Annotated in this window: 47 protein-coding genes and 1 pseudogene (1 of these 48 cut by a window edge); 23 read left to right on the forward strand and 25 right to left on the reverse strand. The window is 71.7% G+C overall.

The genetic code is table 11. The features are described from left to right. Window positions 1-142 precede the first annotated feature (142 nt). A complete protein-coding gene (meaB, locus tag ACZ4VT_RS07665) occupies window positions 143-1,105 on the forward strand; it encodes a methylmalonyl Co-A mutase-associated GTPase MeaB (RefSeq protein WP_467947552.1) in 963 nt (320 codons plus the stop codon). A gap of 106 nt (window positions 1,106-1,211) precedes the next feature. Here the strand turns inward: meaB and ACZ4VT_RS07670 are convergent, their stop codons facing one another. From ACZ4VT_RS07670 to ACZ4VT_RS07690, 5 genes are all read right to left on the reverse strand, one after another. Then, a complete protein-coding gene (locus ACZ4VT_RS07670) occupies window positions 1,212-1,778 on the reverse strand; it encodes a PepSY domain-containing protein (protein ID WP_467947554.1) in 567 nt (188 codons plus the stop codon). Window positions 1,779-1,896: 118 nt separating this feature from the next. After that, entirely contained in the window at window positions 1,897-2,373 is a 477-nt protein-coding gene (locus ACZ4VT_RS07675) for a MarR family winged helix-turn-helix transcriptional regulator (RefSeq protein ID WP_030660375.1), read from the reverse strand. 64 nt (window positions 2,374-2,437) lie between these two features. Continuing rightward, window positions 2,438-3,241: an AIM24 family protein gene (locus ACZ4VT_RS07680; protein ID WP_467947832.1), complete on the reverse strand. Its 804-nt coding sequence runs from the start codon at window positions 3,239-3,241 to the stop codon at window positions 2,438-2,440. Between the two features lie 11 nt (window positions 3,242-3,252). Then, window positions 3,253-3,903, reverse strand: a complete 651-nt coding sequence (locus ACZ4VT_RS07685; protein WP_467947556.1) for an AIM24 family protein — start codon at window positions 3,901-3,903, stop codon at window positions 3,253-3,255. Further along, the gene (locus tag ACZ4VT_RS07690) at window positions 3,903-4,541 is read right to left on the reverse strand and encodes an AIM24 family protein (RefSeq protein WP_030720822.1); all 639 of its coding nucleotides are present in this window, start codon (window positions 4,539-4,541) and stop codon (window positions 3,903-3,905) included. The genes ACZ4VT_RS07685 and ACZ4VT_RS07690 overlap by 1 nt, the downstream gene beginning before the upstream one ends. Before the next feature lie 188 nt (window positions 4,542-4,729). Here ACZ4VT_RS07690 and ACZ4VT_RS07695 point away from each other — a divergent pair, with 188 nt between their 5' ends. After that, window positions 4,730-5,074, forward strand: a complete 345-nt coding sequence (locus tag ACZ4VT_RS07695; protein WP_362800935.1) for a DUF3817 domain-containing protein — start codon at window positions 4,730-4,732, stop codon at window positions 5,072-5,074. Next, complete coding sequence (locus ACZ4VT_RS07700; RefSeq protein ID WP_467947557.1) at window positions 5,071-5,367, forward strand: MTH1187 family thiamine-binding protein; 297 nt, start codon at window positions 5,071-5,073, stop codon at window positions 5,365-5,367. The genes ACZ4VT_RS07695 and ACZ4VT_RS07700 overlap by 4 nt, the downstream gene beginning before the upstream one ends. A 185-nt stretch (window positions 5,368-5,552) precedes the next feature. Here the strand turns inward: ACZ4VT_RS07700 and ACZ4VT_RS07705 are convergent, their stop codons facing one another. Further along, window positions 5,553-6,572, reverse strand: a complete 1,020-nt coding sequence (locus ACZ4VT_RS07705) for a glycoside hydrolase family 6 protein (protein WP_467947559.1) — start codon at window positions 6,570-6,572, stop codon at window positions 5,553-5,555. A gap of 188 nt (window positions 6,573-6,760) precedes the next feature. Between ACZ4VT_RS07705 and ACZ4VT_RS07710 the strand changes: the two are divergent. From ACZ4VT_RS07710 to ACZ4VT_RS07725, 4 genes and pseudogenes are all read left to right on the forward strand, one after another. Continuing rightward, window positions 6,761-7,017: pseudogene (locus ACZ4VT_RS07710) on the forward strand (MFS transporter); the annotation flags it as partial. Between the two features lie 10 nt (window positions 7,018-7,027). Then, window positions 7,028-7,537 carry a MarR family winged helix-turn-helix transcriptional regulator gene (locus tag ACZ4VT_RS07715; RefSeq protein WP_467947561.1) on the forward strand — a complete coding sequence of 170 codons (510 nt, stop codon included), beginning with the start codon at window positions 7,028-7,030 and terminating at the stop codon, window positions 7,535-7,537. Window positions 7,538-7,612: 75 nt separating this feature from the next. Beyond that, window positions 7,613-7,942, forward strand: a complete 330-nt coding sequence (locus tag ACZ4VT_RS07720) for a DUF3817 domain-containing protein (RefSeq protein ID WP_467947562.1) — start codon at window positions 7,613-7,615, stop codon at window positions 7,940-7,942. A gap of 87 nt (window positions 7,943-8,029) precedes the next feature. Continuing rightward, window positions 8,030-9,730 (forward strand): acyl-CoA mutase large subunit family protein, encoded by a 1,701-nt coding sequence (locus ACZ4VT_RS07725; RefSeq protein ID WP_362800951.1) that lies wholly within the window; start codon window positions 8,030-8,032, stop codon window positions 9,728-9,730. Between the two features lie 141 nt (window positions 9,731-9,871). Here the strand turns inward: ACZ4VT_RS07725 and ACZ4VT_RS07730 are convergent, their stop codons facing one another. Further along, the gene (locus ACZ4VT_RS07730; protein ID WP_467947565.1) at window positions 9,872-10,492 is read right to left on the reverse strand and encodes a TetR/AcrR family transcriptional regulator; all 621 of its coding nucleotides are present in this window, start codon (window positions 10,490-10,492) and stop codon (window positions 9,872-9,874) included. Window positions 10,493-10,763: 271 nt separating this feature from the next. Here ACZ4VT_RS07730 and ACZ4VT_RS07735 point away from each other — a divergent pair, with 271 nt between their 5' ends. The 4 genes from ACZ4VT_RS07735 to ACZ4VT_RS07750 all read left to right on the forward strand — a co-directional run bounded on the left by ACZ4VT_RS07735 (window position 10,764) and on the right by ACZ4VT_RS07750 (window position 14,954). Next, window positions 10,764-11,768, forward strand: coding sequence for a tetratricopeptide repeat protein (locus tag ACZ4VT_RS07735; protein ID WP_467947567.1), 1,005 nt, complete (start codon window positions 10,764-10,766; stop codon window positions 11,766-11,768). Window positions 11,769-12,351: 583 nt separating this feature from the next. After that, window positions 12,352-12,999 (forward strand): DUF6230 family protein, encoded by a 648-nt coding sequence (locus ACZ4VT_RS07740; protein ID WP_467947569.1) that lies wholly within the window; start codon window positions 12,352-12,354, stop codon window positions 12,997-12,999. 109 nt (window positions 13,000-13,108) lie between these two features. Then, window positions 13,109-13,687, forward strand: coding sequence for a DUF6114 domain-containing protein (locus tag ACZ4VT_RS07745; RefSeq protein ID WP_467947570.1), 579 nt, complete (start codon window positions 13,109-13,111; stop codon window positions 13,685-13,687). Next, window positions 13,677-14,954, forward strand: coding sequence for a hypothetical protein (locus ACZ4VT_RS07750; RefSeq protein ID WP_467947572.1), 1,278 nt, complete (start codon window positions 13,677-13,679; stop codon window positions 14,952-14,954). The genes ACZ4VT_RS07745 and ACZ4VT_RS07750 overlap by 11 nt, the downstream gene beginning before the upstream one ends. A gap of 136 nt (window positions 14,955-15,090) precedes the next feature. Here ACZ4VT_RS07750 and pyk read toward each other — a convergent pair whose 3' ends face one another. The 3 genes from pyk to pta form a co-directional block, all read right to left on the reverse strand. Further along, window positions 15,091-16,524 carry a pyruvate kinase gene (gene pyk / locus ACZ4VT_RS07755; protein WP_467947574.1) on the reverse strand — a complete coding sequence of 478 codons (1,434 nt, stop codon included), beginning with the start codon at window positions 16,522-16,524 and terminating at the stop codon, window positions 15,091-15,093. A 61-nt stretch (window positions 16,525-16,585) separates the two neighbouring features. Then, window positions 16,586-17,809, reverse strand: a complete 1,224-nt coding sequence (locus ACZ4VT_RS07760) for an acetate kinase (RefSeq protein ID WP_467947575.1) — start codon at window positions 17,807-17,809, stop codon at window positions 16,586-16,588. Window positions 17,810-17,863: 54 nt separating this feature from the next. After that, window positions 17,864-19,954, reverse strand: a complete 2,091-nt coding sequence (gene pta, locus ACZ4VT_RS07765; RefSeq protein WP_467947577.1) for a phosphate acetyltransferase — start codon at window positions 19,952-19,954, stop codon at window positions 17,864-17,866. Between the two features lie 224 nt (window positions 19,955-20,178). Between pta and ACZ4VT_RS07770 the strand changes: the two genes are divergently transcribed. Both ACZ4VT_RS07770 and ACZ4VT_RS07775 read left to right on the forward strand, forming a co-directional pair. Then, the gene (locus tag ACZ4VT_RS07770; RefSeq protein WP_362800975.1) at window positions 20,179-21,204 is read left to right on the forward strand and encodes an ATP-dependent 6-phosphofructokinase; all 1,026 of its coding nucleotides are present in this window, start codon (window positions 20,179-20,181) and stop codon (window positions 21,202-21,204) included. A gap of 232 nt (window positions 21,205-21,436) precedes the next feature. Next, window positions 21,437-23,455 (forward strand): hypothetical protein, encoded by a 2,019-nt coding sequence (locus ACZ4VT_RS07775; protein ID WP_467947579.1) that lies wholly within the window; start codon window positions 21,437-21,439, stop codon window positions 23,453-23,455. Between the two features lie 16 nt (window positions 23,456-23,471). Here the strand turns inward: ACZ4VT_RS07775 and ACZ4VT_RS07780 are convergent, their stop codons facing one another. The 5 genes from ACZ4VT_RS07780 to ACZ4VT_RS07800 form a co-directional block, all read right to left on the reverse strand. Then, entirely contained in the window at window positions 23,472-24,155 is a 684-nt protein-coding gene (locus ACZ4VT_RS07780; protein ID WP_362800980.1) for a helix-turn-helix domain-containing protein, read from the reverse strand. A 400-nt stretch (window positions 24,156-24,555) separates the two neighbouring features. After that, a complete protein-coding gene (glgB, locus tag ACZ4VT_RS07785; protein WP_467947581.1) occupies window positions 24,556-26,844 on the reverse strand; it encodes a 1,4-alpha-glucan branching enzyme in 2,289 nt (762 codons plus the stop codon). Then, complete coding sequence (locus ACZ4VT_RS07790) at window positions 26,841-28,292, reverse strand: maltokinase N-terminal cap-like domain-containing protein (RefSeq protein ID WP_467947583.1); 1,452 nt, start codon at window positions 28,290-28,292, stop codon at window positions 26,841-26,843. Before ACZ4VT_RS07790 ends, glgB begins: the two co-directional genes overlap by 4 nt. 155 nt (window positions 28,293-28,447) lie before the next feature. Further along, window positions 28,448-30,178 carry a maltose alpha-D-glucosyltransferase gene (treS, locus tag ACZ4VT_RS07795; protein WP_467947584.1) on the reverse strand — a complete coding sequence of 577 codons (1,731 nt, stop codon included), beginning with the start codon at window positions 30,176-30,178 and terminating at the stop codon, window positions 28,448-28,450. Further along, window positions 30,175-32,169, reverse strand: a complete 1,995-nt coding sequence (locus ACZ4VT_RS07800; protein ID WP_467947586.1) for an alpha-1,4-glucan--maltose-1-phosphate maltosyltransferase — start codon at window positions 32,167-32,169, stop codon at window positions 30,175-30,177. The genes treS and ACZ4VT_RS07800 overlap by 4 nt, the downstream gene beginning before the upstream one ends. 637 nt (window positions 32,170-32,806) lie before the next feature. Between ACZ4VT_RS07800 and glgP the strand changes: the two genes are divergently transcribed. Then, a complete protein-coding gene (gene glgP / locus ACZ4VT_RS07805) occupies window positions 32,807-35,443 on the forward strand; it encodes an alpha-glucan family phosphorylase (protein WP_467947588.1) in 2,637 nt (878 codons plus the stop codon). A gap of 454 nt (window positions 35,444-35,897) precedes the next feature. Next, window positions 35,898-36,701: a hypothetical protein gene (locus ACZ4VT_RS07810; RefSeq protein ID WP_467947590.1), complete on the forward strand. Its 804-nt coding sequence runs from the start codon at window positions 35,898-35,900 to the stop codon at window positions 36,699-36,701. 62 nt (window positions 36,702-36,763) lie between these two features. Here ACZ4VT_RS07810 and ACZ4VT_RS07815 read toward each other — a convergent pair whose 3' ends face one another. Further along, window positions 36,764-36,955: a hypothetical protein gene (locus tag ACZ4VT_RS07815; protein WP_467947592.1), complete on the reverse strand. Its 192-nt coding sequence runs from the start codon at window positions 36,953-36,955 to the stop codon at window positions 36,764-36,766. On the opposite strand from ACZ4VT_RS07815, the gene ACZ4VT_RS07820 reads away from it, so the two are divergent. Beyond that, entirely contained in the window at window positions 36,954-37,133 is a 180-nt protein-coding gene (locus ACZ4VT_RS07820) for a hypothetical protein (protein ID WP_467947594.1), read from the forward strand. The genes ACZ4VT_RS07815 and ACZ4VT_RS07820 overlap by 2 nt on opposite strands. A 213-nt stretch (window positions 37,134-37,346) precedes the next feature. Here ACZ4VT_RS07820 and ACZ4VT_RS07825 read toward each other — a convergent pair whose 3' ends face one another. Beyond that, window positions 37,347-39,620, reverse strand: a complete 2,274-nt coding sequence (locus tag ACZ4VT_RS07825) for a M4 family metallopeptidase (protein ID WP_467947596.1) — start codon at window positions 39,618-39,620, stop codon at window positions 37,347-37,349. 382 nt (window positions 39,621-40,002) lie between these two features. Between ACZ4VT_RS07825 and ACZ4VT_RS07830 the strand changes: the two genes are divergently transcribed. After that, entirely contained in the window at window positions 40,003-41,478 is a 1,476-nt protein-coding gene (locus tag ACZ4VT_RS07830) for a sugar transferase (RefSeq protein ID WP_467947598.1), read from the forward strand. A 30-nt stretch (window positions 41,479-41,508) separates the two neighbouring features. Here the strand turns inward: ACZ4VT_RS07830 and ACZ4VT_RS07835 are convergent, their stop codons facing one another. Next, complete coding sequence (locus ACZ4VT_RS07835) at window positions 41,509-42,453, reverse strand: GDP-L-fucose synthase family protein (protein ID WP_362801014.1); 945 nt, start codon at window positions 42,451-42,453, stop codon at window positions 41,509-41,511. Window positions 42,454-42,704: 251 nt separating this feature from the next. Here ACZ4VT_RS07835 and gmd point away from each other — a divergent pair, with 251 nt between their 5' ends. From gmd to ACZ4VT_RS07855, 4 genes are all read left to right on the forward strand, one after another. Beyond that, window positions 42,705-43,718 carry a GDP-mannose 4,6-dehydratase gene (gene gmd / locus ACZ4VT_RS07840; protein WP_362801017.1) on the forward strand — a complete coding sequence of 338 codons (1,014 nt, stop codon included), beginning with the start codon at window positions 42,705-42,707 and terminating at the stop codon, window positions 43,716-43,718. A gap of 244 nt (window positions 43,719-43,962) precedes the next feature. Continuing rightward, a complete protein-coding gene (locus ACZ4VT_RS07845) occupies window positions 43,963-46,740 on the forward strand; it encodes a CBM96 family carbohydrate-binding protein (RefSeq protein WP_467947601.1) in 2,778 nt (925 codons plus the stop codon). Window positions 46,741-46,841: 101 nt separating this feature from the next. Next, window positions 46,842-47,510, forward strand: coding sequence for a hypothetical protein (locus ACZ4VT_RS07850; RefSeq protein ID WP_467947603.1), 669 nt, complete (start codon window positions 46,842-46,844; stop codon window positions 47,508-47,510). Window positions 47,511-47,636: 126 nt separating this feature from the next. Continuing rightward, on the forward strand, window positions 47,637-47,852 hold the full coding sequence (locus tag ACZ4VT_RS07855) for a DUF6458 family protein (protein ID WP_030655766.1): 216 nt from the start codon (window positions 47,637-47,639) through the stop codon (window positions 47,850-47,852). 15 nt (window positions 47,853-47,867) lie between these two features. On the opposite strand, the gene ACZ4VT_RS07860 is transcribed toward ACZ4VT_RS07855, so the two are convergent. Continuing rightward, window positions 47,868-48,983, reverse strand: a complete 1,116-nt coding sequence (locus ACZ4VT_RS07860) for a glycosyltransferase (protein ID WP_467947833.1) — start codon at window positions 48,981-48,983, stop codon at window positions 47,868-47,870. Between the two features lie 8 nt (window positions 48,984-48,991). Further along, complete coding sequence (locus ACZ4VT_RS07865) at window positions 48,992-49,531, reverse strand: WcaF family extracellular polysaccharide biosynthesis acetyltransferase (RefSeq protein ID WP_351584786.1); 540 nt, start codon at window positions 49,529-49,531, stop codon at window positions 48,992-48,994. 118 nt (window positions 49,532-49,649) lie between these two features. Here ACZ4VT_RS07865 and ACZ4VT_RS07870 point away from each other — a divergent pair, with 118 nt between their 5' ends. Continuing rightward, entirely contained in the window at window positions 49,650-51,173 is a 1,524-nt protein-coding gene (locus ACZ4VT_RS07870) for a hypothetical protein (protein ID WP_467947605.1), read from the forward strand. 113 nt (window positions 51,174-51,286) lie between these two features. Here ACZ4VT_RS07870 and ACZ4VT_RS07875 read toward each other — a convergent pair whose 3' ends face one another. The 3 genes from ACZ4VT_RS07875 to ACZ4VT_RS07885 are packed head-to-tail and all read right to left on the reverse strand — an operon-like array spanning window position 51,287 to window position 55,478. Continuing rightward, complete coding sequence (locus ACZ4VT_RS07875; RefSeq protein WP_467947607.1) at window positions 51,287-52,525, reverse strand: MATE family efflux transporter; 1,239 nt, start codon at window positions 52,523-52,525, stop codon at window positions 51,287-51,289. Next, complete coding sequence (locus ACZ4VT_RS07880) at window positions 52,522-54,270, reverse strand: lipopolysaccharide biosynthesis protein (protein ID WP_467947609.1); 1,749 nt, start codon at window positions 54,268-54,270, stop codon at window positions 52,522-52,524. Before ACZ4VT_RS07880 ends, ACZ4VT_RS07875 begins: the two co-directional genes overlap by 4 nt. Beyond that, on the reverse strand, window positions 54,267-55,478 hold the full coding sequence (locus tag ACZ4VT_RS07885) for a glycosyltransferase (RefSeq protein ID WP_467947835.1): 1,212 nt from the start codon (window positions 55,476-55,478) through the stop codon (window positions 54,267-54,269). Before ACZ4VT_RS07885 ends, ACZ4VT_RS07880 begins: the two co-directional genes overlap by 4 nt. Before the next feature lie 150 nt (window positions 55,479-55,628). On the opposite strand from ACZ4VT_RS07885, the gene ACZ4VT_RS07890 reads away from it, so the two are divergent. After that, the gene (locus ACZ4VT_RS07890; protein ID WP_467947611.1) at window positions 55,629-56,132 is read left to right on the forward strand and encodes an FAD synthase family protein; all 504 of its coding nucleotides are present in this window, start codon (window positions 55,629-55,631) and stop codon (window positions 56,130-56,132) included. Here the strand turns inward: ACZ4VT_RS07890 and ACZ4VT_RS07895 are convergent. Then, the gene (locus ACZ4VT_RS07895) at window positions 56,113-56,835 is read right to left on the reverse strand and encodes a CDP-alcohol phosphatidyltransferase family protein (RefSeq protein WP_467947613.1); all 723 of its coding nucleotides are present in this window, start codon (window positions 56,833-56,835) and stop codon (window positions 56,113-56,115) included. The genes ACZ4VT_RS07890 and ACZ4VT_RS07895 overlap by 20 nt on opposite strands. Window positions 56,836-56,953: 118 nt before the next feature. Beyond that, window positions 56,954-57,391, reverse strand: partial view of a glycogen debranching protein GlgX gene (gene glgX / locus ACZ4VT_RS07900; protein ID WP_467947615.1) — the 3' end only. Its footprint extends 1,941 nt past the window's final position; 438 of the gene's 2,379 nt are visible here — the last part of the coding sequence; the start codon falls outside the window, past its right edge — the gene reads right to left on this strand; its stop codon occupies window positions 56,954-56,956.

Raw genomic sequence — 57,391 nt, forward strand, 5'->3', positions numbered from 1 at the left:
CCCCCCCCCCCCCCCCCCCCCCCCCCCCCCCCCCCCCCCCCCCCCCCCCCCCCCCCCCCCCCCCCCCCCCCCCCCCCCCCCCCCCCCCCCCCCGACCGTACCCGCACCCGTACCCGTACGAGAACCGAGGAGCGCAGCACGTATGACGGCGGTGGACGTCCCCCAGCTGGTGGCCCAGGCGCGTGAGGGCCGGCCGAGAGCGGTGGCCCGGCTGATCTCGCTGGTCGAGGGGGCGTCCCCGCAGCTGCGGGAGGTGATGGCCGCGCTGGCCCCGCTCACGGGCGGGGCGTACGTGGTCGGGCTGACGGGATCCCCCGGCGTCGGCAAGTCGACGTCTACCTCGGCGCTGGTGTCCGCGTACCGCAAGGCCGGGAAGCGGGTCGGCGTCCTCGCCGTCGACCCGTCCTCGCCGTTCTCGGGCGGGGCGCTGCTCGGCGACCGCGTGCGGATGTCGGACCACGCCTCGGACCCGGGGGTCTACATCCGCTCCATGGCCACCCGGGGGCACCTGGGCGGGCTGGCGTGGGCCGCCCCGCAGGCGATCCGGGTGCTCGACGCGGCCGGCTGCGAGGTGATCCTGGTCGAGACGGTGGGGGTCGGGCAGTCGGAGGTGGAGATCGCCTCGCAGGCCGACACCTCGGTGGTGCTGCTGGCCCCCGGGATGGGCGACGGGATCCAGGCCGCGAAGGCGGGGATCCTGGAGATCGGCGACGTGTACGTGGTGAACAAGGCGGACCGGGACGGCGCGGACGCGACGGCCCGGGAGCTGAACCACATGCTGGGGCTGGGCGAGGCGCGGGGCCGGGAGGACTGGCGTCCGCCGATCGTCAAGACGGTGGCGGCGCGCGGGCAGGGCATCGACGAGCTGGTCGAGGCGCTGGAGAAGCACCGGGCGTGGATGGACGAGCGGGGGGTGCTGGCCGGGCGGCGCGCGGCGCGGGCCGCCCGGGAGGTGGAGACCATCGCCGTGACGGCCCTGCGGGCGCGGATGGCGGACCTGCGCGGCGATGCGCATCTGGATGCGCTGGCCGCCAGGGTTGCCGTGGGCGAGCTGGATCCTTATGCCGCCGCGGATGCGCTGCTGGCTACGCTGACCGAGGCCTGAGCCTGAGGCGGGGGGCCGGGTGCGGCTCCGTTGCCGGGGCGCTGCCCCGGCCCCCGCGCCTCACACGCCGGCGGGGCTGGATGGTGCCCGGCGGGGCCGAACCAGGTCAGTTGTTGTCGTCGTTGTCGTTCGAGTCGGAGTCGGACTGGGTCACCTTGCCCGTGGCGTGGTCGACGTGGGCGTCCCAGGTCTTGCCGTCGGAGGACCTGACCTCGACCTCCCAGTAGTGGGCGTCGCCGTCCTCGTCGTTCTCCCAGCCGACGGACCAGACCTGTCCGGGGTGGGCGGCCACGGCCGCCTTCATCGCCTCTTCGGCGGTGACCTGGGCGGCGATCAGGTCCTTGTGCTCGGCGGCGTTCTCGTCGGTGTCGAGGTTCTCCTCGGTGACCGTGCCGTCGGCCGCCACCTCAAGCTCGGCGTGGCCCTTGCCGTCCTTGCTGATCACGTCGACGTTCCAGACGGTGCCGTCCTTGTCGAGGGACTCGACGACGCCCGGGTAGTGCTTCAGGGCCGCCGCCGATGCCTCCTCGGCCGTCTCGGCGCTGGGGACGGCGGCTGCGGCCGCTGTGACGGTTCTCGCGGTGTCGGCGGATGCCGCTGTCGCGGCGGCCACCGGGCCTCCCACCATCAGGACGACGGACGCGGCGGCAGAGATGTACGTGGTGCGCTTCATGGCTGGACCTCCTCAGGCCGGCCATGGCGCTTACGGTTGCTCGGCGGCGGCCGGCAGTGGGCGGATAGTGCCCATTGTCCGGCCGACCGCCGTGCGGGGCGCGTCGAGCGCCCGGGGGTCAGACCTTGCCGCGGGTGCCGCGCAGGTGCTCCGCGACCGGGGTCAGCGAGGCGCGCAGCGCCGCCAGGGCCTCCGGCGGCAGCAGGTCGATGAAGTGCTGACGGACGGACGCCACGTGGTGCGGGGCGACCTTGCGCATCGTCTCCATGCCCTCGTCCGTGAGCACCGCGTACAGGCCGCGGCGGTCGGACTCGCAGTTCACCCGGCGCACGAGGCCCGCCGTCTCCATGCGCGTGATCTGGTGCGACAGTCGGCTCTTGGACTGCAGGGTGGCGGTGGCGAGGTCGCTCATCCGCATCCTGTGGTCCTGCGACTCCGAGAGGTTCACGAGGATCTCGTAGTCGTTGTTGGTGAGTCCGAAGGGCTGGAGATCCTTTTCCAGCTGGTGCATCAGCAGTCTGCTGACGTCCAGGTGGGTGCGCCATGCGCACTGCTCGGCGTCGGTCAGCCAGCGGGTGGCCGTCTCGGTCTCCATGGTCTCCATGAATGAACTCTACCTAAAAAGTTGAATTACGTACAAAGATCGGAAGCACGGGGTATCACAGTCCGAAGCGGCGCTGGAGATCACCCAGCTGTCCCGGCATCCGCGGCACGCCCAGCTGACCCATCGGGCCCTGGCCGGCTCCCGGGACGCCCTGCGCGTTGCCCGTGGCCGCACCCGCGCCGACCGCGCCGACCGCCTGCTCCGCCATCAGCATCTCCGACGACTGGAGCAGCACCGTCCCGGCCCCGACGAACTCGAACTGGTGCTCCTCGCCCGAGCTGCCCCCGATGCCGGTCAGCGAGCGCAGGCCGCCCAGCACGCCCGACATGTAGCCGTGGTCGTAGTGGTGGCACGGCGAGGGGCAGTCCGCCCAGCCGACCAGCGCCTGCGGGTCCACGCGCAGCGGCGGCTCCATGAACACCACCGGGCCGTTGGACGCCGCCACGAACTTCCCGGTTCCGATCAGCGTCAGGAAGCCCGGGACGATCGACTGCTTCAGGGCGAGGGATGGCTGGTAGGCGAGCAGGTTGCCCGACCGGATCGTCAGGTTGCCGTTGTCCAGGTCGTACGAGTTCACGTCGAAGGCCCGGTCGGCCAGCAGCATCTTGCCCGAGCCCTCGGCGACCACCCAGTCGCTCGCGTGCAGCGGGGAGTGGAAGCTGGTCCGCAGCAGGCGGTCGAAGCGCCCGTTGCCGATGCCGTTGAACTCGATGTGCCCGTAGTACGAGATCATCTTGCCCTTCTGCAGGAACCACTGGCTCCCCTTGAGCTCCACGCAGAAGGTGTACGCGTTCACGTTGTCGTCGGAGGGCAGCGTGTACGGGTCGAAGACCGTCGGGCCACCGGGTCCGCCGGTCACAGGGCCAAAGTTCACAGCTTCTCCTCGGAGGCCTGTACGTACACCGCGCCCTGGCCGGACAGCTCCAGCTGGAACGCCTCGCCCGAGCCGCGGCCCACCATGTCCCGCCAGCCGAGCGCGGTGGAGAGCTTGTTGCGCACGTCGCCGTGGTGGGCGACGTACGCCTGCGGGTCCACGTGGATCGGGCGCTGCGGGGTGATGGGGAGCTCGATGACCCCGCCGTGGGCCATCACGGCGACCGAGCCGTGGCCCTTGAGGGTGGTGGTGAACAGGCCCTGGCCGGTCACCTGGCCGCGGACCATGCCCATGACACCGCCGTGGGAGCCCATGAACATCGTGCCCTGTTGCAGGGTGCCGTCGAAGGCGAGCAGCCGGTCGGCCTCGACGTAGAGGGTCTCGCCGGTCAGGCTGATCACCTGGATGTGGTGGCCGCCGTGGCCGAACATCACGGTGCCGCTGCCCTCGACCGTCATCAGCGGGGTCTGCTCGTTCGCCACCCGGCGCCCGATCATGCCCATGACCCCGCCCTGACCACCCGTCAGGCTCGGGGTGAAGGAGACCTCGCCGCGGTACGCGAGCATGGCGCCGCGCTGGCTGAACATCTTCTGGCCCGGCACGACCTGCGCCTCGACCATCTTTGAGTTGATCTCGCGGAACGGCATCAGATGTCGCCCCCGACGGTGTTGCGCTCGCTGGGCTGCACGTACACCAGGCCCTCGCCCTCGAACCGGATCTGGAACGCCTCGCCGGAGCCCTCGCCGATCAGCGTGCGGAAGTTCACACCGGACTGGAAGGACTGCTGGAGGTTGCCGGTGTGCGCGATGTACGCCCCCGGGTCGACGGAGAGCGGGTACTGGGCGCTCACGCGCAGCACCACCGCCGGACCGTCGGACATGATGGCCGCCTGGCCGGAGCCCTCGACGGTCGTGGTGAAGAGACCGTTGCCCGTCGTCGCTCCGCGCAGGCCGGTGAAGGTGGTGCCGGTGCGCAGACCGGCGTCGGTGCACAGCAGGTTGCTGGACTCGACGTAGAGCTTCTCGCCGCGCAGATCGACCAGATTGATCTCGCTGGCGCGGTCGGCGAAGAAGCAGGTGCCGTGCCCCTGTACCTCCATCACCGTCATCTGTTCGCCGGTCAGCCGGCGGGTCACCATGCCGCGGAGGCCTTCGCCACCGCCGGTCATCTTCTTGAAGGCCATCTGCCCGTCGTACGCGACCATGGAGCCGTTCTTCGCTTTCACGGCATCCCCGGTCAGGTCGACGGCGAGCACCTTGCTGCCTTGGAGTCGGAACTGAGCCACGGGAAGACGTTATCGGCAGCGGGCGAACCCGAACAGAGCCCCGTGGCCGATATATGCCACACCTGGTCGGTATGGGGGGCGATGCCGGGGCGATCCGGACCTGCCGCGGAGGGGAGGGGCCGGGTCAAGATCCCGCAAAGCGGCTGAGACACTGGATCCGACCCAGGCCTCCACCCCGAAGGTTGAACGTGGACATCAAGACCGCCTCCGCCCTGCACCGTCTGCGACTCATCTCCGTTCCGGAGGCGCTGTCGTTCCCGGCCCTGCTGATCTTCGGTTCCCTGCTGAGCCGGATCTCGGACATCGACTACCTGATGATGCCGCTCGGCGCCATCCACGGGATCCTCTTCCTCGCCTACCTGGTCCTGCTGATCGACGTCTGGACCAAGGCGAAGTGGCCGGTGAAGCGGGTCCTGCTGTTCTTCGTCCTCTCGCTGGTGCCCTTCGGCGGGCTGTACGGCGACAAGCTGCTCAAGCGGGAAGAGGCCGACAGCGTGATGGCGGCCCGGGCGCGACAGGTGGCGGAAGCGTGATCGTCGCGTTCTCGGTGACCCCGCTGGGGGTCGGTGAAGAGGTCGGCGAGTACGTCGCCGACGCGGTCCGGGTGGTCCGCGAGTCGGGGCTGCCGAACCGTACGGACGCCATGTTCACGACGATCGAGGGTGAGTGGCAGGAAGTCATGGACGTGGTCCGGCGCGCGGTGGCCGCGGTCGAGGAGCGGGCGCCGCGGGTCTCGTTCATCCTCAAGGCCGACATCCGGCCGGGCGTGAGCGACGGGATCACGTCGAAGGTGGAGACGGTGGAGCGGCACCTGGCCGGGGCCTGAGGCGCCCGGCCGCTGGTCTGTGATGCGCCCCTGGCCTGTGTGGCCGGGGGCGCCTTCGTGTGTGCGGGCCGGTGGTGGGGCCCCGGGCTGCGCCCTGGCTTCCTGGGGCTCCGCCCCAGCCCCCGCGCCTCGAACGCCGGCGGGGCTGCATGGGTGCGCCTCGAACGCCGACGGGGCCGGGTCTGCTATTGCGTGGCCCGGCGGGCCAGGCCCAGGGCGTAGGGGGGCCACCAGGTGCCGGCCGGGGGGCCGCCGTGGCAGGGGCCGTCGGACTCGCCCGGGGGCTTGATCCACAGGTACGCGTCGACGAGCGGGTCGGCCGTGCGGTCGGTCGGCGGGGTGCCGAGGGCGCGGCCCGGCGGGTTGCACCGGGCCTGTGCGCGGTCGCCCGGTGGCGGGCCGTCGCCGTTGCGGCCGGTGTCGATGACGAAGTGTCTGTTCCCGGTCCGCTCGGAGATGACGGCGCCGTACGCCCGGGCGGCCGCGTCGGGCTGGAAGCCGGAGACGTTGACGGCGAAGCCGTCCGCGTGCTCCAGGCCCGCCTTCGACAGGGGCGTCACGAGGTCCGCCGGGTTCTTGACCGAGGCCGGATCGCCCGCGTCCAGATAGACCTTGGTGTGCGGGTTCCGCTTGAGCCGGGCGACGGCCTCGGAGAGCAAGCGGTAGCGCTCCGCGTGGTGTGCGGCCGGGGTGCAGCCGTCGACGGTGTGCGCGAGGGCGCCCGGCTCCAGGATGACGACGGCCCTGGTGGTCCCGATGCCGTCGGCGAAGGCGCCGATCCAGTCGCGGTACGCCCGGGCGTTCGCGGCGCCGCCGGGACGCGGCCCGCCGCAGTCGCGGTACGGGATGTTGTGCGCGGCGAGCAGCAGGGTCCGCCCGGCGGCCCGGGCTCCCGCCCCGGCCCGGCGGATCTCGGGCCCCGGGGCACCGCCGGGCCCCCACAGGGCCGCCGGCCGGTCCGCGATCCTGCGCAGCACCTGGGCGTCGCTGTTGCGGCCGGCCGCCTCCCAGGCGGCGACCTGCCGGGCGGCCTTGCTCCCCGGGTCCACCCAGTACGGGGACTCGGCGGCGGGCGCGCCGGGCGAGGGGGTCGCGGGAGGACCGGGCGCGGGCGCGGGCCCGTCGGAGCAGGCGGGTGCGGTGGCGAGCAGCAGGAGGAGGCCGAGGACGGAGTGGAGGCGGCGTCTGGTGGCGGCGGAGGGCATCCGGCTTCCTCGGGGCGAAGGGGCGGGCAGCGGACCGGGATATCGTGACATAACGGTCAGTTGCCGCCGCCTTACGACACCGCGGGGTCGCCGCTCGCGAGGGCGATGGCCAGCGGGGTGCGCTCGTAGAGCACCTGGTGGCCGTGGCGGGCGGAGATGAGCAGACCCGCCGCGTGCAGGGAGCCCACGTCGACGCGGTGCCCGAGGAACTGCGCGGGCGGGCGATGACCCTGCTCAGCACCGGCCTGATGACCCTCCAGGGAGTGGGCATGGCCCTGGCCGGTCTCGCCGCCGAATTCCTGCCCGTGCACGCGGTCGTCACCGGATCCGGGATCCTCGGCACGGCCGTCGTCCTGCTGCTCCTCGCCGAACTCCGGGCCGCCGCCCGGCAGGAGGGGGGACTGAAGGATGAGACGGCCCCCGCCGCGAAGTGACCTCCCGGTAGGGTCGCAGACGTGCCCAAGCCGCTCAGCCTTCCCTTCGACCCCATCGCCCGCGCCGACGAGCTCTGGCAGCAGCGCTGGGGGCCCGTGCCCTCGATGGCCGCGATCACCTCGATCATGCGGGCGCACCAGATCCTGCTCGGCGAGGTCGACGCGGTGGTCAAGCCGTACGGGCTGACCTTCGCCCGGTACGAGGCCCTGGTGCTGCTCACCTTCTCCAAGGCCGGGGAGCTGCCGATGTCGAAGATCGGCGAGCGTCTGATGGTCCACCCGACCTCGGTGACGAACACCGTGGACCGGCTGGTGAGGTCCGGGCTGGTCGACAAGCGGCCCAACCCGAACGACGGTCGCGGCACCCTCGCCTCCATCACGGAGAAGGGCCGCGAGGTGGTCGAGGCGGCCACGAAGGACCTGATGGCGGTCGATTTCGGCCTCGGCGCCTACGACGCCGAGGAGTGCGCGGAGATCTTCGCGCTGCTGCGCCCGCTGCGGGTGGCCGCCGCGGACTTCGAGGAGTCCTGAGGCGGATCCCGGGCCGTCCCGCGATCACCGGGGCCGCGTCAAGATCGAGCAAAACGGACGGTTAGGCTCGTCCGCATGAAACGAAGCGTGCTGACCCGCTACCGCGTCATGGCCTACGTGACCGCGGTCATGCTCCTGATCCTCTGTGCCTGCATGGTGGCGAAGTACGGCTTCGACACCGGCGCCGGCCTGACCTTCGCGGTCTCGCAGGCCCACGGCGTCCTCTTCATGATCTACCTGGTCTTCGCCTTCGACCTGGGCTCCAAGGCCAAGTGGTCCTTCGGCAAGCTGCTCTGGGTGCTCGTGTCGGGCACGATTCCGCTGGCCGCCTTCTTCGTCGAGCGCACGATCCGCGCCGAGGTGGAACCGCTGGTCAGCGACTCGCTGGCGACCGCCAAGGCCTGATACGAGGCGAGCGTCACCCACCCCCGGGGCGAGTCCCCGGGGGTTTCCCATCGACATTTACTAGGACGTCCTAGTAAATTCATGGGTATGGACGCTGACGCCATCGAGGAGGGCCGCCGTCGCTGGCAGGCCCGGTACGACAAGGCCCGCAAGCGCGAGGCCGATTTCACGACGCTCTCCGGAGATGACGTCGACCCCGTCTACGGGCCCCGGCCCGGGGACGCGTACGAGGGGTTCGAGCGCATCGGGTGGCCGGGGGAGTACCCGTACACCCGGGGGCTCCACGCCACCGGCTACCGCGGGCGGACCTGGACCATCCGGCAGTTCGCCGGGTTCGGCAACGCCGAGCAGACCAACGAGCGCTACAAGATGATCCTGGCCGCCGGCGGCGGCGGGCTCTCCGTGGCCTTCGACATGCCGACCCTCATGGGGCGCGACTCCGACGACCCCCGCTCGCTGGGCGAGGTCGGGCACTGCGGGGTCGCCATCGACTCCGCCTCCGACATGGAGATCCTGTTCAAGGACATCCCGCTGGGTGACGTCACGACCTCGATGACGATCTCGGGCCCCGCCGTGCCCGCCTTCTGCATGTACCTGGTCGCCGCCGAGCGGCAGGGCGTGGACCCCGCCGTGCTCAACGGCACGCTCCAGACCGACATCTTCAAGGAGTACATCGCCCAGAAGGAGTGGCTCTTCGAACCCGAGCCGCACCTGCGCCTCATCGGCGACCTCATGGAGTACTGCACGAAGGGCATCCCGGCCTACAAGCCGCTGTCCGTCTCGGGCTACCACATCCGCGAGGCCGGGGCCACGGCCGCGCAGGAGCTCGCCTACACCCTCGCCGACGGTTTCGGGTACGTGGAGCTCGGCCTCTCCCGCGGCATGGACGTGGACGCCTTCGCGCCCGGCCTCTCCTTCTTCTTCGACGCGCACCTCGACTTCTTCGAGGAGATCGCCAAGTTCCGCGCCGCCCGCCGCATCTGGGCGCGCTGGATGAAGGAGGTCTACGGGGCGAAGAGCGAGAAGTCGATGTGGCTGCGGTTCCACACCCAGACCGCCGGCGTCTCCCTGACCGCGCAGCAGCCGTACAACAACGTCGTGCGCACCGCCGTGGAGGCCCTCGCGGCCGTCCTCGGCGGCACCAACTCCCTGCACACCAACGCCCTCGACGAGACCCTCGCCCTGCCGAGCGAGCAGGCGGCCGAGATCGCCCTGCGCACCCAGCAGGTGCTGATGGAGGAGACCGGCGTCGCCAACGTGGCGGACCCGCTGGGCGGTTCCTGGTTCGTGGAGCAGCTCACCGACCGCATCGAGGCCGACGCCGAGAAGATCTTCGAGCAGATCAAGGAGCGCGGCCTGCGCGCCCACCCGGACGGGCAGCACCCGATCGGGCCGATCACCTCGGGCATCCTGCGCGGCATCGAGGACGGCTGGTTCACCGGGGAGATCGCCGAGTCGGCCTTCCAGTACCAGCGGTCGCTGGAGAAGGGCGACAAGCGGGTCGTCGGCGTCAACGTCCACCACGGGTCGGTCACCGGGGACCTGGAGATCCTCCGGGTCAGCCACGAGGTGGAGACCGTCCAGGTGCGGGAGCTGACGGCGCGCAAGGCCCGGCGCGACGACGCCAAGGTCACCGCCTCCCTGAAGGCGATGCTCGACGCCGCCCGGGACGGGTCGAACATGATCCCGGCCATGCTGGACGCCGTGCGCGCCGAGGCCACGCTGGGCGAGATCTGCAACGTCCTGCGCGACGAGTGGGGCACCTACACCGAGCCGCCGGGCTTCTAGGCCGTCTCTTTCGGATCTCACCCGGCCCGCGGGCTCAAACGGCAAGATCCTAAAGAGACCACCCGGCCGGCCCGTCCCGCACGGTGTGAAACGGCCGGCCGAGGTACCCCGTACGGGCGCCGCGGCCGGCCGCTTCGCTGCTCAGGCCGCGGCGGGGCCGCGGAGGCCGTGCATCAGGAGGGCGGTGAAGGTGGCCACCCAGAGTTCGTCCACCGGCTCGGAGCTCACCAGGGCGCGGTGCACCACCGTGCCCGCGATCACGTCGAAGATCAGGTCCGTGGTGCGGCCCGCGAGGGACTCGTCCTCCTCGTACGGGAGTTCGCCGCGGGCCTGGGCCCGTTCGCGGCCCAGTACGACGAGACGTTTCTGCCGGTCCACGATCGCCGACCGGATCCGGTCGCGCAGGGCCTCGTCCCGAGTGGACTCGGCGACGACCGCCATCAGGGCCGTACGGGCCTCCGGGCGCCGCAGCAGCGCCGCGAACTGCAGGACGACGTTCTCGATGTCGGCTTCGAGGGATCCCCGGTCCGGGAGTTCGAGCGCGTCGAAGAGCTCCGCCACCGCGTCCACGACCAGCTCGTTCTTGCCCGCCCAGCGCCGGTAGAGGGTGGTCTTGGCGACCCCCGCGCGGGCCGATACGTCGCCCATCGTCAGCTTCGACCAGCCCAGCTCCACCAGTGCGTCCCGGGTCGCGCCGAGGATGGCGGCGTCCGCTGCGGCGCTGCGGGGACGACCGGTGCGGCCAGGGCTGGGGTTGCGCATGGCCGAGACCATACCCGCCGGTAGCCGAGGCGGCCGCTGTGGTTCAGATCACGGGCCGCGAAGGGACCCGGACGGCCGCCGGGAGAGTTACGCTACGGCTCGTAGCGTAAGAGCGACAACCACGCGAAGGCTACAGGCGCCAGGTGGGGACCCGGCGCCGATCGCACCACGACCAGCATCACGGCCAGTACCAGCATCGCGACGGACGGCCGGTACGGCCAATTCAGGCGATCTTTTTCGTCGGCGCGCGCACACGGGGGAGGATGTACGCATGCAGCCCAGAAACATGTCCATGAGCGGCGTCGTCGACCTCGCCGCGGTGAAGGCGGCCGGCGAGGCCAAGGCCAAGGCCGAGCAGGCCCGCGCCGAAGCGGCACGCCAGGCCGGCCAGGGTGGCGGGGCGGGCCCGTCCGCCGGCGCGGTGCCGCCGTCCGCGCTCGTCATCGACGTAGACGAGGCCGGCTTCGAACGCGATGTACTCCAGCTCTCCGCCGAGGTTCCGGTCGTCCTGGACTTCTGGGCCGAGTGGTGCGAGCCGTGCAAGCAGCTCAGCCCGCTGCTGGAGCGTCTGACCGTCGAGGCGAACGGCCGCCTCGTGCTGGCCAAGGTCGATGTCGACGCCAACCAGATGCTGATGCAGCAGTTCCAGATCCAGGGCATCCCGGCCGTCTTCGCCGTGGTCGCCGGTCAGGTGCTGCCGCTCTTCCAGGGCGTGGTCCCCGAGCAGCAGATCCGCGACACCCTCGCCCAGCTGGTGCAGGTGGCCGAGGAGCGCTTCGGGATCATCGGCATCGAGGTGGACCCGAACGCGGAAGGTGCCGCTCCGGCCACCGCCGACGAGGCCGAGGCCCCGGCCGGCCCGCACGACGCCCTGCTGGAGGCGGCCGTCGCCGCGCTGGACGCCGGTGACCTGGGCGGCGCGGTGCAGGCGTACAAGAACGTGCTCGCGGACGACCCGGCCAACACCGAGGCCAAGCTGGGCCTGGCCCAGGCCGAGCTCCTCGCCCGCGTCCAGCACATGAACCCGCAGGCGGTGCGTGCCGCGGCGGCCGCGAACCCGAAGGACCCGGCGGCCCAGATCGCCGCGGCCGACCTCGACCTGGTCGGCGGTCACGTGGAGGACGCGTTCGGCCGCCTGGTGGACACCGTGCGCGTCACGTTCGGTGAGGACCGGGACGCCGTACGGCTGCGGCTGCTGGAGCTGTTCGAGGTCATCGGCGCCGACGATCCGCGGGTGTCCGCGGCGCGTACGGCGCTGGCGCGGGTGCTCTTCTAGGCCCGATCCGGCCCGCTCCGGGCGGCCGACGATTTGTTGACACCTAGATAAACAGCGGCCGCGCTTTACCAAAACTTGGTAATCGCGGCCGCTGTTACTCGCAGTAAATCGAACCCCGTGAACTGTCCGGAGTGTTCGCCATTCCACCGTTCTGTCGTGGCCCTGGGTAACACCCTGTGTTGCTGCCCGCCCGCGACAGGTCGCACTCAGGTTATCTGGCCGTTACCCGCCAGTAACGAACCCCCTTGTGCCCCGGCCGGGAATGGACCACGATCGGCGACGCTCGGTCCTTCCCGCAGAGCCGCTCACTCGGAGCCGCGGTGAAGGGTCCCCACCGAGCCGGCCTGTGGCAGTGGCACCGGCCGTGGGACAGGGGGGTCTCTGCCACACCGGCGGGGCCTGTCCTCCAGGTTGCGCGAACGCGTGGCCCAGTGGTTGTCGCTCGGGGGTGATCGCCGGTGTTTCGGACGTGGCACAGTCGCGGCCCGGCCGCCTGCGCTCCTTCCCGAGGACGTAGCACTTCTCCCATCCCAGGACGGGCACGGCCCGGACCGGAGATGTACGTCCGAGAAGGAGGAACGAAATGAGTTCTCAGGTTCGTGGCGGGACCAGATGGAAGCGCTTCGCGCTCGTCATGGTGCCGAGCATCGCGGCCACGGCCGCGGTCGGTGTGGGTCTGGCGCAGGGTGCCCTCGCGGCGTCGTTCAGCGTCTCCGGCCAGGACTTCAAGGTCTCGGCCGACAAGCTCGACGGTCAGGACCTCATTCAGTACGGCGGTATCGCCGAGGGTCACGACCTCAAGGGCAACCCGCAGCACCACCCGGTCACCATCTCCGGGTTCAGCAACGCCAAGATCACCAACATGTGCCAGTCCCTGGTCACCCCGACTCCGCTGGGCAACATCACGCTCCAGCTGAAGACCGGTCACAAGGGCACCCCGGCCGAGGCGACCAACATCTACCTGGATGTGGCCGAGCTCGACACCGACGCCGAGTTCACCAACCTGGACATCGGTGTCGCGGTCGGCGACCCGAGCCACAAGACCAAGCCGCAGGCCGGCACGGTCGCCAGCCCGTACGCGTTCTCGCAGCGCGCAGACCGGGCCATCCTGACGAACGTCAAGCAGAAGGCGTGGGCGACCACGGCGGGCACCTTCAAGCTGCCCAACCTGAAGCTGCGCCTGCTGGGCGGCGACCAGCCGTGCTACCAGGACAAGGACGTCCGGGACTGACCGTCCTGACGCGTGACCGCAAGGCCGGGCGGCGACGGCTGCCGTCGCCGCCCGTACTTGCGGGCTCCACAGATTTCTCCGTACCACCGTTTCCAGGGAGCTGTTGTCCATGAACCCCCAGGCCCCGGTTTACGTTCGCTCAGAAGACGACGCCTGGCTCACCGTGGTGTACTACCACTTCCATGCCTGGAGCGGTCGCCGTCCCTTCTGGGCCGGGCTGTTCACGCTTCTCGGTGGCTTCCCGATCGCGTACTTCCCGTACGCGGACCTCCGGCTGGGCAACGTCAGCCTCGCGATGGCCACCACCGGTGGCGCGGGCGCACTGATCATCGGTGTACTGCTGATCACGCTGGGCCTCGCCCTCTGGTTCCAGCAGACCATCCGCGTCTTCGCCGGCGTGGCCGCGATCCTGCTGGCCCTGGTGTCCCTGCCGGTCTCCAACCTCGGCGGCTTCGGGGCGGGATTCATCCTCTCCCTGCTCGGCGGCGCGCTCGCGCTGTCGTGGGCCCCGGGCCAGTCGGCGGACGAGGAGCCGGCCGGTCAGCAGCCGGCCGCGGCCGCCGTGGACCTGGGCAAGACGGAGGCGCCGGCGGGCATCCACGGCATTCCGGGACCCCGCGAGACGGGTACGGCACACGCGAGCGAGACGACTGCCCACGCCGATGGCGGGAGGAACAGTGCGGGGTGACGAGACGCAGCGGGGCGTGGCCCCAGGCGCAGAGTCCCGTGAGACCAAGGGGCCGCGCCACGCGGCGCCCAGGAAGTCGCTGCTGAACAAGATCCAGATACCCGTCGGCAAGACGATGGCGCTCGCGGCGATGCCGACGGCCGTGTTCGTCGGGATGGGCATGGCGCCGAAGCTGGCCGTGGCCGACGACAAGGAGATCCCCTTCGCGCCCGGCCCGTGCGTCACGCGGTCCGACGAACCCGCGGAGTCCGGGTCGAAGTCGCCGTCCCCCACCCCGTCGACGACGCCTTCGCCGAGCACCTCGCCCAGCGCGACGCCCTCGCCGTCCGCTTCGGCGGCCGCGAAGCCGAAGCCGAAGACGAGTGCCTCGCCGTCGGCGACCCCGCCCCCGGCGAAGCAGGAGACGGCCCCGGCCGCGACCCCGACGCCGACCAAGAGCACGAACCCGCTGGACCCGCTGGGCGTCGGCGACGCGCTCAAGGGCCTCGTCGACGAGCTCGGCCGACCCCTCAAGGACGGTCTGCCGAAGGCGACCCCGACGCCCACTCCCACGCCCTCCACGACCGCCAAGCCGACCCCCGACCCGGCCGCGGACGCGATCCGGGACGCGGCGAAGCAGGCGGGCGTCGACGTCTCGGAGCTGTCCGACGAGGTCAAGGACACCGCCAAGACCCCGAAGGACGAGACGGGCAAGGCGGGCGAGCGCGAGAACAAGGACAAGGGAGAGGACGAGGACGAGGCCAAGCCCGAGGAGTCGAAGGACCCGGACGGGAAGGAACCCTTCCCCTGCCCGACCTACGACGCCAAGGCGCTGGCGGACGCCGAGCTGGAGCAGGGCATCCCGCTCCTGCCGGACCAGCCCTGGTACCTCGACAGCTCGCTGCTGACCCTCTACGGCCTGGACTACCACGGCATCGTCGAGGTGAAGACCGGCAGCGGCAAGATCAAGAAGGTCCTGAAGTTCACCGCGGACTCGCTGGACATCAAGGACCTGTACCAGACGGTGGGCAAGGAAGGGAAGGTCGCCCACCTGAAGTCCCGTCCGGGCTCCACGTCCAAGATCCGCGGCGGCACGGTGACGATGTACACCGAGAGCCTCAAGGGGAACCTCTTCGGACTGATCCCGATCGAGTTCACCCCGAACAGCCCGCCGCCCCTGAACGTCCCCTTCGCGTTCTTCACGGACGTCAAGGTCGTCCAGGCCGGCCAGTTCGGCGGCACCCTGACCGTCCCGGGGCTGAAGAACTACATCGGCCCGCCGGAGTAGTCCCGTACGGCGGCGGTCACCGGAACACGGTCACCCGGAAACACACCGAGGGCGGCACCCCGGATCCCGATCGGATCCGCGGTGCCGCCCTCGGTCTCTGTGCGGCAGAGTTCAGGCTTCAGGCGGTGCGGCGACGTCAGTCGCGGCCGGCGTCGCCACCCAGGTGGTGGACCCGGACCATGTTGGTCGTGCCCGGGACGCCGGGGGGCGAGCCGGCGGTGATGACCACGGTGTCGCCCTCGTTGTAGCGGCCGAGCTTGAGCAGCTCGCCGTCCACCAGGTCGACCATCGCGTCGGTGTTGTCCACGTGCGGGACGACGTACGACTCGACGCCCCAGCTCAGCGAGAGCTGGTTGCGGGTGTTCACGTCCGTGGTGAAGGCCAGGATCGGCTGCGTGGAGCGGTAGCGCGACAGGCGGCGGGCGGTGTCCCCGGACTGGGTGAAGGCGATGAGCGCCTTGCCGTCGAGGAACTCGGCGATCTCGCAGGCCGCGCGGGCGACGGAGCCGCCCTGGGTACGGGGCTTCTTGCCCGGGACCAGCGGCTGGAGGCCCTTGGAGAGGAGCTCCTCCTCGGCCGCCGTGACGATCTTCGACATCGTCTTGACGGTCTCGATCGGGTAGGCGCCCACCGAGGACTCGGCGGACAGCATGACCGCGTCCGCGCCGTCGAGGATCGCGTTGGCGACGTCGGAGGCCTCGGCGCGGGTCGGGCGGGAGTTGGTGATCATCGACTCCATCATCTGGGTCGCGACGATCACCGGCTTGGCGTTGCGGCGGCACATCTCGATGAGCCGCTTCTGGACCATCGGGACCTTCTCGAGCGGGTACTCGACGGCCAGGTCACCACGGGCCACCATGACCGCGTCGAAGGCGTCGACCACGGCCGCCATGTTCTCGACGGCCTGCGGCTTCTCCACCTTGGCGATGACGGGGACGCGGCGGCCCTCCTCGTCCATGACCTTGTGGACGTCCTTGACGTCGTTGGCGTCGCGGACGAAGGACAGGGCGACCATGTCGCAGCCCATCCGCAGGGCGAAGCGGAGGTCGTCGACGTCCTTCTCCGACAGGGCGGGGACGTTCACGGCGGTACCCGGCAGGTTGATGCCCTTGTGGTCCGAGATGACACCGCCCTCGATGACGATGGTCCGGACCCGGGGGCCCTCGACCTCGGTCACCCGGAGCTCGACGTTGCCGTCGTTGATCAGGATCTGGTCGCCCTGGGAGACGTCGCCCGGGAGGCCCTTGTAGGTGGTGCCGCAGATGGACTTGTCGCCCGGGACGTCCTCGGTGGTGATGGTGAACTCGTCACCGCGCACCAGCTCGACGGGACCCTCGGCGAAGGTCTCCAGACGGATCTTCGGGCCCTGGAGGTCGGCGAGGACGCCGACGGCGCGCCCGGTGTCCTCGGACACCTGCCGGACGCGGTCGTACCGCTCCTGGTGTTCTGCCTGGGATCCGTGGCTGAAGTTGAATCGGGCCACGTTCATACCTGCCTCGATGAGCGCTTTCAGCTGCTCATACGAGTCGACGGCGGGGCCCAGCGTGCAGACGATTTTGGAACGGCGCATGACTGGATCCTATCGGTTTGTTTCGCAGCGGAATATTCCGTCTGGTGGAAAGTCCAAGTGACTACTGAGTAACGAGTGCGTACGCCTGGGTGGCGATCTCCAGTTCCTCATCCGTCGGGACCACCGCCACGGCCACCCGTGCATACTCCGCCGAAACCAGCCGCGGCTCCGGGGAGCGCGCCGCGTTGGCCTGCAGGTCCAGCGCCAGGCCCAGCTCGGCCAGGCCGTCCAGCGCGGCCTCGCGGACCTGGTGGGCGTTCTCGCCGACCCCGGCCGTGAACGCCACCGCGTCCACCCGCCCCAGGACCGCCGCGTACGCGCCGATGTACTTCTTCAGCCGGTGGACGTACGCGGCGAAGGCGAGGCTCGCCGCCTCGTCGCCCTCGCCCGCGCGTCGGAGCACCTCGCGCATGTCGTTGTCGCCGCACATGCCCAGCAGACCGCTCTTCTTGTTCAGGAGCGAATCGATCTCATCCACCGAGAGGCCGCCCACCCGCGCCAGGTGGAAGACGACCGCCGGATCGAGATCGCCCGATCGGGTCCCCATGACCAAACCCTCCAGCGGGGTCAGGCCCATGGACGTCTCCACGCACACCCCGCCCCGGACCGCGGAGGCGGAGGCGCCGTTGCCCAGGTGCAGCACGATCACGTTCACGTCCTCCACCGGCCTGCCGAGCAGTGCGGCCGTCGCCCGGGAGACGTAGGCGTGGGAGGTGCCGTGGAAGCCGTACCGCCGTATGGAGTACGCGTCGGCCGTCGCGGCGTCGATCGCGTACCGCGCCACGTACTCCGGCATCGTCGAGTGAAAGGCGGTGTCGAAGACGGCCACCTGCGGGAGGTCCGCGCGCAGCGAGCGCGCCACCTCGATGCCCGTCACGTTCGCCGGATTGTGCAGCGGAGCCAGCGGGATCAGGTTCCGGATCTCCGCCAGCACCTCGTCGTCGATCACGGTCGGCCGGGTGAACCGCGTCCCGCCGTGCACCACCCGGTGCCCCACCGCCGCCAGTTCGGGGGAGTCCAGGCCCATCCCGTCCGCGGCGAGCTCCGCGGCCACCGCCTTCAGGGCGGCCTCGTGGTCCGCGATCGGGCCGAGCTGCTCGCGCTTGGCGCCGACGGCGTCCGGGGCCGGGTCCCCGGTGATCCGTTCGTGTACCAGCCGCGAGTTCTCCTCGCCGATCCGCTCCACCAGACCGACCGCGAGCCGGGACCGGTCCGCCATGTCGAGGAGCTGGTACTTGACCGACGAGGAGCCGGAGTTGAGGACGAGTACGCGCGATGCGGTCACGATGAGGGTCTTTCCTTGTCTCGGGCGGTGGGGGGAGGGGGGAGGGGCAGGCGGTCAGACGGTGGCCGCGGGCGACGGCCCGCCCTGCGCCTGGATCGCGGTGATGGCCACGGTGGTGACGATGTCCTGTACGAGCGCGCCGCGCGAGAGGTCGTTGACCGGCTTGCGCAAACCCTGGAGCACCGGGCCGACCGCCACCGCGCCCGCCGAACGCTGCACGGCCTTGTACGTGTTGTTGCCGGTGTTGAGGTCGGGGAAGATCAGCACCGTCGCACGGCCGGCCACCTCGGACCCGGGCAGCTTGGTCGCGGCGACCGAGGGCTCCACGGCCGCGTCGTACTGGATCGGACCCTCGATCCGCAGGCCGGGGGCCTGCTCGCGGACGATCTCGGTGGCCTTGCGGACCTTGTCCACGTCCGCGCCCGAACCGGAGGTGCCGGTCGAGTACGAGAGCATCGCGATCCGCGGGTCGACGCCGAAGGCGGCGGCGGTGGCCGCCGACTGGACGGCGATGTCCGCGAGCTGCTCGGCGTTCGGGTCCGGGTTGACGGCGCAGTCGCCGTAGACGAGGACCCGGTCGGCCAGGCACATGAAGAAGACCGAGGAGACGATGGACGCCTCCGGCTTGGTCTTGATGATCTCGAAGGCCGGGCGGATGGTCGCCGCGGTGGAGTGCACCGAGCCGGAGACCATGCCGTCGGCCAGGCCCTGCTGGACCATCAGCGTGCCGAAGTAATTGACGTCGGTGACCACGTCGTTGGCGAGCTCGACGGTCATGCCCCTGTGGGCGCGGACCTTGGCGTAGTACTCGGAGAAACCTTCCCGCAGGGGGGAGGTCGCCGGGTCGATCAGCTGCGCGCCCGAGATGTCGACGCCGAGGTCGCCGGCCTTCTTCAGGATCGCCTGCTCGTCGCCCAGCAGGGTCAGGTCGCAGACGCCCCGGCGCAGCAGCACGTCCGCGGCGCGCAGCACGCGCTCCTCGGTGCCCTCGGGCAGCACGACGCGGCGGCGCTCCGCGCGGGCCCGCTCCAGCAGCTCGTGCTCGAACATCATCGGGGTGACCCGCTCCGAGCGGGCCACCGAGAGCAGGTCGCGCAGCTCGCCGGTGTCCACGTGCCGCTCGAAGAGGCCGAGCGCGGTCTCCAGCTTGCGCGGGGTCGCGGAGTTCAGCCGGCTCTGCAGCGAGAAGAGTTCGGCGGCGGTCGGGAAGCTGTTGCCGGCCACCGACACCACGGGCGTGCCCGGGGCCAGCTTCGAGGCGAGCGCCAGGACTTCCCTGCTCGGCCGCTCGTTCAGGGTGAGCAGCACACCGGCGATCGGCGGGGTGCCCGAGGTGTGCGCGGCCAGCGCGCCGACGACCAGGTCGGAGCGGTCGCCGGGGGTCACCACCAGGCAGCCGGGGGTCAGGGCGTTCAGGAAGTTCGGCAGCATGGCGCCGCCGAAGACGAAGTCCACGGCGTCGCGGGCCAGCCCGGCCTCGTCGCCGAGGAGCACCTCGCCGCCGAGCGCCCGGGTGATCTGGGCGACGGTCGGGGCGGAGAGCGACTTGTCGTCCGGCAGGACGTAACAGGGCACGGGGAGCCGGGCGGCCAGCCGCTCGGCTATGAGGTCGCGGTCCTCCGGGGCCACCCGGTTGACGACCATCGCGACGACGTGGCAGCCCAGGGTCTCGTACGCGCGGTAGGCGTTGCGGGCCTCGGCGCGCACCGCCTCGGCGTGGTGCTTGGTGCCGCCGACGACGGGGACGACGACCGCGCCGAGCTCGTTGGCGAGGCGGGCGTTGAGCGCCAGCTCGTCCGGGAGGTTGGTCTGCGCGTAGTCGGTGCCGAGGACGAGCATGACCTCGTAGTCGCGGGCCACCCGGTGGTAGTGGTCGACCAGCCGGGAGACGAGTGCGTCGGTGCCCTTCTCGGCCAGGATCGCCGAGGCCTCCTGGTACTCCATCCCGTACGCGGTCGCGGAGTCCTGGTCGATCCGGTAGCGGGCCTTCAGGAGCTCGAAGAGGCGGTCCGGTCCGTCGTGGAGCAACGGCCGGTAGACGCCGACCCGGCCCGTCTGCCGGGTCAGGAGCTCCATGATCCCCAGCTCGACGACCTGGCGGCCGTCGCCCCGCTCGATACCGGTCACGTACACGCTGCGCGTCACGCCCGCACTCCGTCCCATGCTGTGGATGTCTGTTTGGTCTGGCTTGACCCCTTGACAATACCTCTGCCAATAGATAGGGCGCCCCCCGGGAAAGGCCCTGGCCAGGAGGGTCGAAAGGCCCGGGAACCGGAGCAGCACAACACGCGCGGCACCCCGGGCCCGTGGAACAATCGGACAGGCTTCACCATTACGCCCTTCATCAGTACGGCAGGAGACACAGCACGATGCGTATCGGAGTTCTCACCGCAGGCGGCGACTGTCCGGGGCTCAACGCTGTCATCCGGTCGGTCGTACACCGTGCCCTGGTGGGGCACGGGGACGAGGTCATCGGTTTCGAGGACGGGTTCAAGGGCCTCCTCGACGGCCACTTCCGCCCCCTCGACATCAATGCCGTCAGCGGCATTCTCGCCCGCGGCGGCACGATCCTCGGCTCGGCGCGCATGGAGCGCGCCCGCCTGCACGAGGCCGCCGAGAACGCCGGTGAACTGGCGACGCGCTATGGCATCGACGCCCTCATCCCGATCGGCGGCGAAGGCACCCTGACCGCCGCGCGGATGCTGTCGGACGCCGGGATGCCGGTCGTCGGCGTGCCCAAGACCATCGACAACGACATCTCCTCCACCGACCGCACCTTCGGCTTCGACACCGCCGTCATGGTCGCCACCGAGGCCATCGACCGCCTCAAGACCACCGCGGAGTCCCACCAGCGCGTGATGGTCGTCGAGGTGATGGGCCGCCACGCGGGCTGGATCGCCCTGGAATCCGGCATGGCCGGCGGTGCCCACGGCATCTGCCTGCCGGAGCGCCCCTTCGAGGTGGACGCCCTGGTGAAGATGGTGGAGGAACGATTCGCCCGCGGTAAGAAGTTCGCCGTCATCTGCGTCGCCGAGGGCGCGCACCCGGCCGAGGGCTCCATGCCGTACGAGAAGGGCGCCATCGACCAGTACGGCCACGAGCGCTTCGCCGGCATCGGCAACCGCCTCGCGATCGAGCTGGAGCACCGCCTCGGCAAGGAGGCCCGCCCGGTCATCCTCGGCCACGTCCAGCGCGGCGGCGTGCCCACCGCGTACGACCGCGTGCTCGCGACCCGCTTCGGCTGGCACGCCGTCGAGGCCGTCCACCGCGGCGACTACGGCAACATGACGGCCCTGCGCGGCACCGACATCGTCATGGCCCCGCTCGCCTCCGCCACCACCGAACTGAAGACGGTCCCCGAGGACCGCATGTACGAGGCGGAGTCCGTCTTCTGACCCACCCGGCCGGGACCCCCGCCCCTGCCGGGCCGGGACCTTCGGCCCCACTTTCCCGCCGGACGGCCCCGGAGCCGGCGCTCCGGGGCCGCTCCGTGCCTCCGTGCCCCGGTCCCCGCTGGTTAGGATTCCGGCCGGGGGATCGGCCGGCCGAGTCGCGTGACGGACCGGGCCCGCGCACCGGGCCCCCGCCTCCGCTCACACGCACTCGATGGAAAGGTGCCCCACTCCAGTGGCGACCAGCTCCGCCGTCCGGACCGCCGAACCGGTCGAGAACCGACCGGGACCCCAGGGCGCCGGCCCCGCCGCACGGCGCAGCCCCACCGTCCTCGCCGCGGCCCTCGCCGCGTCCTGGGCGGTACCCCTGCTGCTCCACGCGGTCGCCCTCGACGTGCTCCTCCTCCCCGTCCTGATCCTGACGATCGCCGCCCTGATCCGGGTGGGCGGCGGACTGCTCGACCGCCTCGTGGTCGCGGCCTTCCTGCTCTGCGGCGCCGTGATGGGCTTCGGCCTGCTCTTCTCCGTCTGGCCGTGGGGCCTGGCCCCCGTGCCGGGGGCCGGCCTGCTGCTGACGGTCGCCTCCGTCGCCGGCTGGCTGGCCCGCCGGCGGCCCCGCGTCCCGCTGCGGCTGCGCGGCTCGGACGCGCTGGTCGCCGGCACCGTGGCCGTGGTCTGGCACTACGTCCACCACCCGGTGGCCGGCAAGTCGGCCGCCGACCGGCTGGCCTACTTCGTCACGTCCGAGGACCGGATGGGGCACTTCTCGTACTTCACCGGCATCCGGCAGGTCGGCGGCTACGCCTTCCTCCACCAGGACGCCGCCCGGACGTACATGATGACGCCGTCCGAGGCGGTCTACCCGCAGGGCTCCCACTTCCTGCTGGCCTGGATCGACGCCCTGGTGACGTCCTCGGCCGAGGCGGGCTCCGCCCTCGCCATGACGAACCGCTACTTCCTCTACGTCCTGGCCGCCTACGCGCTGTTCTGCGGGGCGCTGGTCTGGGCCGCCCGCTGGATCGGCGGCCCCCGTCTGCGCGGCTGGCGCGCGGCCGCGGTCTGCGCCACCGCCGCCGCGGTGATGATGTCCGGATCGATGGCGGAGCTGATCGAGCGGGGCTTCGACTCCGAGACCATCGGCCTGCTGTTCCTGGCCGTCGCCCTGGCCCTGCTGGTGCGCCCCGCGGCGGGCCGCACCGAGTTCGTCCTCCTCGCGGCGGCCGGCCTGATCGCCGTCACCTACGTCTACAACCTGTACGGCGCCCTCGTCGGCATCGCCCTGGTCGCGGTACTGCTCGTCCACCGCCGCCGGTTCGCCGGCCGGTGGATCCCGGTCCTCGGAGCACTGGCGGCCGCCACCCTCGTGGCGGGACTGCCCAGCGCCTTCTCCGTCCTCACCAAGCTGGACGTCGCCAAGACCTCGAACCTGGCCGGCCCGATGGTCATCCCCGACCGCCCGGTGTTCATCGGGCTCGGACTGCTCGCCGTGGTCGCGGCCACCCTCCCGGTGAACCGCCGGACGGGCATCGGACGGACGGTGCCGGCCCTCGTCCTCGGCGCGGCCGCGCTGATCGGCGTCTTCGGGGCCTGGCAGAAGCACACCATCGGGTACTACTCGTACTACTTCGAGAAGCTGACCGCCGCCGGGCTGGTGATCGCCCTGATCTCGCTCGGCCTGATCGGCCTGATGCTGCCGCCCGCCGGCGGGACGGCGGGCACCGCGCTGCGCCGCCGTGCGGACCTGCTGCTGCGCTCCTGCCTCGCGGCGGCCGCGGCGCTGGCGCTGTTCGGCGGCGTCCAGTGGGGCGTGCCCTCCGGCTGGGGCCACCCCTCGGCGTGGTACGGCAGCCCCATGCTCAAGTGGAGCCGGGGCGAGGCGAAGAGCGGCGACATCGGCCCGCCGGCCGCCGCCCTCACCGGGCGCGACCTGCCCGGCGTCACCTCCCCGGTGATCGCCCTGTACGGCAACGACGCCTACCTCAACCTCAGGTCGACCTTCCTCGCCCAGATCCTCACCCACCAGGCCGGCAACATGGTCGGGCTGTACGAGGTCTTCTACGTCAAGGTCGGCGGACCCGCGACGGCCGGGGAGGAGGAGTACCAGGCCTCGCTGGGCCACCTGAAGACCGCGATCGCCTCGTGCCCGGCCCCGCCGACCGTCCTGGTGGGCGACCCGAAGACCGCCGACCGGCTCAGGAGCGACCTGACGGCCGCCGGCAGCGCGGCCACCGTGGTGCACGCGCCGCTGCCTTAGGGGGTGCCCGGGGTGTCTAGGACGTGCCGCCCGCGAGCTGCCAGAAGCGGTCCACGATCTCCAGCAGGAACTCCCGGCCGGCGTCGCCGCTGCCGGCCTCGCCCCCGCCGCCGCCCCAGCTGAGCGTCGCCACCATCCGCGACTGGTAGTCGCCGTGCAGCTGCTCCAGCACCCACTCCAGATTGGCCTTGGGGATCGGCAGCAGCTTGCCGAGCGGCTTCACGTACGCCTGCCAGCGCGTGGTCACCGCGCTGCGCAGCAGGTCGGCCAGCTCCTCCTGTTTGCCGGTGGCCGTCACGAACTGGGCCAGCGTCAGACCGAGCACCGAGGCGAGGGCGGCGGACTGCCGTTCGTTGCCCTTCCAGCGCCCGGTGTCCTCCATCTTCTGGTACGAGTTCGTTTCCAGACCGATCCGCCGGGCCAGTTCGTCCGCGGCGAGCCCCCGGGACATCCGGTGCTCCCGCAGGGTGACCGGCTCGGCGAGCAGCTCCCCGGGGGCGCACCAGAGCACGCCCGCGAGCGCCGTGAGTTCGACCGAAGAGGGTGATATCTCGCCACGCTCCCAGGCCATCACCGTCTCGGGCGCGACGACGAGTCCGTACTGGGCGCGCAGGCCGTAGGCGACATGTCCGGGAGCCATGCCCAGGGCCGCGCGCAGACGACGCGCGGCGGGGGCATTGAAAGGTGGGCTGGAGTGCACACCGCACACCGTAGGAGTGGCTGGGCGACGGCGCCTACAGACCAAACAAACAAGCCCATACCTCGTAGGAAAGTCCTATGGAGATAGGGGCTTTCGTCGGGTTTCCGGGCGACTGTCCGGTAACCGGTGAGCTCGAAGATCTTTTGATAGGGGTACGGTTCCAGCCAATGCCCGCCGACGCAAGAGTCGTCACACCCTCCACACAAGATGAACCGGACACGTATCCCGTACGTGGTTCTCTGAGGGGCCCTCGCCCACGGGGGTGGCGAGGGCCCCGTTCCGCTTCCTCCCCGTTCCTGCTCCTCTTCCGCGACGGCGGGCCCGTGAAGCAGATCGTCGGCGCCCGGCCCGGGCGCCGCCTCCTCCGGGAGCTGGAGGAGGAGCTGACGGCCGCCCGCCCCTAGGGCCTGAGCCAGATCGTCGCCAGCGGCGGGAGGGTCATGCGCAGACTGGCCGGACGGCCCTGCGCCGGCACCGGCTCGGCCCGCAGCGGCTGCGTGTGGTGGATGCCGCTGCCGCCGTACACCTGGAGGTCGGTGTTGAGGACCTCCCGCCACAGCGGCACCTCCTCCGGCACGCCGATCCGGTAGCCGTGCCGGACCACGGGCGAGAAGTTCGACACCGCCAGCAGCTGCGAACCGTCCTGCGCGTACCGCAGGAAGGCGAACACGTTGTCCTCCGCGGCGTCCGCCTCCACCCAGGCGAAGCCCTCCGGCACGGTGTCCCGCTCCCACAGGGCGGGCGCCGCCGTGTAGGTGCGGTTCAGGTCGCGCACGAGGGTGCGCACGCCCTGGTGGTCGCCGGCCGCCGGATACGAGGAGTCCAGCAGCCACCAGTCCGGCCCGTAGGCCTCCGACCACTCCGAGCCCTGGGCGAACTCCTGCCCCATGAACAGCAGTTGCTTGCCCGGGTGGGCCCACATGAAGCCGAGGTACGCCCGGTGCGCGGCCCGCTTCTGCCACCAGTCCTCCCCGGGCATCTTGGACACCAGCGAGCCCTTGCCGTGCACCACCTCGTCGTGCGAGATCGGCAGCACGTAGTTCTCGCTGAAGGCGTAGATCATCCCGAAGGTCATGTCGTGGTGGTGGTACTTGCGGTGCACCGACTCCTTCGACATATAGCGCAGGGTGTCGTTCATCCAGCCCATGTTCCACTTCAGGCCGAAGCCGAGCCCGCCGGAGTCCGTCGGCCGCGTCACGCCGTCCCAGGCCGTGGACTCCTCCGCGATCGTCACCACCCCCGGGCAGCGCCGGTACACGGTCGCGTTCATCTCCTGGAGCAGCGCCACGGCGTCCAGGTTCTCCCGCCCGCCGTGCTCGTTGGGCGTCCACTGGCCCTCGGTGCGCGAGTAGTCGAGGTAGAGCATCGAGGCCACCGCGTCCACGCGCAGCCCGTCCACGTGGAACTCCTCGCACCAGTACACGGCGTTGGCGACGAGGAAGTTGCGGACCTCCTTGCGGCCGTAGTCGAACTCCAGCGTCCCCCAGTCCGGGTGCGCGGCCCGGCGCGGGTCCTGGTGCTCGTACAGCGGCCGCCCGTCGAACTCGGCGAGGGCCCAGTCGTCGCGCGGGAAGTGCGCGGGCACCCAGTCGACGATCACCCCGATCCCGGCCCGGTGCAGCGCGTCCACGAGGAAGCGGAAGTCGTCCGGGGTGCCCATCCGCGAGGTCGGCGCGTAGAAGCCGGTGACCTGGTAGCCCCAGGAGCCCCCGAAGGGGTGCTCGGCGACCGGCATCATCTCGACGTGGGTGAAGCCCAGCTCCTTGACGTACGCGGGGAGCTGCTCGGCGAGCTGCCGGTAGGAGAGCCCGGGCCGCCAGGACGCCAGGTGCAGTTCGTACACCGAGAAGGGGGCCTGGTGCGGGGGCCGCTCGCCGCGCCGTGCCATCCACTCCGCGTCCTGCCACACGTGGCCGGAGGCGGTGACCACCGAGGCGTTCGCCGGCGGGACCTCCGCGGAGCGGGCCATCGGGTCGGCGCGCAGGGTGTGACTGCCGTCCGGGCGGGTGATGTCGTACTTGTAGAGCGCACCGGCGCCCACCCCGGGCAGGAACAGCTCCCACACGCCGCTCGCGCCGAGCGAGCGCATCGGGTAGGCGACGGAGTCCCAGTACGAGAAGTCCCCGCTGAGGCGGACCCCCTGGGCGTTCGGCGCCCACACGGTGAACCGGGTCCCGGCCACGCCCTGGTGCTCCATCGGCTGGGCGCCGAGCGCCGTCCACAGCTGCTCGTGGCGGCCCTCGCCGATCAGGTGCAGGTCCAGCTCGCCGAGGGCGGGCAGGAACCGGTACGGGTCGTGGACCTCGATCTCGTCGCTGTCGTACGTCACCAGGAGCCGGTACTCCGGCACGCCGGTCAGCGGCAGCAGCCCGGAGAACAGCCCGTCGCCCTCGTCGAAGAGCTCGGCCCGCAGCCCCTTGGCGACGATGGTGACCGCCTTGGCGTAGGGGCGCAGCACCCGGAAGGCCACCCCGCCCCGCGCGGTACGGGCGCCCAGCACCCCGTGCGGATCGTGGTGGCGGCCCTCCAGCAGCCGGGCCCGTTCGTCGCCGCCGAGTGCGGGCGCCGGCCGGACCCCCCGCGGCGGGGTGGCGCGGCGGGCCCGGGGCGCGCGGGGCTTCTTCGCCGCCGCCGGGGCGGGTACGGCTTCGTCGCGGACGGTCGGTGACGGCTGTCGTGCGGCGCTCACGCGAGCGGCCTCCTCGGGGGCTTCGGGCGGGGATGGGGATGCGGGGAGATGGAACCGGGGGCGGGCGGGGTCGGCGGCACGCGGTGCGCGGGTCGCGAGGGTTCCGAGAGCCGCCGGATCGCGGCCATCGGGACGTGCAGCCAGTCGGGGCGGTGCCGGGACTCGTAACGGGCCTCGTACACCGCCTTGTCGGTCTCGTACGCCCGCAGCAGTACGGGATCCTCGCGGGGGTCCCGGCCGGTGGTGCGGGCGTATCCCTCGCAGAACGCGGCCCGGCAGTCGTCCGCCCAGGCGGGGGCGAACGGCCGGTGCGAGCGGGCGGCGTAGTCGAAGGAGCGCAGTATCCCGGCGATGTCGCGGACCGCCGGTTCGGGACGGCGCCGGTCGGCCAGCGGCCGGGCCGGCTCGCCCTCGAAATCGATCAACGACCAGCTGCCGTCGAGGGTGCGCAGGGTCTGACCCAGATGGAGGTCACCGTGGATCCGCTGGGCGGGCACCCCCGCCCCCCGGGAGGCGGCCAGCGCGTCGAAGGCCCCCCGCAGCCCCGCCTCGTAGGGCCGCAGGGCCGGCACCTCCCGGGCGGTCGCGGCCAGCCGGGCGGTCATCCCGGCGGCCAGCCGGGCGGTCTGCTCCGGGCCGAGCGCGACGGTGGGCAGCGCGGCGGCGAGCGCGCTGTGCACCTCGGCGGTGGCCCGGCCGAGCGCGTGCGCCTCGGCGGTGAAGTCGTCCCCGGCGCCGAGCCGGCGCAGCGCGAGCTGCCAGCCGTCGTCGGAGCCGCGCAGGTACGGCTGGAGCACGCCCAGGGTCAGCGGCTCGCTCCCGGGCGGCTCGGCCTCGTACCAGGCGACGGGGGCCGGGACCCGGGCGCAGCCGGCGGCGGCCAGGGCCCGGGGCAGCTCCAGGTCCGGGTTGACCCCGGGGCCGACCCGGCGGAAAACCTTCAGGATGAACGAATCTCCGTAGATCAAGGAGGAGTTCGTCTGCTCTCCGGAGAGCGGCCGGGGCGAGAGCCCCGCCGGGATCGGCGTGGCCGGGTCCCGGTCGAAGCGCAGCGGGCCGAGCACCCCGGGGGAGCGCAGCCGCTCCAGCAGCATGGCCGCGAGCCGCGGGTCGCCCAGCGCCTCGTAGACCGCCCGGCCGGCGTACGGGCCCTCCTCGGCATGGCCGATGAGGGTCGGCGCGAGCGCGGGCGGCAGGGACGGGCGGATGCCCAGCAGCAGTTGGTAACAGTCCCCGTCGACGTCGAGGAGCAGGTGCAGCATGCCGGGAGTGGATCCCGGCGGCAGGAGCTCGGCCGCCGAGACGGTCCTGAGCCTTCTGATGGTGCGGCCCTTGCCCGCGAACCAGCGCTGTGCGGGCAGCCAGGCCCTCAGCATCGGTTCCAACGGGGCGATCCCGGCGGCCCGGTCGGCCGTCAGCCGGCTCCGGGCGGATGCAGCCTCCGACATGGCGTCGCGTCCTTTCCCCGGGCCGTCACAGAATGCGCAGAGTGTCCCGGATGCGCGGCAGTTGCTTCTCCGGCATGTGCGAGTGTCGGGTCAGGATGGTCCGTACAGGGGCGGGCGATTGACCCATTCGAGCTGCCCGCCCCTCCGCCGGCCCGCTAACCGTCGCGTTGCTCGCCGCGTTGCTCGCCGCGCTGTTCGGTCCGCAGCCGGAACCAGTAGAAGCCGTGTCCCGCCAGTGTCAGCAGGTACGGCCACTCACCGATCGGCGGGAAGCGCACGTCGCCCGTGAGCTCCACCGGGACCCGTCCGTTGAACGACCGAAGATCCAGCTCGGTGGGCTGCGCGAAGCGCGAGAAGTTGTGCACGCACAGCACCAGGTCGTCCCCGTACTCGCGGAGGAACGCGAGCACCGCCGGGTTGGACGACGGCAGTTCGGTGTACGAGCCGAGTCCGAAGGCCGGGTTGGCCTTGCGGATCTCGATCAGCCTGCGGGTCCAGTGCAGCAGTGAGGAGGGCGACGCCATGGCCGCCTCGACATTGGTGACCTGGTACCCGTGGACCGGGTCCATGATGACCGGCAGGTTCAGCCTGCCCGGATCGCACGAGGAGAAACCGGCGTTGCGGTCCGGGGTCCACTGCATGGGGGTGCGGACGCCGTCGCGGTCGCCCAGCCAGATGTTGTCGCCCATGCCGATCTCGTCGCCGTAGTAGAGCACCGGCGAGCCCGGGAGGGACAGCAGCAGGGCGGTGAACAGCTCCATCTGGTTGCGGTCGTTGTCCAGGAGCGGGGCGAGGCGGCGCCGGATGCCGATGTTGGCCCGCATCCGCGGGTCCTTGGCGTACTCGGCGTACATGTAGTCGCGCTCTTCGTCGGTGACCATTTCGAGGGTGAGCTCGTCGTGGTTGCGCAGGAAGATGCCCCACTGGCAGCGGTCCGGGATCGCCGGGGTCTTGGCCAGGATCTCGGAGACCGGGTAGCGCGACTCTCTTCGTACGGCCATGAAGATGCGCGGCATGACGGGGAAGTGGAAGGCCATGTGGCACTCGTCCCCGCCCTTGGCGAAGTCCCCGAAGTAGTCGACCACGTCCTCGGGCCACTGATTGGCCTCGGCGAGCAGCACGGTGTCGGGGTAGTGCGCGTCGATCTCGGCCCGTACCCGCTTCAGGAGCCGGTGGGTGCGGGGGAGGTTCTCGCAGTTGGTGCCCTCCTCGGCGTACAGGTAGGGCACCGCGTCGAGTCTGAATCCGTCGATCCCGAGGTCCAGCCAGAACCGCAGCGCGGAGACGATCTCCTCGACCACGGCCGGGTTCTCGTAGTTGAGGTCCGGCTGGTGCGAGAAGAAGCGGTGCCAGTAGTACTGCTTGCGCAGCGGGTCGTACGTCCAGTTGGAGGTCTCGGTGTCGACGAAGATGATGCGGGCGTCCTGGTACTGCTTGTCGTTGTCGGCCCACATGTAGTAGTCGCCGTACGGGCCGTCCGGGTCCTTGCGCGACTGCTGGAACCAGTCGTGCTGGTCGCTCGTGTGGTTCATGACGAAGTCGATGATCACCCGCATGCCGCGGGTGTGCGCCGCGTCCACGAACTCCACGAAATCGGCGAGGTCGCCGAACTCCGGGAGCACCGAGGTGTAGTCGGAGACGTCGTAGCCCCCGTCGCGCAGGGGCGAGGCGAAGAACGGCGGCAGCCACAGGCAGTCGACACCGAGCCACTGGAGGTAGTCCAGTTTGGCGGTGAGCCCCTTCAGGTCCCCGACGCCGTCGCCGTTGCTGTCGTGGAAGGAGCGGACGAGGACCTCGTAGAAGACGGCCCGCTTGAACCAGTCGGGATCGCGGTCCTTGGCGGGGGTGTCCTCGAAGGTGTCGTGGACGGGATCGTTGATCATCATGTGGTGGGTGACCCTCCGGTGGGCGGGGACGGTCGCAGAGCGGCCAGCACGTGCGCGGGCGTTCGGCCCGGCTCTAGGCGCACGTAGTTCGCCCTGCCCCAGTGATAGGTCTCGCCGGTGAGCTCGTCGCGCACCGCGAGGGACCCGTGCCAGTCGAGGCCGAGTACCGGCATGTCCAACGAGACCGTCGCCTCCTGGGTGTGGTGCGGATCGAGGTTGACGACCACCAGTACGGAATTGGCTCCGGCGTGCTTCGAATAGGCGATCACCTGTTCGTTGTCGGTCGAGTGGAAGTGGATGTCGCGCAGCTGCTGGAGCGCGGGGTTGCGGCGGCGCATCCGGTTCAGGGCGGTGATCAGCGGGGCGATGGTGCGGCCCTCGCGGTCGGCGGCCTCCCAGTCGCGGGGCCGGAACTCGTACTTCTCCGAGTTCAGGTACTCCTCGCTGCCGTGCCGGACCGGGGTGTTCTCGCAGAGCTCGTAGCCGGAGTAGACCCCCCAGGTGGGGGAGAGGGTGGCGGCGAGGACCGCCCGCACCTCGAAGGCGGGACGGCCGCCCTCCTGCAGGTACTCGTGGAGGATGTCCGGGGTGTTCACGAAGAAGTTCGGCCGCATGACGGAGGCCGAGGTGGTGCCGGACAGCTCGGTCACGTACTCCGTCAGCTCGGCCTTCGTGTTGCGCCAGGTGAAGTACGTGTACGACTGCTGGAAGCCGACCGAGGCGAGCGCGCGCATCATGGCGGGGCGGGTGAAGGCCTCCGCCAGGAAGATCACGTCCGGATCGGACTTGTTGATGTCCGCGATCACCTTCTGCCAGAAGACCACCGGCTTGGTGTGCGGATTGTCCACGCGGAAGATGCGGACCCCGTGGTCCATCCAGTACCGCAGGATCCGGCAGGTCTCCTCGACGATGCCGGCCATGTCGGTGTCGAAGTGGATCGGGTAGATGTCCTGGTACTTCTTCGGCGGGTTCTCGGCGTACGCGATCGTCCCGTCGGCCCGGTGACGGAACCACTCCGGGTGCTTCTCCACCCAGGGGTGGTCGGGGGAGCACTGGAGCGCGAAGTCCAGTGCGATCTCCAGGTGCAGCTCGCGGGCGCGCGCGACGAACGCGTCGAAGTCCTCGATGGTGCCGAGCTCCGGGTGGACGGCGTCGTGCCCGCCCTCGGTCGACCCGATGGCCCAGGGCACGCCCGGATCCCAACTCCCCGCGGAAAGGGTGTTGTTCGGGCCCTTGCGGAAGGTGCTGCCGATCGGGTGGATCGGCGGCAGGTAGACCACGTCGAAGCCCATCGCGGCGATCGCGGGCAGCCGCTCCGCGGCCGTCCGGAAGGTGCCGCTGACCGGAGCCCCACCGGGCTCCAGCACCGCCCCCTCCGAGCGCGGGAACATCTCGTACCAGGACCCGAAGAGGGCCCGCTTGCGCTCGACGAGCAGCGGCAGCGGCTTCGAGGCGGTGACCAGCTCCCGGTACGGGCGCTTGGCGAGCGCCGCGTCCACGGCGGGGTCGAGGGCGGCGGCGTGCCGTTCGGCGGCCGGCCGGTCCTCGTCGCGCATGATCGCGGCGGCGGCCAGCACGGCCTCGCGGCCGTCGCGCTTGGCGATCCGGGCCCCGGCCCGCTCGTAGAGCTCGGCGCCCTCCAGCAGCATCAGCCCGCTGTCGATGCCGGCCGGGATCTTGATCGCGGCATGGGCCCGCCAGGTGGCCACCGGGTCGCTCCACGCCTCGACGGTGTACGTCCACCTCCCCTCGGCCTCGGCGGAGACGCGGGCCCCCCACCGGTCGGTGCCGGGGGCGAGCTCGCTCAGCGGTACGGGGGGCCGCAGCCGCCCGCTCGGATCGCGCAGGACGATGTGCGCGGCAACAGCGTCGTGTCCCTCGCGGAACACGGTGGCCGAGATCTCGAAGACCTCGTCGACGACCGCCTTGGCGGGTCTGGCGCCGCAGTCGACGGCGGGGCGGACGTCCAGCACGGGAATGCGACCGATCATGATGGGATCACCTGGGGGCAGTTCGCAGGGCTCGGTGACAACAGGCCAGTCGGAGTCACGACTGGTAGTGCACGCTCTGTTCGCTCTGTTTCTAGCCGCTCGGAAGACGGCTGGGCTGCGGGCATGGCCGCTCCTGTCCGCGTTCACTCGGGTGGCGGGGAGAGGGTTTGTGGGCGGGTGCCTCGTGCTGTACGACGTGTACCCGGGGAGCCCTTCCCACTCTCGTCCCGCCCAATCCGCGCGCTCGGTTAACTACTCGTACGTAGTGGAACGGGCAATACCAAGCCCTGCATCGACATCCCGGCAGGGCTCCGTCAAGTCGACCGGTACTAGGTGACGTAGGGCTGACACCACCCGTCCCACGGGTCTCTCGGGCCCCGCTCGGACCGCCCGAACGAGTGGCGGGGAGACAGGGCCTCTGGTCGCGGATACCCCGGCGAACGGCGTGTGCACGGCGGTGGAGGGGGTCCGGTCCGACCCGGAGCCCGCGGCCCGGGGAGAGAGGCGGGGCGGCCGGCCGCCGCCACAGGCGCCATGGCCGGAACACGCGGGCCTCGCTAGCCTTCCCGGGGTGATGCGCGGGTGCACAGCGTGGTGCGGCCGCTCCGATCCGCAATCCCCTGCGAAGGTGGAACGTGTGAAGGCTATCCGTCGATTCACCGTGCGCCCCGTCCTCCCGGAATCCCTGCTGCCGCTCACCGACCTCGCGCGCAATCTGCGCTGGTCATGGCATGCCGAGACCCGTGAACTCTTCCAATCCGTCGACCCCGAGGGCTGGCAGGCCGCCGGCGGCGATCCCGTCCGGCTGCTCGGCGCCGTCTCCGCCGCGCGCCTCGCCGAACTGTCCGCGGACCGCCGCTTCCTGCGGCGGCTCGCCGTCGCCGCCGCCGACCTCGACGACTACGTCAACGGCGGGAGGTGGTACCAGAGCCATGAGAAGGGCGCGGAACTGCCCGCCGCCATCGCCTATTTCTCCCCCGAGTTCGGCATCACCGCCGCCCTGCCGCAGTACTCCGGCGGCCTCGGCATCCTCGCCGGGGACCACCTGAAGGCCGCCAGCGACCTCGGCGTCCCGCTCATCGGGGTGGGACTGCTCTACCGGCACGGCTACTTCCGGCAGTCGCTGTCCCGCGACGGCTGGCAGCAGGAGCACTACCCCGTACTCGATCCCAACGAACTCCCGCTCGGCCTGCTCCGCCAGGACGACGGGACCCCCGCCCGGGTCTCGCTGACCCTGCCCGGCGGCCGCGCCCTGCACGCGCACATCTGGCAGGCCCGCGTCGGGCGGGTGCCGCTGCTGCTCCTGGACTCCGACGTCGAGGACAACGACGCCGTCGCCCGCGAGGTGACCGACCGGCTCTACGGCGGCGGCAGCGACCACCGGCTGCTCCAGGAGATGCTGCTCGGCATCGGAGGTGTCCGCGCCGTCCGGCTGTACTGCGGGCTCAGCGGCCACCCCGCCCCCGAGGTCTTCCACACCAACGAGGGCCACGCCGGTTTCCTCGGGCTGGAACGCATAAGGGAACTGGAACGGGAGCAGGGGCTCGGCTTCGACGCCGCCGTCGAGGCGGTGCGCGCCGGGACCGTGTTCACCACGCACACGCCCGTCCCGGCCGGCATCGACCGCTTCGAGCGGGCGCTGGTCGCCCGGCACTTCGGGGACGGCGGGGAACTGCCCGGCGTCCCCGTCGAGCGGATCCTGGAGCTCGGCGCCGAGACCTATCCCGGGGGCGACCCCGGGGTCTTCAACATGGCCGTGATGGGTCTGCGGCTGGCCCAGCGGGCCAACGGGGTGTCCACCCTGCACGGCGCCGTCAGCCGGGAGATGTTCGCCGGCCTGTGGCCCGGCTTCGACCCGGCCGAACTGCCGATCACCTCCGTCACCAACGGGGTGCACGCCCCGACCTGGGTGGCCCCCGAGGTGGTCCGGCTCGGCGTCCGCCAGATCGGCGCGGGCCGCACCGAGGACGCCCTGTCGGTCGGCGGCTCCCACCGCTGGGACGCGGTCGCCGAGATCCCCGACCAGGACGTGTGGGACCTGCGGCGGGTGCTCCGGGAGCAGCTGGTGCAGGAGGTACGGGACCGGCTGCGGGCCTCGTGGCTCCAGCGCGGCGCCGCCGCCGCGGAGCTGGGCTGGGTGGACTCCGTGCTCGACCCCGACGTGCTGACCATCGGCTTCGCCCGGCGCGTGCCCTCGTACAAGCGGCTGACGCTGATGCTGCGCGACCCGGACCGGCTGCGCAGGCTGCTGCTGGACCCGGACCGGCCGGTGCAGATCGTGGTCGCGGGCAAGGCGCACCCGGCCGACGACGGCGGGAAGCGGCTCGTGCAGGAACTGGTGCGGTTCGCGGACGACCCGCGGGTGCGCCACCGGATCGTCTTCCTGCCCGACTACGGCATGGCCATGGCGCAGAAGCTCTACCCGGGCTGCGACGTCTGGCTGAACAACCCGCTGCGGCCGCTGGAGGCCTGCGGGACGAGCGGCATGAAGGCCGCGCTGAACGGCTGCCTCAACCTGTCCGTGCTGGACGGCTGGTGGGACGAGTGGTTCGAGCCGGACTTCGGCTGGGCCATCCCGACCGCCGACGGGCTCGGCGCGGACGAGGACCGGCGCGACCACCTGGAGGCGAGCGCCCTCTACGAGCTGATCGAGGGCCGGGTCGCACCCCGCTTCTACGACCGGGCCGGGCGCACCGGGCTCCCGGTGCGGTGGATCGAGATGGTCCGGCGCACGCTCGTCTCGCTGGGGCCGAAGGTGCTCGCGGGCCGCATGGTGCGCGAGTACGTGGAGCGGCTGTACACGCCGGCCGCGCTCGCCCACCGGGCCCTGGACGCCGGGGCCGCGCGCGATCTCGCGTGGTGGAAGGGGCGGGTCCGGGCGGCCTGGCCGCGGGTCTCCGTCGAGCACGTGGAGGCGCTGGCCGCGGCTCCCGTGAACGGCACCGCCGAGCTCGGGGCCACCCTCACCCTGCGGGTGCAGGTGTCGCTGGACGCGCTCGCCCCCGAGGACGTGGAGGTCCAGGTCTTCGCGGGCCGGGTGGACCCGCAGGACGTGATCCGGGACGGGCGGACCTTCCCGCTCAAGCCGGCCGCGGGGCCCGACCTGGAGGGGCGCTGCGTGTACGAGGGCCCGCTCGCCCTCGACCGTACGGGCCCCTTCGGCTACACGGTACGGATCCTGCCGGCGCATCCGCTGCTGGCGACCCCGGCCGAACTGGGCCTGGTCGCGGCCCCGGTGGACACGGACGCGGGAGGCGGCGTACTGCTGCGGTAGGCACCGTCGCGGTACCGGTTCGGGGGGCGGGCGGCGGATCCACCAGCCGCTCGCCCTCCACGAAAATCCCGGCCCGTTTGACGCTGCGCAGGGCCGGGATCACCTCCACCTGCCCCACGCCGTCCACCGCGCCGATCCGCTCGGTCAGGTACGTGTAGACCCCCTGCTGCGCGGCGGGACGCCGGCCGCAGCCGCTCTGCTCCCGCGGCCCCGCGCGAAGTCCACCGGGGCTCAGGACCCGGCGGGGGCACCGGCCGTACGGAACTGAGGCCGTACGGAGCCGGGCCGTACGGAGGGAAACCGTACGCCCGGGACCTCACGGCTGGGCCCTCACGGGTGAACCTTCGAACGCACTGGGCATGCCGAAACGTTCCGGCGGCCTCCTCCGCTCCTACGCTGCCCGCGGATGCCACCGGACCCGGCATCCGCGGACCCGAGGAACGGATTTCCCCCCATGCGTCTTCGCACCACCGCCGCCGTACTCGTCGGCGCTCTCGCGCTCGTCCTGCCCACCGCCGGCCCGTCGCTGGCCGACGACCACGGCGACCGCGCTCTCGGCACGCTGAACTACCGGTTCGTCAGCGACGACGACGTCGAGGAGAACGGGCAGATCAGGCCCGCGGACAACAACACCTGCTACGTGCTCACGCGAACCTCCCGGGACAGGCCGGCGGTCGCGGTGCAGAACAACACGAGGTCGAGGGCCCACCTCTTCAGCAACCGCAGCTGCTCCGGCCAGGAGGTGGCGACGCTGAGGCCGGACGCGAGGGTGAACCGGGTGAGGGTCGTCTCGGTCTACTTCACGCCGGTGAACGAGCACGACGAGGGCCGCGGCGACAATGACGGCCGCGGCGACTGGAACAACGGCGGTGACCAGGGCCGCGGTGACCAGGGCCGCGGTGACCAGGGCCGCGGTGACCAGGGCCGCGGTGACCAGGGCCGGGAGGACCAGGCCCGGGATGACCAGGGCCGGGATGACCAGGGCCGGGATGACCAGGGCCGGGATGACCAGGCCCGGGAGGACCAGGCCCGCGACGACCAGGGCCGCGGTGACCAGGCCCGGGAGGACCAGGCCCGCGACGACCAGGGCCGCGGTGACCAGGGCCGGGAGGACCAGGCCCGGGACGACCAGGCCCGCGAGGACCAGGCCCGCGAGGATCAGGCCCGCGACGACCAGGCCCGCGAGGATCAGGCCCGCGACGACGAGGAAGAGGAGGAGGAAGACCTCCTGGAGAAGCTCTTCCGCGCCCTCGGCTGACCTCTCGGCCCGCTGACCCGGGAGTGGTCCGGCGCCCACGCGGCGGCCGGGCCATTCCCGCGTCAGGCAGCCCCCTCCACGGGACCGGCACCCGCCGCCGGCCACTCCACCACGTCCGCCGCCGTATCGGGCGCCGCGTCCGGAGAGAGGCTCGGCAGGAAGGACAGGTCCTTGCCGATCGTCACCAGCGGGGGCTCCACCCCGCCGCCGGGCCGCCGCTGCGCCGGCCCGACGGTGGCCGCAGGCCGTTGCATGGGCACTGCCGGCCTCGCGGGTGCCGCCCTCGCGGAAGTAGCGGTCGAGGGCGCCCTGCGCGAGTTCGGGCAGCGGGAAGGCGGCCCGTGCGCGGCGCGCGTGCCCGCCCGGTCGCCGCTCTGCGGCACGCGGGCGGGGACCACGTCCAGCGTGGTGCCGGAGACCACGCCGAGGTGACCCGCCGTGGACACGGCCCGGGCCGGTCGCCGGCCGGAGAACCCGACGCCCATGCCGCCCTGGATCAGCCAGGGCCGAGGCCGCGCGGCGGGGACGGTCGGGGCAACAGGTCCCGGCGCGGCGGGCCCATGGGACAGGGCCGCCCGGGGAGGTCTTCTCCCGGGCGGCCCCGTGTCTATCTGTTCAGCTCCTGCTCACGCTGCCCCGAAGGAGTCAGAAGGTGAGCTTCCAGCTGTTGATGTAGCCGGTGTCCAGGCTGGCAGCGTCCCTGACGCGGAGCTTCCAGGTGCCGTTGGCGACCTCGGAGGAGGCGTTCACGGTGAAGGACTGGACGATGTTGTCCGCGCTGCCGCCGGTGCGGTTGCGCAGGTTGTACACGCTGCCGTCGGGGGCGACCAGGTCGACGACCAGGTCACCGACGTAGGTGTGGACGATGTTCACGTCCACCTTCAGCGTGCTCGGGGCGTTGCCCGTGCGGGTCACCGCGAGCGGGGACTCGACCGTGGCGTTGTCCGCGATCTGATAGTCGTTCGTGTTCTCGAAGACGTTCTGCTGGGCGGTGCCGACCGTCCAGGTGAAGGACGTCGTCCCGGTCTTGCTCTGCGAGTCGGTCACCGTGACGGTCACGTTGGACGTGCCCGCGGTGGTGGCCGTGCCCGAGATCAGGCCGGTGGAGGAGTTGATCGACAGGCCGGCCGGCAGGCCGGTCGCCGCGTAGCTCAGCGCACCCGGGTTGGTGCTGGTGGCCTGGACCTGCAGGCTGACGGCGGTGTTGATCTGGGTGGTCTGGTTCGGGATCGCCGTGACCGAGACACCGCTGGGCGCGGGCCGCGATCCGACGGCGATGGCCGCCCAGGCGTGGGCCACGTTGTTGTACGTCGCCGAGCCGGCGCCGTACAGGTCGGCCGCCGCCTGCAGGGTGGCCGTACGGGCCGCCGCGTAGTTGGTGTTCGACTTGAACAGACCGGTGGTCAGCGCGCGGAACCAGATCTTCGAGGCGGCGTCACGGCCGATCGCGGTGACGGGGAGGCCGTCGGCGGTCGGCGAGTCGTAGCTCACGCCGTTGATGACCTTGGCGCCGGAGCCCTCGGAGGCCAGGTAGTACCAGTGGTTGGCCGGGCCCGAGGAGTAGTGGACGTCGATGCCACCGAGGCCCGAGTACCAGGAGTCCTTGGACGCGCCGTCCTTGCTCGGCTTGTCCATGTAGCGCAGCGGGGTGCCGTCGCCGTTGATGTCGATCTTCTCGCCGACCAGGTAGTCGCCGACGTCCTGCGGGTTGTTGGCGTAGAACTCGACAGCCGCCGCCATGATGTCGGAGGTGGCCTCGTTCAGACCGCCGGGCTCACCGCTGTAGGTCATGTTGCCGGTGACCGAGGTCAGACCGTGGGTCATCTCGTGCGCCGCCACGTCGGTGGAGGTGAGCGGCTTGTTGTTGCCCTCACCGTCGCCGTACGTCATGCAGAAGCAGGAGTCGCTCCAGAACGCGTTGACGTAGGCGTTGCCGTAGTGGACCCGGGTGTACGGGGCCACACCGTCGTTGCGCAGGCCGTTGCGGCCGTGCACGTTCTTGTAGTAGTCCCACGTGACGGCAGCGCCGTAGTGGGCGTCCGCGCCGGCGGTCTCCAGGTTGGACGGCAGGCCGTTGCCCCAGGTGTCGTCCGGGCCGGAGAACAGGGTGCCGGTGCCGGAGCCGGTGCCACGGTTGAGGTTGTACGTCTTGTGGCTGCCGCGCGCGGCGTCGGTCAGGTTCCAGGTGCTGCCCGACTGGGTGGTCCCGAGGGTCACCTGGCCGCTGTACATGGTGTTGCCGGTGCCGGTCTCGACGGCCTGCCACTCGGTGATCTTGGCGCCGGTCTTGGCGTTGGTCACCACGTGCAGCTCGTTCGGGGTGCCGTCGTGCTGGAGGCCGCCGACGACGGTCTCGAACGCGAGCACCGGAACGCCCTCGGCCGCCCAGATCACCTTGCGGGCGTTCTTGGAGGCCTTGGCGTCCTTCGAGCCCTCGGCGTTGGCGGCGGAGACCGCCTGGCTCTCCGCGGCCGACGGGGTGACCGTGGCGTTGGTGTCGGCGACCTTGATCTCGTGGTGGGTCGCCTTGGTCACGCTCTTGGTGACACCGCCCTTGGCGTGAACGGTGAGGTCACCGCCGAGCACGGGGAGCCCGTCGTAGGTGCGCTCGTACGTCGTGTGCGTGGTGCCGTCCGCATCCTGGACGACATCGCGGACGACGAGCTTCTCGCCACTGCCGAGGCCGAGGGCCTTGGCGGCCTGCGCGGTGGTCGAGTTGGCCTCGGCGAGGAGCGTCGCACGCTCCGAAGCGCTGAGTACGCGGTTGGCCGCGCCCGGATTGGGCTGGGCGGCCTTGGGTGCCTGGGACGCGGTGGCGTCGGCGGTCGCGGAGCCGGTCTGTATGCCTACGGCGAGCAGGGCTGCCGCGGCAACGAGCGCGCCGGCCGCGGTGGCACGCCTCTGGGGGGTGGACCTCAACGCAGACTCCTTCTGCAAGGGGGGTTCCGGATGGCTGGGTGGGCCTCCGGGCAGAACAGGGCTGGTGCGATGAACGGTCGAAGATTGCCACTTGTCGGTCTAGATGTCAGGGTCGCGTCAAAAGGTTGGCCGGAAACGGTCCGTTGTCCGAAGATACGTATCCGGTATTCGGACCATTCACCTTCGTGTGCGCGGAAGGGCGTCCGGCATTCGGAACGGCTGATACCGGTTGCTAACACTTGCGCAACAAGAGGCTGCGTTGACCCAAACGGCATTTACCGTACGGGTGTTTGTCGTACTGTTTCCCGGTGCGGCAGATGTCCGTTGCCAGGGGAAGCCATGGACACCCGCCACTGTCATAGACCACGTGCCAGGGGGGCCCATGAGGCATGTCCATTTTCCTGCGCAAAGAGTGGCCGGGGCGGCCCATGAGTCCGTGGGCTCCGCCCGGCGCCACGGGGACAAGGCCCGCTGGTACCGCCCGGCCGCCGTCGCCGCCGACTTCTTCGGCGCCGCCATTCCCGTGGGGCTCGTCTTCGATGCCGCACAGCAGGTCCGGCCCCTCTACTGCGCCCTCGCCGCGGCCGTGGCGTGGACCGGGGTGCAGGCGCTGCGCCGGCGGTACACGGACCGCGCGCTCGGGGAATCGCGCGGAGTGCTGCCCGTCGTCCACGACTGGCTGATTCTCATCGGTGTGCTGGCCGTGGCCCGCGTGGTGACCGAGGAGGCCACCCCCCGGCTGTCCGCTCTCGGCGCCCTGCTGCCCGCCCTCCTCATCACCGTCGCCTGCCACAAACTGACCTATCGCCACCTCTCGGCGGCCCGCCGCGAGGCCCAGGCCGTCAGCCGGGTCCTGGTCGTCGGCGAACCCGACGCGGCCGAGGACGTCATCGCGCACCTCGCCGCCCGCACCGACCACCCGTACGTGGTCGTCGGCGTGGTCCCGGTCGGCTCCGGGGCGCTCTCCAGCGGGGTGCCCGTGGCGGCCCGCCTCGACGAGGGGATGCCCAAGGCCCCGGCCGGCGACTCCGCGGCCGTGCTCGGCGCCGTCGCCAGCCACCACGCCGACCTGGTGCTGGTCGCCCCCGGTGTGCGGATCACGGGGGAGCGGCTGCGCCGCGTCGCCTGGGCCCTGCACGACGCCGGGCTGGAACTGGCGGTCTTCCCCGGGCTGGTGGAGATCTCCGTCAAGCGGCTGGAGACCCTGTCCGCGGGCGGGCTCGCCGTGCTGAGGGTCGCGCCGCCGGTCAGCCGCGGGATGCAGACCCTGCTCAAGTCGGCCCTGGACCGGGTGGGGGCCGCCGCCGGACTGCTGCTGCTCGCGCCGGTCTTCCTCGGGATCGTGCTGGCCATCCGCCTCGGCTCGCGCGGTCCGGCCTTCTACCGGCAGCAGCGCATCGGCCGTGACGGGGTTCCCTTCGTCATGTGGAAGTTCCGCACGATGGTGACGGACGCCGACGCCCGCAAGGCCGAGCTGTCCGGGGCGAACGAGAACGACGGCCTGATGTTCAAGATGCGCCGCGACCCCCGCGTGACCCGGGTGGGCCGGCTGCTGCGCCGTACCTCGCTGGACGAACTGCCGCAGCTGGTCAACGTGCTGACCGGCGACATGTCGCTGGTCGGCCCACGGCCGCCGCTGCCGGAGGAGGTGGCCCGGTACGACGAGGTCGAACTGCGCCGGCTCACCGTGCGCCCCGGGATGACGGGGCTGTGGCAGATCAGCGGGCGGTCCGACCTGTCCTGGGACGAAACGATCCAGCTCGACCTGCAGTATGTCGACAACTGGTCCTTCACCAGCGATGTCGACGTGATGGGCCGTACGCTCCGCGCCGTCGTCGACGGACGCGGAGCGTACTGAGGCACCGGAAGGCCGGGGCCGCCTGTGCGCTCAGCTCTGCTCGCGCCACCACTTGTACGTGGCGGCGATCCCGTCCCGCAGCGGGACGGCGGGCTTCCAGCCGAGCGAGGTCAGGCGGCCGACGTCCAGCAGCTTGCGCGGGGTCCCGTCCGGCTTGGACGTGTCCCAGGCGAGGCGCCCGCGGAAGCCCGTCACCTCGGCGACGGTCTCGGCGAGCTCCTTGATGGTCAGGTCCTCGCCGCAGCCGATGTTGACGGGCTCGTCGCCGTCGTAGCCGCCGAGCAGCACGGCGCAGGCCGCCGCCAGGTCGTCCACGTGCAGGAACTCGCGGCGCGGGGTGCCGGAGCCCCACAGGGTGACCTCCTCGCGCCCCTCGGCGGCGGCCTCGTGGAACCGCCGGATGAGGGCGGGCAGGACGTGCGAGGTCTCCAGGTCGAAGTTGTCGCCCGGGCCGTAGAGGTTCGTGGGCATCGCCGAGATGTACGAGGCCCCGTACTGCTTGCGGTACGACTGGACCTGGACGATGCCGGCGATCTTCGCGAGGGCGTAGGCCTCGTTGGTCGGCTCCAGCGGGCCGGTCAGCAGGGCGTCCTCGCGGATGGGCTGCGGGGCCATCTTCGGGTAGATGCAGGACGAACCGAGGAACAGCAGCCGGCCCACCCCGGCGGCGTGCGCGCCGCCGATCACGCTGAGCTGGATCTGGAGGTTCTCCTCCAGGAACTGCACCGGGTAGGTGCTGTTGGCCATGATCCCGCCGACCTTGGCGGCGGCCAGCACGACGGCGTCCGGGCGGACGTCCTTCAGGTACGCACCCGTGGCGGCGGCGTCGCGCAGGTCGAGGTCGGCGCGGCCGCGGGTGAGCACCTCGTGGCCGTCGGCGGTCAGCCGCCGGGCGACCGCGGACCCCACGAGGCCGCGGTGGCCCGCGACGAAGACGCGGGCGTTCGGGGGCAGGAGCGGCTGCGAACTTGTCATACCGCCGATGATGCCAGTCCGCTCCCGCGCGGGTCGCAGTGGTCCGCTCCCCGGGCCCGGGCCCGCCGCCCCGTTCCCGCACGGGCCCTGGTGGCGGCGGTGTGCGGGTCGTGTGCGAAGGGCGTGGAGGAATCCGCCGCAAAGGCGGCTGGACCGGGCGTGTACGGTACGCATCCAGTCCCCCGGGACCTCGAACGGGTGGGGGCGCCCCGCTCATCACAACTGACCGAAACCATCCCCAGGGGGACCGCATGGGCAAGACCGCACTGATCACCGGCGTCACCGGGCAGGACGGCTCGTACCTCGCCGAGCTCCTGCTCTCCAAGGGCTACACGGTGCACGGGCTCGTGCGGCGGTCCTCCAGTTTCAACACGGAGCGGGTCGACCACATCTACCAGGACCCGCAGACCGCCAACCGGTCCTTCGTCCTGCACCACGCCGACCTCTCCGACGGCGTCGCGCTGGTGAACCTGCTCCGCGACATACGCCCCGACGAGGTCTACAACCTCGGCGCGCAGTCCCACGTCCGCGTCTCCTTCGACGCCCCGCTCTACACGGGCGACGTGACCGGCCTCGGCGCGCTGCGGCTGCTGGAGGCCATCCGGGCCAGCGGCGTCGACACCCGCATCTATCAGGCCTCGTCCTCGGAGATGTTCGGGGCGACCCCTCCCCCGCAGAACGAGGGCACCCCGTTCCACCCGCGCAGCCCGTACGGCGCCGCGAAGGTCTTCGCGTACTGGACCACGGTGAACTACCGCGAGGCGTACGACATGTTCGCCGTCAACGGGATCCTCTTCAACCACGAGTCCCCGCGCCGCGGCGAGACCTTCGTGACCCGCAAGATCACCCGCGCGGTCGCCCGCATCAAGGCCGGTCTCCAGGACCACCTCTACCTCGGCAACCTCGACGCGGTGCGCGACTGGGGCTACGCCCCCGAGTACGTGGACGCCATGTGGCGCATGCTCCAGCAGGACGAGCCCACCGACTACGTCGTCGCCACCGGTGTGGCCGCGACCGTCCGCGAGTTCGTGGAGTCCTCCTTCTCGCACGCCGGTCTCGACTGGACCGAGCACGTGCGTTACGACCCCAAGTACGAGCGCCCCAGCGAGGTCGACGCCCTCATCGGCGATGCCTCCAAGGCCCATGACCTGCTTGGCTGGAAGCCGTCGGTCCTGGTGGCGGAGCTGGCGCAGATCATGGTGGACGCCGACATTCGGCAGGTCGAGGACCAACTGGCGGGCGTGACGGTCCGTATCGACCGCTGAGGCCTTATATTTCCCCTACGATTCGCCGTGTCCCGGTCATTCGCGCACTTCCCTGCGGGTATGGCCGGTTCAAACCTGTCATATGTCCGTTGTGCACCCTCGATGCTGAACCGTTGATTCCAAGTTGGTATGCAATGGGTCAAGAGGGGTGACCAGGCCCTCGCGTGAGCCCTAGTCTGCGCCCGTACATATGGCTGTTCGGATAGTTCCAGCCATCAAACCGGGCGATTGCCCTGGGGGGCTCATGCGTAGATCCAGAGGGCTGACTGCTGCCCTCGTCCTGTCACTGGCCGGTGCCGGCACCGGCATAGGCCTGGTGCTGATGCCTCAGGCGTCCGCCATCACGCCGCCGGTGGCATTCACCGCCGACGAGCTGCCCACCTGGCAGCCGGACGGCATCGTCTTTGCGATGGCCCAGGCGAACGGCACCGTCTTCGCCGGCGGTACCTTCTCGGCGGTCCGTCCGCCCGAGGGCGCCGCGGGCGCCGAGCAGGAGGCCGTGAACTTCGTCGCGCTCGACGCCGCGACGGGCAAGCCCACCTCCTGCAAGCTCGCCTTCACCATCGGCGACGGCACCGCGACCGTGCGCACCCTGGTCGTCTCCAAGGACAAGAAGACCCTGTACGCGGGCGGCTACTTCGGCGCCGTCAACGGCACCCCGGTCTCCAGCCTCGCGGCGATCGACATCGAGAGCTGCACCCCCAAGGCATCGTTCCACCCCGGCTTCCCCGCCACCGTGCGCGGGCTCGCCGTCACCGATGACACCCTGTACGCGGCGGGCGACTTCAGCGCCGTCGACGGGCAGACCCGCGAGCGGTTCGCCGCCGTGGACGCCGGCACCGGTGCGCTCAAGCCCTTCGTCGCCAACGTCGACGAGCCGGGCCGCGCGGTCGAAGTCACCCCCGACGGCAAGAACGTGCTGCTGGGCGGCGACTTCTTCACGGTCAACGGCTCCAACAGCCACGCCCTGGCCGTCGTCAACGCCACCACCGGCGCGGTCACCAAGACCTACGGCAACATCCCGTCGAACTCGGTCGTCAAGGACATCTCCACCGACGAGACCGGCTTCTACACGGGGCACGAGGGCTCCGGCGGCGGCGTCTTCGACGGCCGCATCGGCCTGCGCCTGAGCGACTTCACCGAGAAGTGGCGCGACCGCTGCCTCGGCGCCACCCAGTTCGTCCTGCCGTACCAGGGAGTGCTCTACAGCTCCTCGCACGCGCACGACTGCTCCACCGAGCTGGAGTTCCCCGACGGCAAGCGGAACTTCCTGCTGGCCCAGCCGACCAACCACGACGGCGCCGCCCCCGCGCCCGTGGACGGATTCGTGCGCGGCCCCGGCAAGCTCGGCTGGCACCCCACCGCCAACGACGGCCTCGGCGAGGGCATCGGCCCGCGCGTCATGGCCGTCGCCGACAAGAACGACGTCAAGTACATGTGGGTCGGCGGTGAGTTCACCCTCATCAACGGCAAGGCGCAGCAGGGCCTGACCCGCTTCGCCTCCACCGGCGACATCGGCGCCCCGACCACCCCGGTGACCAGCGCCGCGAGCGTCAAGCCCGGCGAGGCCCAGGTCCGCTGGCGCACCAGCTACGACGCGGACGACAGCAAGCTGACGTACCGCATCTACCGCAACGGTTCGGCCACCCCGGCCGCGACGGTCACCGCCGGCTCGCTGGAGTGGGAGCGCCCGCAGGCCTCCTGGAACGACACCACGGTCAAGGCCGGCCAGACGTACACCTACCGCGTGACCGCGACCGACGACGCGGGCAACACCAGCGCGCTGTCGACCGTCGCCTCGGTGACGATCCCGACCACGGTCCAGACGTACCCGAACCAGGTCCGCCAGGACGGCGCCGCCCTGTACTGGCGCTACGACGACTCCGTCAGCCCGTACGTGGCGGACTCCTCCAACGGTGGCAACACCAGCGGTGTCCAGTTCAACGCCCCGGCCCTGCGCCAGACGCCCGGCGCGGTCTCCGGCGCCAGCACGGCGATGGGCTTCAACGGGACCAGCCAGCTGGTGCACAGCGACCGCCGTCAGTCGGTCGGCAACACGTTCACCGTCGAGACCTGGTTCAAGACGAACACCACGCGCGGCGGCAAGCTGATCGGCTTCGGCAACAACACCACGCGCAGCAGCGGCTCGAACGACCGGCACATCTACATGACCAACACCGGTCGCCTGGTCTTCGGCGTCTACAACGGCTCCGCCCGGACCGTCTCCACGGGTCTGTTCGAGACGTACAACGACAACAAGTGGCACCACGTGGTCGGCACCCAGGGCCCCGGCGGCATCACGCTGTACGTCGACGGCCAGAACAAGGGCTCGCTGAACGCCACCAGCAACAGCACCTACGCGGGCTACTGGCACGCCGGCGGCGACAGCCTCTCCGGTTGGCCGACCCGCCCGACGAGCAACTTCTTCGCCGGTCAGCTCGACGAGACCGCCGTCTACCCGACGACGCTCACCCAGGCCCAGGTCAAGAACCACTTCGACCTGGCCAAGGCGCCCACCGACTCGGTCTCCGCGGTCAAGGCGACCGAGGACACCTACATCAACCAGGGCGCCCCGAGCACGGCCTACGGCACGTCCACCTCGCTCGCGGTGCGCGGCACCTCGGCGTACGAGACGTACCTGCGCTTCAACCTGCCGGCCGCCCCGGCCGGCCAGGTCCTGAAGTCCGCCTCGCTGCAGATCAAGACCTCCACGCAGGCGGGCGCCGGCACCGCCGACACCGTCTCCGTGGTCCCGGTCACCGGCACCTGGAGCGGCGCGGGCACCACCTTCAACACCAAGCCCACCCTCGGCACCACCCCGCTCGGCACCATCGCGGGCGTGCCGGACGGCTCGGCGGTCCACAGCGTCGAGCTGGACACCGCCGCGGTCTCCGCGGTGCTGGGCGGCAGCTACAGCCTGGGCCTGACGAGCACGGGCACCGACCCGCTGTGGATCTGGTCCTCGGAGTCCACGGCGGCGGAGGGTACTCCGCAGCTGGTTCTGACCTTCGGCGCGAAGTAGCGATCACCCAGGCAACCGCCTGACGGTGTGCGGGGCCCGGCTCTACGTGGCCGGGCCCCGCTCGCCCGTCCCACCCCTGTAAGTAGTACGGGAGCCATCCGATGTACCGACGCTCCGCGGCGGCCGCTGTCCTGCTGACCGCCGCCCTGACCCTGACCGCTTGCAGTTCCGGCGGTGACGACTCCGAGGCGAAGGTGAAGCCCCCGGCCTCGTCGGCGGCCCCCGATCCCGCGGACGCCCCGGCCACGGCGGAGCCCGCGGCCGACGCGAAGCCGACGGGCCCGGTCCTGCCCGACACGAAGCTCACCCCGAAGACGGGCAGTTTCACGGAGCAGGAGAAGAAGTACCTGAGCGGGCGGGTCCCGGAGAAGATGGACCCGGCGGCCGTCCTGCAGACCGGCCAGGAGGCCTGTCAGCGGGTGGCGCGCACCGCGAAGCACGACAAGGACGCGGCGACCGGGGCCGTCATCACCGGGGAGATCCCCGGTGCCAAGGACGCGATCACGTACCTGTGCCCGGACCAGAAGCCGATCCTCGCCGCGGCGGAGAAGGGCTTCGCCGAAGGCCCGAAGCAGTCGCCCGCGGCGGGCGGCTACCGGGCGCTGACCCAGGCCACGAACTGCACCTGGGAGGCCAAGGGCAAGGACGGCTCCGTCCTCGCCTCGGGCCCCGAGGCCCCGCTCAAGGCGGGCGACAAGATCACGGCGACGATCCCGGCGGGCACGGCGGAGTTCAACTCCTCGGGCTGCTACGCCTGGATCCCCGCGTAACACCGCGGCACGCCGCCGGCGTACGACAACGCCCCCGAGGACCGGACTCCCGGCCCACGGGGGCGTTTTCGTGTCCCGGACCCGGGTATCCGCGCGGTCACAGCCACGACGGCGGAAGGCGGACTCATGGGCATCGGCGGATGCATCGGTTTGATCGTGGTGGGCGCCATCCTCACCTTCGCCAGCGACTGGGAGATGGAGAGCGTCAACCTCGACCTGGTCGGCCTGATCATGATGGCGGTGGGCGGCATCGGCCTCGCCGTGTACACCAGCATTTACAAGCGGCGCCGGGCCGCGGGCGCGATACCGGTGGTGGAGGAGCGCCGCCGCGACGTCATCTGACGCCGCGGCGGGCCCTCACCGGCGCAGCGCGCCCTCGTACACCGGGAGCAGGGTGTCCAGGACCGCGTCCATGGAGAAGGAGTCCGCGGCCAGTTCGCGGGCCGACAGCGAGGCTTCCCGGTTGGCCGCCGGGTCCAGCAGGGCCAGGACGGCCTCGGCGACGCCCGCCGGACCCGGTTCCACCGCGTGCCCCGCACCGGCCCGCGCGACGTCGCGGGCCAGGCCGTTGGAGTGCGTGACCACCGGGGGGACGCCCACCGAGAGCGCCTCCAGCACCGACATCGGGAACGGCTCGTCCACCGACGGCAGGACGTACACGTGCGCCCGGCGCAGCTCCGTCAGGACCTCCGCGCCGGACAGCGCCCCCGGGACCGTGAACCGGTCCGTCAGGCCCAGCGCCCCGATCCGGGCGCGTACGGCCCCCAGCTCGCCCTCGTCCGGACCGGCGACCACGAAGTGCGCGTCCGGATGCACGGCCAGCACCGCCGGGGCCGCGTCCACGAAGTCCACCGGCCGCTTGCGGGCTTGCAGGCGCGCCGAGTAGAGGATCCGCGGCGGGCCGGCCAGCGGCGGCCGCTCCTCCTGCGCCGGGGTCCCGTTGACCAGGCGGACCGCCTTCGGCAGCGGTGCGCCCACCACCGCGTCCAGGCCCTCCCGCTCGTGCGGGGTCAGGTACAGCAGCGCGTCCGCGCCGCGCAGCAGCCGGCGTACCGCCACCGCGTCCAGCACCTTGGCCAGCAGCTTCCCGCTGGGGTCCACCATCCCGTGGGTCTGCAGCACCAGCGGCTTGCCCGCGCGCAGCGCCGCCAGGGCCACCGGCAGGGTCACCAGGTCCCGGGCCAGGTGGACGTGGACCAGGTCGGCGTCGCGCACCAGCCGGCCGGCCGACGCCAGCAGCGCCGGCGAGGTCATCCCGCTGAAACCGAGGGGGAGCAGGCGGCGGGCCGGGAACAGCTTCGCCGGGACGCCCTCCACGGAGGTGGGCCACACGTCGAAGCCCTCGCCCAGGGCGAGCAGCCGCGCCTCGTGGCCCCGGGCGCGCAGCCCCTTCGCCAGGTTCAGCGCGACCCGCACCGGGCCGCCGAAGGCGTGCGAGGGGGAGTGCAGGGTGACGGCGTGCAGGACGCGCATCGGGGTGCTCACTTGGGCTCCTCCACCGGGCGGCGCTGCCCGTCCTGGGTCTGCAGGGTCAGCTCCGGCAGGTCCTTGTGCACGACCGATCCCGCGCCGGCGACCGCGCAGCGGCCCACCGTGACCCCGGCCAGCACGGTCGCCCGTACGGCCACCCAGGCGCCGTCCTCGACGGTGATGGGCGCGTTGCGGTAGCGGAAGTCGGCGGCCCGGTGGTCGTGCGAGCCGGTGCACAGCAGGGCCTCCTGCGAGAGGCACACGTGCGAACCGATCGTCAGCGGCTCCAGGTTCAGCAGCCAGGCGCCCTCACCGATCCAGGTGTGGTCCCCGACGGTGAGCTTCCACGGCCACAGCACGCGCACCCGGTGGCGTATCAGCACGCCCTCGCCGATCTTCGCGCCGAAGGCCCGCAGCAGCGCCACCCGCAGCCGCGCCGGACAGAACCAGCTCATGAACAGCGTGTTCATCACGGCGAACCAGAGCGCCTGCGTCAGCAGCCCGCGGCCCTTGTCGTATCCGGCCAGCGTGAAGGAAGGAAGATCCCGCAACTGTCGCCCCCATCTGCTCCCCGGACTGCGTCCGGGGGACCCCGCGCCGCGGCCTCCCCGGGCGTGGCCCGCTCAGACTAGACTGCGCGCGGACCAGGCACATCGGGTGGGGGCGGCAGTGACGACGGACATACGCAAGCCCCCCGCAGCGCCCGCGAAGCAGCCCGTCCCGTCCCCCTTCGAGGACGAGAGCCTGTGGGGCCGGGCCACCCTCCCGCGCACCCTGCTCTCGCGCGCGCTGTCCGTCCCGCTCGCGCTCGGATTCACCGTCTTCCTGCCGCTGTTCGTCGCCCTCCAGAGCGGCGCGGGCGCCCGTGACGCGGCCTTCTGGCTCCAGCTCCTGCTCACCATGTACGCGGGAGCCCGGCTCTCCGCGATGGTGCTCACCAGCCGCCGCAAGCTGCTCCAGGGCTCCTTCTGGCTCTTCGTCTACATGGCCATGGGCGTGGCCCCGCTCGCGCAGGCGGTCCTCGGCCAGGTCCCGACGCCGGTCGTCGGCCCGCGCTCCGACCTGACCGTCGCCATCGGGCTCGTGCTGCTCGGCTGTACGGCCTTCGACGTCGGCGTGCTGCTGGCCCGTCACCGGCCGGCCGGGCGCGCGGGCGGCTCCCAGAAGGAGTCCAGGCCCGTCATGGCGCACCGGCGCCGGCTCCAGCTGCTCACCGCCCTCTCCTTCCTGTGCAGCGCCGCCTTCGTCATGAAGCTGGGCGGCCCGGCGGTCTTCTTCTCCAGCCGCCAGGAGATCATCGCGGGCATCGAGGAGGCGGGCGTCTCCAACGGCGACGGCCAGGCCGGGCAGGCACTGCTGCGCGGCTTCGGCACCGTGCCGGCCCTGCTCGCGCTGCTCCTCTACACGCGCTGGCTGATCACGTCGAAGTTCGCCCGCCGCAAGGTGTCGATCATCGTCACGTGGGCGGCGCTCGCCGGCCTCAACCTGATCGTCAACAATCCCATCTCGAACCCGCGGTACTGGTTCCTGACGGTCATGTTCGCGCTGCTCTTCACCGTCTTCCCGGTGAGCGCGGCGATGTACCGCGTGGCGCTGTCGATGGCGGTGGTCGTCGCACTGCTGGTCTTCCCCTTCGCCGACCGCTTCCGGTACGACGAGAAGAACTACCGTCCGGTCGAGACCACGTCCTTCCTGGAGCCGATGGCGCTCAAGGACTACGACCAGATCGGCATGTTCGCGAACACCATCACCTTCTCGGAGTCGGGCCCCGGGCACTTCTACGGGCGGCAGCTGGCCGGGTCGGTCCTGTTCGCGGTGCCGCGCTCGGTGTGGCCGGGCAAGCCGCGGGACACCGGCGTGATGGTCGGCCAGTGGATGGGCACGGTCAACACCAACCTCTCCTCCCCGATCTGGGCGGAGCTGTGGCTGGACTTCGGTCCGCTGGGGATGGGCGCCGGGCTGCTGGGCATGGGGTACGCCTCCGCCCGCGTCGACCGGCGCTACGCGAAACGGGCCACGCGGCGGTCGCCGCCGGGCAGCCTGATCTCGGTGGTCGTCCCGCTGGTCGCGGGCTACTCCTTCATCCTGCTGCGCGGCCCTCTGCTCCAGGCATCGGGGCGGGTGGCGATCGCCGCCCTCTGCCTCGCGCTGGTCGCCACGTACCGCACGGACAAGTCCACCACCCTGCGCTGAGCGCGCCGCCGCTGCTGGATTTTCCAGCCCCGCCGGCGTTTGAGCACGGGGTCTGGGGCGGAGCCCCGGGGAACGGTGGAAGGGCGGGGCGGGGAGACGGCTCCGCGCGGCGGTCAGGCCGCGGGGGCCGGCTCGGGTTCGCGGTCCCGCACAGCGGGGACCCGCAGGCGGGCGACCCGCCACCAGGCGGCCAGGGCCTTGAGGGCCGAGCCGGCCGCCAGGCCGCACGCGGCGCCCGCCACCCCCCACACGGCGTAGCCCCCCAGCAGCAGCCCCACGGACAGCACCGAGAAGACCACCTGCAAGGACAGCGTCGTCTTCGGCGCCAGCACCCGCAGGGTCAGCAGCGCACAGGTGCCGAGCCCCATCACCGCGTACTGCGCCCCCGTCGCCGGCAGCAGCGCGGCCGTCGCCGCCCAGGTGTCGCCGAGCAGCTGACGGCCCGCCCGCTCGGGCAGCGCGTACAGCACCGCCCCCCAGCCCGCGCCGAGCGCGGCCAGCACCAGGCCGAGCAGCGCGGTCGCCCGCACGGTGGCCCGCTTGCCGCCGAGCCGCCCGATGACCGGCGGCCCGAAGGAGTTCGCGGAGTTGAACAGCACGTTCAGCGGCCCGAAGAGGGTGGTCGCACCCCGCAGCGCGCCGACGGCCAGCGGGGTCGCGAAGACGCCGAGGCCCAGTACGGCGAGCTGGCTGGAGCCGTTGCCCACCGCGAACTCGACCACGAACCGCTGCCCGAGGTGGCCCCGCCGCAGATAGGGCCGTAGTCCCGCGAGACCGCCCTGCGCGCCGCGGACGTACGGCCGCAGCAGCCACAGCCCCAGCCCCAGCGCGGGCACCGCGGACAGGCCCCACACCAGCACCAGCCGCCCCGCCGAAGCCCCTTCGGGCTGCACGGCCAGCGCCGCGACCACGCACACCAGCCGCAGCGCGTCCGCGGCCAGAGCCCGCTCGGGGGCGCGCAGCGCGGAGAAGCAGTAGCGCAGCCCGTCCTGGAGGAGCACCAACGGCAGGACGAGGCCCAGCGCGAGGAAGGCCCGCCCGGGCGTCGCGGGGAGCACGAGGCCCACCACCACGAGCAGCGCCCCCACGGCGGCCGACGCGGCCCCCGTGAAGCCGGCGGCGGAGCGGCACATCGCGCCGAGCCGTTCGCCCTTCTCCAGGACGAGGCTCTGGCCGACGTAGGCCATGTTCAGTCCGAGGAGCACGCTGAAGGTCACGTACACCATCGAGAAGTCGGCGAACCCGGCTGCCGAGGACAGCCGGGCGGCCAGCACCAGCACCAGGATGTTCGTGGCGCTGGAGGCGGCCTGGTCCAGGACCGACGCGACGGCGGCGAGGCCGCGTCGGCTCATCTGCGACCCATGCGCACGGTGCGCAGCGCGACGGTGTCGGTGCCGTCACCGGGGATGTGCTGCTCGGGCTCGGCCACCTCGTACGGGATCGGCTGCGGCGGCTTCGGCCCGCCCGCCGGGGAGCCGGCGGCGGGGGCGGGGGCCGGGTTCTTGTCCTTGCCGCGGCCGCGCTTCTCGCCGGGCAGCGGGGCGTGCAGCACCGCGCCGAGCACCGTGCCGCCGGCGCCGCTGATCAGCTCGCGGATCCGGGACAGGTCGGTGCGGTGGACGCCGCGCGGGTTGCAGACGACGAGGACGCCGTCGACGCGGTCGACGAGGGCGAGGGCGTCGGCGTAGGAGAGCACGGGCGGCGCGAGCACGACGACGGTCGCGTTGGGGGAGTCGGCCTCGGAGATCAGGCGGGTGGCGCGGGGGGAGGTCAGCGCGCGCGGTACGTTGCGTGCCCGCTCGCCGGGGATCAGGTCGAAGGAGCCGGACTCGCCGGCGTCGACGACGAGCTGGCGCCCGTCGGGCCACTCGGAGTCGGAGTGCCGTCCGCCGCCGCCCTTCTGGCCGCCCGGGGTCTGGCTCCAGCGCGGCCGGCCGCCGGCGTCCGTCGGCAGCTGGCTGGCCAGTACGGGGGTGCGCAGGTCGGCCTCGATGAGCAGCACGTCCTTGCCGGTCTCCGCGAAGGAGGCGGCGAGGTTCACGGCCACCGCGGCGGCGGTCTCGCTGCTGCCGCGCGGGGCGACGACGAGCAGCCGGCGCCGGTCGGCGAACCGGGAGTCGTAGGCGAGCCGGAAGGCCACCGAGCGGTACTCCTCGGCGAGGCGGGGATCGGCCTCGCCGGCGGCGAGCAGCGGGCCACCGCCCGTCCGGTCCCGGGGCAGGTAGCCGAGCACGGGTGCGCGCAGGGCCCGTGCCACGTCGCCCTCGGAGCGCGGCGCCGGGTCGAAGACGAGCCGGACCCAGGCGGCCAGCAGGCCGAGGGCGAGGCCCACGGCGGCGCCGAGCGCGAGGGACATCAGGATGCCGGGGCCGTCGGCCCCGGGGGGCGCGGTCGCGGCGCTGGTGACGCGGCCCGGGGTCATGTCGAGGGCTTCGAGCTTGGTGATCTTGGTGTTGTATCCGCCGACCTCGCTCTGCAGGTCGGTCTTGGCGGAGCTCGCCGCGTCGCGTCCGGCGCCGGCGGGCATCCGGGCGATCTCCTTGGAGAGCTCGTCGAGCTGCTTGGCGATCGGGTCGCGCTGCTCCTTGTAGCCCTTGACCATCTTGTCGCGGGTGGCGTCGAGGGACTCCTGCCGCTTGAGCAGGTACGCCTCGGTCATCGCGTTGGCGCGCTTGGCGGCCTCCTTGGCGGAGGACGCCGTGTACGTGAAGCGCAGCACCATGGTCTGCGGCGGGTTGGTGACCTGCAGACCGCTGCGCAGGGCGGCGAAGCCGGACGCGGACACGCCGAGCTTCTTCGCCGCCTCGTTGGCTATGGAGGAGCTGAGCGCGACCTGGCGCTCGGAGCCGATGTTGATCGCCTTGTCGGGGGCGAGGCTCGGGTTGAACGGGTCGTCGGTGGGCGCGCGCAGCACGACGTCGGCGGTCGCGACGTAGGTGTCGGCGGTGGAGATGCCGAGGTAGACGCCGCCCAGCAGGCCGATGCCGATGCCCGCGCCGATGAGCCTGCGGTAGCGCAGGAGCTGCCGGAACTGGTCTCTGAGGAGATCCGGTTCGTCGTCGGCCGGTGCCGCTGCAGGGCGGTTCGTCTCGCTCACGGCCGGGGTCCCCCAAGTGCTTCGTCTATCAGTGCGTCGATGCGGGCCAGGCCCGCTTCACGGCTCAGATGGGCCGCCACGTGGCGGGGTCCGGCCGCTCCCAGTGCGTCCGCGCCCTCGGGGTCCTCGGCCAGGGCCCGTACGGCCTTCAGCAGGGCCTCGGGGTCCTCCGGCGGTACGAGCACCCCTGCGCCCGAGCGTTCCACCTCCTGGGCGGTGCCGCCCTCCGCCGCCACGGAGGCGACGACGGGGCGGCCGGTCTGAAAGTAGGAGGTGAGTTTCGACGGCACGCTCATGTCCAGCACGGCAGCGTGCTGCGTGACCGCGAGTACGTCCGCCGCGGCGAGGATATCCGGGAACTCGCCGTCCGCGGCAGGGGGGATGATGTCCAGATTCGGTACATCGGCCGACAAGTCGGCGAGCGCGGCCCGCTGACTGCCGTCGCCCATGAGGACGAAGCGGACATTCGGATCCAGCCGTGCCGCGCCCACGAGGACTTCCAGTCCCTGCTTGAGGCCCATGTTCCCGGAGTGCAGCACGACGGTCTCGCCGGGGCCCCAGCCGAGGTGGCGGCGGGTCTCGCCGCGCGGCTTCGTGGGCAGCGCCACGTGCGACCAGTTGGGGACGAGGCGGATCCGGCCCGGGTCCACGCCCATGCCGACGACCCGGTCCACGAAGGTCTCGTGGATGACGCCGACGAGGGTGGCGCGCTTGAGGGCGTACGCCTCGGCGCGGCCGGCGATCGCGGCGGCCTTGTCCCCGCCGCTGATCCCGCTCTGCGCGGCGGCGGCGCCCATCAGGTCCTGGACGACCGGGATGTACGGGACCTTCCAGCGGGCCGCGAGCCGGGCGGCGAGCACCCCGCCGGCCAGGCTGGGCATCTGGGCGAGCACCGCGTCCGGCTTGGGCATCCGGGGCGGGGCCACGGCGCCGTGCAGCAGAATCGATCCTTCAAAAAGGGCCCGTTTCACGGCGGTCTGGCGCGGCGGTACGGTGTGCGCGCGCCGGTGCACGGTGACGCCCGCGCGCTGTTCCGTGCGCTGGAGCGCCCCCTTGTACTCCGGCTCGACGGACCACGCCGGGTAGTGCGGCATGCCTGCCAGCACATGGGTCTCGTGGCCGAGATCCGCCCAGTGCTCCGCGATCTGGGTGGCATACGGGCCGATCCCCGCGTGCTCCGGAGCGTAATTGGTGGAAACCAGCAGCATACGCCGCTGACCGGATCTGGACACCGAGCGTCCCCTCTTCCCCTGGATGATGCGCACGTCACCCTATTCGTTCACCCGCGTGCTGCGGAACGTGCACGCTATTGTCTGCTAATCAGCCGCACCGGGGGGTGCGGTCGCTGGGGATAACAGATGACGGAGCACGACATGTCCGACTTTGGCGCGCCAGCGCGTAGACCGTACCGAGTCGGCTACGCGCCGGGAGCCTACGATCTGTTCCACATCGGACATCTGAACATCCTTCGGCACGCCCGGAGTCAGTGCGACTACCTCGTCGCCGGAGTGGTCTCCGACGAGATGGCCGAACTCGCCAAGGGGCGCCGCCCGATGATCCCGCTCGTCGAGCGGCTGGAGATCGTCCGCAGCGTGAAGTACGTGGACGCCGCCTTCGTGGAGACCGTCCCGGACAAGGTGGAGACCTGGAGGCAGGTCCGCTTCGACGTCATCTTCAAGGGCGACGACTGGCGCGGCACGCCCAAGGGCGACCGGCTGGAGAAGGACTTCGCCGCCCACGGTGTCGACGTCGTCTACTTCCCCTACACCGTGCACACCTCCAGCACCCAGCTGCGCCGGGCGCTGGACGCGCTCGCGGAACCCGCCGCCCTCCCCGGTCAGGTCACCGGGGAACGGCGCTGAGCTCCCGGAACCACTTCGCGAGGAACGCCAGCAGGAACAGCCCGGCGACCACGCCCAGCCCGGCGTACGCCCAGGCGAACAGCCTCCCGCCGCCGAGCAGCAGGAACACCACGCAGAACACCCCGTAGTCCACGGGCAGCAGGGCCACCGCGCGCAGCGTCGACGGGGCGGCGGCGGGGCTGCCCGGGACCGGCTTCGGCTTGAGCTTCTCCGTCAGCAGCCCGCCGAAGAAGGTGACGACCGCGGCGAACTGGAAGCCCAGCGGCACCAGCAGCCAGCCGTCGGCCGCCGTCCCGTACTCCCCGGGGAACCGGTAGAAGGCGATCAGCACGCACGCGTGCAGCGCCGTGAGCTTGGCCGCGTCCACGACGTGGTCCAGCCACTCGCCGGCCGCGCTGCCGCCGCCGCGCAGCCGGGCCAGCTGCCCGTCCGCGGAGTCGAAGGCGAAACCGACGGCGAGCGCCGCCCACACCGCGATCCCCAGCCCCCACGAGGGCGCGCACAGGGCCACCGCGGCCACGGCGGCGAAGCTGAAGGCGGCGCTGACCAGGGTCACCTGGTTCGGGGTGAGGCCCAGCGCGTACGAACCGGCGGCCAGGTACCGCCCGGCGGGCCGGTTGACGAACCGCGAGTACAGCGACACCCCCTTCGCCGACTTCTGCGCCCCGCGCAGTTCCTGCAGCGCGGTGTTGACTCTGCCCATGCAGGGACCCCCTCAGAACGATGTCGAACACATCATCGCAGGACGAACAGGAGAATCCTTCCGGATGTCCGCGTACGTCCGGGGGCGGCGGCGCGCGGCCCCGCGGGCCGCCGCCTCCTCACACCGGCGGCCTCGCCGGGGACCCGCAGACCCGCAGCAGCAGGACCGAGCGGGCCGGGACCGTCAGGGTCTCCCCGCCGCGGTGACGGGTGCGGGGCGCGTCGGACTGGCTCTCCAGGGAGGTGTCCAGGACCAGCTCGTACGCCTCCGCCCACGGCTCTCCGGGCAAGACCCAGGCCAGCGGCCGGTCCCCGGTGTGCAGCAGCGCGAGGAAGCTGTCGTCCGTCACCTGCCGGCCCCGCTCGTCACGGCCCGGGATGTCCCGCCCCGACAGGTACATCCCGAGCGCGGCGGCCGGCGCGTACCAGTCCCGCTCCGTCATCTCCGCGCCCGCCGGCGTGAACCAGGCCAGGTCCCGCAGCCCGTCCGCCCCCTGCGGCCGCCCCGAGAAGAACGCCCGCCGCCGCAGCACCGGATGGGCCTGCCGCAGCGAGAT

Source organism: Streptomyces sp. NPDC029164, assembly GCF_055563995.1.

Coding starts and splice junctions, on each gene's coding strand:
- ACZ4VT_RS07670 (WP_467947554.1), bottom strand. CDS start 1,778: ATGAAGCGCACCACGTACATCTCTGCCGCCGCGTCCGTCGTCCTGATG.
- ACZ4VT_RS07740 (WP_467947569.1), top strand. CDS start 12,352: ATGAGTTCTCAGGTTCGTGGCGGGACCAGATGGAAGCGCTTCGCGCTC.
- treS (WP_467947584.1), bottom strand. CDS start 30,178: ATGATGATCAACGATCCCGTCCACGACACCTTCGAGGACACCCCCGCC.
- ACZ4VT_RS07720 (WP_467947562.1), top strand. CDS start 7,613: ATGAAACGAAGCGTGCTGACCCGCTACCGCGTCATGGCCTACGTGACC.
- ACZ4VT_RS07895 (WP_467947613.1), bottom strand. CDS start 56,835: ATGGGCAGAGTCAACACCGCGCTGCAGGAACTGCGCGGGGCGCAGAAG.
- ACZ4VT_RS07860 (WP_467947833.1), bottom strand. CDS start 48,983: ATGCGCGTCCTGCACGCCGTCACCCTGCACTCCCCCTCGCACGCCTTC.
- ACZ4VT_RS07730 (WP_467947565.1), bottom strand. CDS start 10,492: ATGCGCAACCCCAGCCCTGGCCGCACCGGTCGTCCCCGCAGCGCCGCA.
- ACZ4VT_RS07875 (WP_467947607.1), bottom strand. CDS start 52,525: ATGAGCCGACGCGGCCTCGCCGCCGTCGCGTCGGTCCTGGACCAGGCC.
- ACZ4VT_RS07735 (WP_467947567.1), top strand. CDS start 10,764: ATGCAGCCCAGAAACATGTCCATGAGCGGCGTCGTCGACCTCGCCGCG.
- ACZ4VT_RS07725 (WP_362800951.1), top strand. CDS start 8,030: ATGGACGCTGACGCCATCGAGGAGGGCCGCCGTCGCTGGCAGGCCCGG.
- ACZ4VT_RS07745 (WP_467947570.1), top strand. CDS start 13,109: ATGAACCCCCAGGCCCCGGTTTACGTTCGCTCAGAAGACGACGCCTGG.
- ACZ4VT_RS07705 (WP_467947559.1), bottom strand. CDS start 6,572: ATGCCCTCCGCCGCCACCAGACGCCGCCTCCACTCCGTCCTCGGCCTC.
- ACZ4VT_RS07885 (WP_467947835.1), bottom strand. CDS start 55,478: ATGCTGCTGGTTTCCACCAATTACGCTCCGGAGCACGCGGGGATCGGC.
- ACZ4VT_RS07810 (WP_467947590.1), top strand. CDS start 35,898: ATGCGTCTTCGCACCACCGCCGCCGTACTCGTCGGCGCTCTCGCGCTC.
- ACZ4VT_RS07770 (WP_362800975.1), top strand. CDS start 20,179: ATGCGTATCGGAGTTCTCACCGCAGGCGGCGACTGTCCGGGGCTCAAC.
- ACZ4VT_RS07820 (WP_467947594.1), top strand. CDS start 36,954: ATGGGCACTGCCGGCCTCGCGGGTGCCGCCCTCGCGGAAGTAGCGGTC.
- ACZ4VT_RS07850 (WP_467947603.1), top strand. CDS start 46,842: ATGTACCGACGCTCCGCGGCGGCCGCTGTCCTGCTGACCGCCGCCCTG.
- ACZ4VT_RS07890 (WP_467947611.1), top strand. CDS start 55,629: ATGACGGAGCACGACATGTCCGACTTTGGCGCGCCAGCGCGTAGACCG.
- ACZ4VT_RS07855 (WP_030655766.1), top strand. CDS start 47,637: ATGGGCATCGGCGGATGCATCGGTTTGATCGTGGTGGGCGCCATCCTC.
- ACZ4VT_RS07675 (WP_030660375.1), bottom strand. CDS start 2,373: ATGGAGACCGAGACGGCCACCCGCTGGCTGACCGACGCCGAGCAGTGC.
- gmd (WP_362801017.1), top strand. CDS start 42,705: ATGGGCAAGACCGCACTGATCACCGGCGTCACCGGGCAGGACGGCTCG.
- ACZ4VT_RS07815 (WP_467947592.1), bottom strand. CDS start 36,955: ATGCAACGGCCTGCGGCCACCGTCGGGCCGGCGCAGCGGCGGCCCGGC.
- ACZ4VT_RS07685 (WP_467947556.1), bottom strand. CDS start 3,903: ATGCCGTTCCGCGAGATCAACTCAAAGATGGTCGAGGCGCAGGTCGTG.
- ACZ4VT_RS07830 (WP_467947598.1), top strand. CDS start 40,003: ATGAGGCATGTCCATTTTCCTGCGCAAAGAGTGGCCGGGGCGGCCCAT.
- ACZ4VT_RS07800 (WP_467947586.1), bottom strand. CDS start 32,169: ATGATCGGTCGCATTCCCGTGCTGGACGTCCGCCCCGCCGTCGACTGC.
- ACZ4VT_RS07835 (WP_362801014.1), bottom strand. CDS start 42,453: ATGACAAGTTCGCAGCCGCTCCTGCCCCCGAACGCCCGCGTCTTCGTC.
- ACZ4VT_RS07790 (WP_467947583.1), bottom strand. CDS start 28,292: ATGTCGGAGGCTGCATCCGCCCGGAGCCGGCTGACGGCCGACCGGGCC.
- ACZ4VT_RS07845 (WP_467947601.1), top strand. CDS start 43,963: ATGCGTAGATCCAGAGGGCTGACTGCTGCCCTCGTCCTGTCACTGGCC.
- pyk (WP_467947574.1), bottom strand. CDS start 16,524: ATGCGCCGTTCCAAAATCGTCTGCACGCTGGGCCCCGCCGTCGACTCG.
- meaB (WP_467947552.1), top strand. CDS start 143: ATGACGGCGGTGGACGTCCCCCAGCTGGTGGCCCAGGCGCGTGAGGGC.